The 56446-nt window shown below is 74.9% G+C and carries 52 protein-coding genes and 1 pseudogene (1 of these 53 cut by a window edge); 30 read left to right on the top strand and 23 right to left on the bottom strand.

Annotated features, from left to right (window positions below):
- Both IG64_RS22830 and IG64_RS22825 read left to right on the top strand, forming a co-directional pair.
- Positions 1-357 carry the end of a bifunctional class I SAM-dependent methyltransferase/NUDIX hydrolase gene (locus IG64_RS22830; protein ID WP_037859204.1) on the top strand. Its footprint begins 834 nt before the window's first position, so only the last 357 of its 1191 coding nucleotides appear in the window; the start codon falls outside the window, past its left edge; it ends in the stop codon at positions 355-357.
- 403 nt (positions 358-760) lie between these two features.
- The gene (locus tag IG64_RS22825; protein ID WP_051813245.1) at positions 761-1141 is read left to right on the top strand and encodes a tetratricopeptide repeat protein; all 381 of its coding nucleotides are present in this window, start codon (positions 761-763) and stop codon (positions 1139-1141) included.
- A 121-nt stretch (positions 1142-1262) separates the two neighbouring features.
- Here IG64_RS22825 and IG64_RS22820 read toward each other — a convergent pair whose 3' ends face one another.
- Both IG64_RS22820 and IG64_RS22815 read right to left on the bottom strand, forming a co-directional pair.
- Positions 1263-2192: a M56 family metallopeptidase gene (locus tag IG64_RS22820; protein ID WP_037859201.1), complete on the bottom strand. Its 930-nt coding sequence runs from the start codon at positions 2190-2192 to the stop codon at positions 1263-1265.
- A 6-nt stretch (positions 2193-2198) separates the two neighbouring features.
- Positions 2199-2693 (bottom strand): BlaI/MecI/CopY family transcriptional regulator, encoded by a 495-nt coding sequence (locus IG64_RS22815; RefSeq protein ID WP_051813243.1) that lies wholly within the window; start codon positions 2691-2693, stop codon positions 2199-2201.
- A 64-nt stretch (positions 2694-2757) separates the two neighbouring features.
- Here IG64_RS22815 and IG64_RS22810 point away from each other — a divergent pair, with 64 nt between their 5' ends.
- Positions 2758-3402, top strand: coding sequence for a peptide deformylase (locus IG64_RS22810; RefSeq protein WP_037859198.1), 645 nt, complete (start codon positions 2758-2760; stop codon positions 3400-3402).
- 28 nt (positions 3403-3430) lie between these two features.
- On the opposite strand, the gene IG64_RS22805 is transcribed toward IG64_RS22810, so the two are convergent.
- Positions 3431-4861: a dihydrolipoyl dehydrogenase family protein gene (locus IG64_RS22805; RefSeq protein ID WP_037859196.1), complete on the bottom strand. Its 1431-nt coding sequence runs from the start codon at positions 4859-4861 to the stop codon at positions 3431-3433.
- A gap of 138 nt (positions 4862-4999) precedes the next feature.
- On the opposite strand from IG64_RS22805, the gene trxA reads away from it, so the two are divergent.
- On the top strand, positions 5000-5386 hold the full coding sequence (trxA, locus tag IG64_RS22800; protein WP_037859194.1) for a thioredoxin: 387 nt from the start codon (positions 5000-5002) through the stop codon (positions 5384-5386).
- Between the two features lie 107 nt (positions 5387-5493).
- Here trxA and IG64_RS22795 read toward each other — a convergent pair whose 3' ends face one another.
- Entirely contained in the window at positions 5494-6534 is a 1041-nt protein-coding gene (locus tag IG64_RS22795; protein ID WP_078884159.1) for a LacI family DNA-binding transcriptional regulator, read from the bottom strand.
- 273 nt (positions 6535-6807) lie between these two features.
- Here IG64_RS22795 and IG64_RS22790 point away from each other — a divergent pair, with 273 nt between their 5' ends.
- Both IG64_RS22790 and IG64_RS22785 read left to right on the top strand, forming a co-directional pair.
- Positions 6808-7497 carry a TetR/AcrR family transcriptional regulator gene (locus IG64_RS22790; protein ID WP_037859275.1) on the top strand — a complete coding sequence of 230 codons (690 nt, stop codon included), beginning with the start codon at positions 6808-6810 and terminating at the stop codon, positions 7495-7497.
- 76 nt (positions 7498-7573) lie between these two features.
- On the top strand, positions 7574-8716 hold the full coding sequence (locus tag IG64_RS22785) for an FAD-dependent oxidoreductase (protein ID WP_037859191.1): 1143 nt from the start codon (positions 7574-7576) through the stop codon (positions 8714-8716).
- Positions 8717-9060: 344 nt separating this feature from the next.
- Here IG64_RS22785 and IG64_RS22780 read toward each other — a convergent pair whose 3' ends face one another.
- On the bottom strand, positions 9061-9741 hold the full coding sequence (locus IG64_RS22780) for a TetR/AcrR family transcriptional regulator (RefSeq protein ID WP_037859273.1): 681 nt from the start codon (positions 9739-9741) through the stop codon (positions 9061-9063).
- A 99-nt stretch (positions 9742-9840) separates the two neighbouring features.
- On the opposite strand from IG64_RS22780, the gene IG64_RS22775 reads away from it, so the two are divergent.
- The 6 genes from IG64_RS22775 (at position 9841) to fxsT (ending at position 19728) form a co-directional block, all read left to right on the top strand.
- Positions 9841-10404, top strand: coding sequence for an NAD(P)H-dependent oxidoreductase (locus tag IG64_RS22775; protein WP_037859189.1), 564 nt, complete (start codon positions 9841-9843; stop codon positions 10402-10404).
- 145 nt (positions 10405-10549) lie between these two features.
- Positions 10550-11533, top strand: coding sequence for an alpha/beta hydrolase (locus tag IG64_RS22770; protein WP_037859187.1), 984 nt, complete (start codon positions 10550-10552; stop codon positions 11531-11533).
- Positions 11534-11658: 125 nt separating this feature from the next.
- Positions 11659-12618: an effector-associated domain 2-containing protein gene (locus IG64_RS37680; protein WP_158771623.1), complete on the top strand. Its 960-nt coding sequence runs from the start codon at positions 11659-11661 to the stop codon at positions 12616-12618.
- Positions 12615-14120, top strand: a complete 1506-nt coding sequence (locus IG64_RS22760) for a hypothetical protein (RefSeq protein ID WP_037859185.1) — start codon at positions 12615-12617, stop codon at positions 14118-14120. Before IG64_RS37680 ends, IG64_RS22760 begins: the two co-directional genes overlap by 4 nt.
- Complete coding sequence (locus IG64_RS22755; protein ID WP_051813239.1) at positions 14117-15193, top strand: AAA family ATPase; 1077 nt, start codon at positions 14117-14119, stop codon at positions 15191-15193. The genes IG64_RS22760 and IG64_RS22755 overlap by 4 nt, the downstream gene beginning before the upstream one ends.
- Positions 15190-19728 (top strand): FxSxx-COOH system tetratricopeptide repeat protein, encoded by a 4539-nt coding sequence (gene fxsT / locus IG64_RS22750; protein WP_037859179.1) that lies wholly within the window; start codon positions 15190-15192, stop codon positions 19726-19728. Before IG64_RS22755 ends, fxsT begins: the two co-directional genes overlap by 4 nt.
- A 78-nt stretch (positions 19729-19806) precedes the next feature.
- Here the strand turns inward: fxsT and IG64_RS22745 are convergent, their stop codons facing one another.
- Genes IG64_RS22745 through fxsA form a run of 3 tightly spaced genes read right to left on the bottom strand, consistent with a single transcriptional unit; the run spans position 19807 to position 22429 of the window.
- Positions 19807-21027, bottom strand: a complete 1221-nt coding sequence (locus IG64_RS22745; RefSeq protein WP_037859176.1) for an HEXXH motif domain-containing protein — start codon at positions 21025-21027, stop codon at positions 19807-19809.
- A complete protein-coding gene (locus IG64_RS22740; RefSeq protein WP_037859172.1) occupies positions 21024-22253 on the bottom strand; it encodes an FxsB family cyclophane-forming radical SAM/SPASM peptide maturase in 1230 nt (409 codons plus the stop codon). The genes IG64_RS22745 and IG64_RS22740 overlap by 4 nt, the downstream gene beginning before the upstream one ends.
- Entirely contained in the window at positions 22250-22429 is a 180-nt protein-coding gene (fxsA, locus tag IG64_RS41235) for an FxSxx-COOH cyclophane-containing RiPP peptide (protein WP_158771621.1), read from the bottom strand. Before fxsA ends, IG64_RS22740 begins: the two co-directional genes overlap by 4 nt.
- Before the next feature lie 371 nt (positions 22430-22800).
- Between fxsA and IG64_RS22730 the strand changes: the two genes are divergently transcribed.
- Entirely contained in the window at positions 22801-24261 is a 1461-nt protein-coding gene (locus IG64_RS22730) for a chloride channel protein (protein ID WP_158771619.1), read from the top strand.
- On the opposite strand, the gene IG64_RS41660 is transcribed toward IG64_RS22730, so the two are convergent.
- The 3 genes from IG64_RS41660 to IG64_RS22715 form a co-directional block, all read right to left on the bottom strand.
- Positions 24233-24745: a CU044_2847 family protein gene (locus IG64_RS41660; RefSeq protein ID WP_063758830.1), complete on the bottom strand. Its 513-nt coding sequence runs from the start codon at positions 24743-24745 to the stop codon at positions 24233-24235. The genes IG64_RS22730 and IG64_RS41660 overlap by 29 nt on opposite strands.
- A gap of 167 nt (positions 24746-24912) precedes the next feature.
- Positions 24913-25350 (bottom strand): hypothetical protein, encoded by a 438-nt coding sequence (locus IG64_RS22720; RefSeq protein ID WP_037859167.1) that lies wholly within the window; start codon positions 25348-25350, stop codon positions 24913-24915.
- A 79-nt stretch (positions 25351-25429) separates the two neighbouring features.
- Positions 25430-26251, bottom strand: coding sequence for a helix-turn-helix domain-containing protein (locus IG64_RS22715; protein WP_037859164.1), 822 nt, complete (start codon positions 26249-26251; stop codon positions 25430-25432).
- Positions 26252-26347: 96 nt separating this feature from the next.
- On the opposite strand from IG64_RS22715, the gene IG64_RS22710 reads away from it, so the two are divergent.
- On the top strand, positions 26348-26764 hold the full coding sequence (locus IG64_RS22710; RefSeq protein WP_037859162.1) for a cupin domain-containing protein: 417 nt from the start codon (positions 26348-26350) through the stop codon (positions 26762-26764).
- A 26-nt stretch (positions 26765-26790) separates the two neighbouring features.
- Here the strand turns inward: IG64_RS22710 and IG64_RS22705 are convergent, their stop codons facing one another.
- On the bottom strand, positions 26791-27606 hold the full coding sequence (locus IG64_RS22705) for a TIGR02452 family protein (RefSeq protein WP_037859160.1): 816 nt from the start codon (positions 27604-27606) through the stop codon (positions 26791-26793).
- 317 nt (positions 27607-27923) lie between these two features.
- On the opposite strand from IG64_RS22705, the gene egtA reads away from it, so the two are divergent.
- The 4 genes from egtA to egtD are packed head-to-tail and all read left to right on the top strand — an operon-like array spanning position 27924 to position 32363.
- The gene (egtA, locus tag IG64_RS22700; protein WP_037859159.1) at positions 27924-29225 is read left to right on the top strand and encodes an ergothioneine biosynthesis glutamate--cysteine ligase EgtA; all 1302 of its coding nucleotides are present in this window, start codon (positions 27924-27926) and stop codon (positions 29223-29225) included.
- Positions 29222-30595, top strand: a complete 1374-nt coding sequence (egtB, locus tag IG64_RS22695) for an ergothioneine biosynthesis protein EgtB (protein WP_037859156.1) — start codon at positions 29222-29224, stop codon at positions 30593-30595. Before egtA ends, egtB begins: the two co-directional genes overlap by 4 nt.
- A complete protein-coding gene (egtC, locus tag IG64_RS22690) occupies positions 30595-31404 on the top strand; it encodes an ergothioneine biosynthesis protein EgtC (RefSeq protein WP_037859155.1) in 810 nt (269 codons plus the stop codon). Before egtB ends, egtC begins: the two co-directional genes overlap by 1 nt.
- Positions 31401-32363, top strand: coding sequence for an L-histidine N(alpha)-methyltransferase (gene egtD, locus IG64_RS22685; protein WP_037859153.1), 963 nt, complete (start codon positions 31401-31403; stop codon positions 32361-32363). The genes egtC and egtD overlap by 4 nt, the downstream gene beginning before the upstream one ends.
- A 197-nt stretch (positions 32364-32560) precedes the next feature.
- Here egtD and IG64_RS22680 read toward each other — a convergent pair whose 3' ends face one another.
- Positions 32561-33820: an extracellular solute-binding protein gene (locus tag IG64_RS22680; RefSeq protein ID WP_037859151.1), complete on the bottom strand. Its 1260-nt coding sequence runs from the start codon at positions 33818-33820 to the stop codon at positions 32561-32563.
- Between the two features lie 265 nt (positions 33821-34085).
- Here IG64_RS22680 and IG64_RS22675 point away from each other — a divergent pair, with 265 nt between their 5' ends.
- Positions 34086-34301: a dodecin gene (locus tag IG64_RS22675; RefSeq protein WP_037859267.1), complete on the top strand. Its 216-nt coding sequence runs from the start codon at positions 34086-34088 to the stop codon at positions 34299-34301.
- A 51-nt stretch (positions 34302-34352) separates the two neighbouring features.
- Here IG64_RS22675 and IG64_RS22670 read toward each other — a convergent pair whose 3' ends face one another.
- Positions 34353-34844: a nucleotidase gene (locus IG64_RS22670; protein WP_037859266.1), complete on the bottom strand. Its 492-nt coding sequence runs from the start codon at positions 34842-34844 to the stop codon at positions 34353-34355.
- Between the two features lie 156 nt (positions 34845-35000).
- Here IG64_RS22670 and IG64_RS22665 point away from each other — a divergent pair, with 156 nt between their 5' ends.
- Positions 35001-35234, top strand: a complete 234-nt coding sequence (locus IG64_RS22665) for a hypothetical protein (RefSeq protein WP_199811641.1) — start codon at positions 35001-35003, stop codon at positions 35232-35234.
- A gap of 94 nt (positions 35235-35328) precedes the next feature.
- Positions 35329-36327, top strand: a complete 999-nt coding sequence (locus IG64_RS22660; RefSeq protein WP_037859149.1) for an LLM class flavin-dependent oxidoreductase — start codon at positions 35329-35331, stop codon at positions 36325-36327.
- 70 nt (positions 36328-36397) lie between these two features.
- Here the strand turns inward: IG64_RS22660 and IG64_RS22655 are convergent, their stop codons facing one another.
- Positions 36398-36775, bottom strand: a complete 378-nt coding sequence (locus IG64_RS22655) for a winged helix-turn-helix transcriptional regulator (RefSeq protein WP_037859147.1) — start codon at positions 36773-36775, stop codon at positions 36398-36400.
- 140 nt (positions 36776-36915) lie between these two features.
- Between IG64_RS22655 and IG64_RS22650 the strand changes: the two genes are divergently transcribed.
- The 6 genes from IG64_RS22650 (at position 36916) to IG64_RS22635 (ending at position 43177) form a co-directional block, all read left to right on the top strand.
- On the top strand, positions 36916-37884 hold the full coding sequence (locus tag IG64_RS22650) for an NADP-dependent oxidoreductase (RefSeq protein WP_037859145.1): 969 nt from the start codon (positions 36916-36918) through the stop codon (positions 37882-37884).
- A 30-nt stretch (positions 37885-37914) separates the two neighbouring features.
- Positions 37915-38235, top strand: a complete 321-nt coding sequence (locus IG64_RS22645; protein ID WP_037859143.1) for an NIPSNAP family protein — start codon at positions 37915-37917, stop codon at positions 38233-38235.
- 108 nt (positions 38236-38343) lie between these two features.
- On the top strand, positions 38344-38514 hold the full coding sequence (locus IG64_RS42885) for a heme-binding protein (RefSeq protein WP_267883414.1): 171 nt from the start codon (positions 38344-38346) through the stop codon (positions 38512-38514).
- A 32-nt stretch (positions 38515-38546) separates the two neighbouring features.
- A complete protein-coding gene (locus tag IG64_RS42880) occupies positions 38547-38732 on the top strand; it encodes a heme-binding protein (protein ID WP_267883413.1) in 186 nt (61 codons plus the stop codon).
- Positions 38733-38949: 217 nt separating this feature from the next.
- Complete coding sequence (locus tag IG64_RS22640; RefSeq protein ID WP_037859140.1) at positions 38950-41313, top strand: ATP-binding cassette domain-containing protein; 2364 nt, start codon at positions 38950-38952, stop codon at positions 41311-41313.
- Between the two features lie 91 nt (positions 41314-41404).
- Entirely contained in the window at positions 41405-43177 is a 1773-nt protein-coding gene (locus IG64_RS22635) for an NlpC/P60 family protein (RefSeq protein ID WP_037859137.1), read from the top strand.
- A 100-nt stretch (positions 43178-43277) separates the two neighbouring features.
- Here IG64_RS22635 and IG64_RS22630 read toward each other — a convergent pair whose 3' ends face one another.
- The 5 genes from IG64_RS22630 to IG64_RS22610 all read right to left on the bottom strand — a co-directional run bounded on the left by IG64_RS22630 (position 43278) and on the right by IG64_RS22610 (position 48458).
- Complete coding sequence (locus IG64_RS22630) at positions 43278-44087, bottom strand: lysophospholipid acyltransferase family protein (RefSeq protein WP_037859134.1); 810 nt, start codon at positions 44085-44087, stop codon at positions 43278-43280.
- Complete coding sequence (locus IG64_RS22625) at positions 44087-44860, bottom strand: GNAT family N-acetyltransferase (RefSeq protein WP_037859131.1); 774 nt, start codon at positions 44858-44860, stop codon at positions 44087-44089. The genes IG64_RS22630 and IG64_RS22625 overlap by 1 nt, the downstream gene beginning before the upstream one ends.
- A gap of 229 nt (positions 44861-45089) precedes the next feature.
- Complete coding sequence (locus IG64_RS22620) at positions 45090-45839, bottom strand: succinate dehydrogenase/fumarate reductase iron-sulfur subunit (RefSeq protein ID WP_037859128.1); 750 nt, start codon at positions 45837-45839, stop codon at positions 45090-45092.
- Complete coding sequence (locus IG64_RS22615; protein WP_037859125.1) at positions 45836-47785, bottom strand: fumarate reductase/succinate dehydrogenase flavoprotein subunit; 1950 nt, start codon at positions 47783-47785, stop codon at positions 45836-45838. The genes IG64_RS22620 and IG64_RS22615 overlap by 4 nt, the downstream gene beginning before the upstream one ends.
- Before the next feature lies 1 nt (position 47786).
- Positions 47787-48458: a succinate dehydrogenase gene (locus IG64_RS22610; protein ID WP_037859122.1), complete on the bottom strand. Its 672-nt coding sequence runs from the start codon at positions 48456-48458 to the stop codon at positions 47787-47789.
- 119 nt (positions 48459-48577) lie between these two features.
- Here IG64_RS22610 and IG64_RS22605 point away from each other — a divergent pair, with 119 nt between their 5' ends.
- The gene (locus IG64_RS22605; protein ID WP_037859119.1) at positions 48578-49465 is read left to right on the top strand and encodes a LysR family transcriptional regulator; all 888 of its coding nucleotides are present in this window, start codon (positions 48578-48580) and stop codon (positions 49463-49465) included.
- A gap of 336 nt (positions 49466-49801) precedes the next feature.
- Here IG64_RS22605 and IG64_RS22600 read toward each other — a convergent pair whose 3' ends face one another.
- The gene (locus IG64_RS22600; RefSeq protein WP_037859117.1) at positions 49802-50689 is read right to left on the bottom strand and encodes an NAD(P)H-binding protein; all 888 of its coding nucleotides are present in this window, start codon (positions 50687-50689) and stop codon (positions 49802-49804) included.
- Between the two features lie 344 nt (positions 50690-51033).
- Here IG64_RS22600 and IG64_RS22595 point away from each other — a divergent pair, with 344 nt between their 5' ends.
- Positions 51034-51933: a LysR family transcriptional regulator gene (locus IG64_RS22595; protein ID WP_051813255.1), complete on the top strand. Its 900-nt coding sequence runs from the start codon at positions 51034-51036 to the stop codon at positions 51931-51933.
- A gap of 141 nt (positions 51934-52074) precedes the next feature.
- Here IG64_RS22595 and IG64_RS22590 read toward each other — a convergent pair whose 3' ends face one another.
- On the bottom strand, positions 52075-54216 hold the full coding sequence (locus IG64_RS22590) for a putative bifunctional diguanylate cyclase/phosphodiesterase (protein ID WP_037859113.1): 2142 nt from the start codon (positions 54214-54216) through the stop codon (positions 52075-52077).
- A complete protein-coding gene (locus IG64_RS22585; protein ID WP_037859111.1) occupies positions 54213-55025 on the bottom strand; it encodes an SAM-dependent methyltransferase in 813 nt (270 codons plus the stop codon). Before IG64_RS22585 ends, IG64_RS22590 begins: the two co-directional genes overlap by 4 nt.
- A gap of 1177 nt (positions 55026-56202) precedes the next feature.
- Between IG64_RS22585 and IG64_RS42340 the strand changes: the two are divergent.
- Positions 56203-56446: pseudogene (locus IG64_RS42340) on the top strand (hypothetical protein); the annotation flags it as partial.

Genomic DNA, 56446 nt, shown 5'->3' with positions numbered 1-56446 from the left:
ACCGTCGAACCCGGCGAATCCCTCGAACAGACCGTGGTCAGGGAACTCGCAGAGGAGACCGGGCTGCGCGCCCGGGCCGAGGACGTCACCCTCCTCGGCACGCTCGTCGACCACGTCGACGACGTCGTCCGCCTCACCGTCGGCGCCCTGGTCGACGCCTGGCAGGGCACGCCGTCCACCCGGCCCGACGAGAGCGTCGGCGACTGGGCCTGGTACCCGCTCGACCGCCTGCCCGACGGCCTGTTCGTGTGCAGCGCCCAGATCCTCACCGCCTGGCGCCCGGACCTGCCGATCGACCACACCCCGGCCCACTTCACCCCGTTCCGGCCGCCTCCCCGCACCGGCACCGCTCCTTGAACACCGGCCGCCTCCCACCGGGCCGCACGGCATTCCTGACGACGGCCGGGGCAGCGGGGCCGGCCGCAGGGCCGCCGGACCCGGCGCGGCCCAGCGCCCCGAAGTCCTGGCGGTCCGGTACGGCCCCGTGCCGTTCCCGCGTGCCCGGGGCGGGCGGTCCTCTCCTCTGCGCGCTGGTCCGTGCCGGGCAGGGACCGGAGCCGGCGGTGGCCGGCCGGGCGGGCAGCGGCTGTGGTGGCGTACGGACAGGTGCGGCGGCCCCGGAGTCCCACCGAACCGGTCCCGCCGGCGGGTGGTAGGAGCTGACCGGTCGTCGCCGGCCGCCGCCCCTGGGGCACCCCTGGCAGCGTTAGTGGAATTTTCAATCACCTGGTTCCGTTGTGGGCCTCGAAGGAGGTCACCAGTGGACACCAAGTACTACGACCACGGGGCCCCGGCGGAGCGCTGGGACCGGGCACGGATGTTCTTCGACGCCAGGGACTACGCCGGTGCCGCGCGCGTGCTGAACGGACTCGTCGAGGAGGTGCCGGAGCAGACCGGCCCGCGGCTGCTGCTGGCGCGCGCCTACTACCACTCCGCCCAACTGCGCCGCGCCGAAGCCGAGTTGCGCGTCATCGTGGAGCGCGACCCGGTGGAGCACTACGCCCGGCTGATGCTGGGACGCACCCTCCAGCGTCAGGGGCGGCACGAGGAGGCCGCCACCCACCTGCGGCTCGCCTCGGCCCTCGCCGGAGAGTTCGCCGGATCCGCCGACGAGGCCGACGGTGAGGTCTCCGGAGGGTGACGCAGCCCCCGGCGGGTGACGTGCCTGCCGTGACCCGGGCCGCGCCGGCGGGTGGGCCCGGTCTGCGGCCGTGGGCCGGGCCCACCGGTGGGCGGCCCACGGCCCTGATGTTCCCCTGGCCCTACAGCGGCGTCGCCGTCTGCAGGACCAGGAACAGGGTGACCGCCGAGTTCGCCGAGGACATCGCGGACACCACGGTGCCCGCCGCCGCTCCCCACGCCGCGGCGCCGGCCGCCGTGAACGCCGGCGGCCAGTCCCGGACGGCGGGCGCCGGTGCCAGCAGCGCCGCCACCCGGCGCGGGACCGGGCCGGTGGCGGCCAGCGCCGCGAGCGTGGGCGCCGGCGCGGTGGCCGACAGCAGCGCCGCCCTGCCGATGGCCCGGGCCACCGTCCGCCGGTCGCCGACCGCGCGGGCGGCCTCTTCGTCGGCCCACCGTTCGGCGGTGTAGGCGACGGCGGAACGCAGCGGGCGCAGGAACGGATTGGCGCGCGCCGCCAGGTGGACGGCGAGCAGATGGCGGTGGTGCCGGGCCGCCAGGTGGGCGCGCTCGTGCGCGAAGAGCGCGCGCCGCTCGGCCGGGGCGAGTCCGTCGAGCAGGGCCGTGGTGACGACGATCCGCCCGCGCGCGCCGGGCAGGGCGTACGCGTACGGGGTGCTGTCGGGGAGTACCGCGACCGTGGAGCCGCGCAGCCCGGTCAGGGCCCGGCGGGCGCGCCGGGTCACCCGGCGGTGGCGCCACAGCGTACGGGCGCAGGCCGCCGTGACCGCGGCCAGGGCCGGGATCGCCGCGCGGCCGGCGACGCCGTCGTACGGCACGGCGGCTCTGACCTCGGGGTCGGCCCAGCCGTCCGGCAGCGGGTTGCCGGGGAGTTGCGCGGTGCCGACCACCATGAGCAGGACGAGGCAGAGCGTGCTGCACGCCGCCATCACGACGGCGACGGCGGTCAGGAGCCGGGTGGCGGTGCGCGGGTGAAGGTGCAGTTCGGCCAGCCGGGCGACCGGCCAGGCGGTCAGCGGCAGCACCAGCGGCAGGAAGACGAAGACCCCCATCAGGTGTCAGTCCCTTCCGTCCTCTCCGTCCCCTTGTTCCGCTCCGCCCGGCCCGCCCCCTGCGTCCTGCCCGTCCTCGCGGTCCGGATCTTCCTCGCCGTCCCGCTCGCCCTCGTCGTGCCGCTCGTCCTCGTCCGCCGTCTCCAGCAGCGCGCGCAGAACCTGCTCGTCGCCGGGCGGCAGCGCGGTGACGAAGCTGGCGAGGACCGCCTCGCGGTCGCGTTCCCCGTCCAGCAGGCGGCGCATCCTGAGTGCCGCGAGCCGGGCCACGTCCGCCGTCGGCGTCCAGACGAAGGAGCGGCCCCGGCGCTCGCGGGAGACCACGTCCTTGGCGAGCAGCCGGGTCAGGATGGTGACGACGGTGGTGTAGGCCAGGTCTCCGCCGAGCCGCTCCTGCACCCAGGCCGCGGTCACGGGGCCGTCCGCCTCCCGGAGCGCGGCGAGCACCTGGCCCTCCAGTTCCCCCTGCCTTCGCCGGGTCCGCCGGTCCTGCGGCGCCATGTCCGTCTCCCTCCGGCGTCGACGTGCCGGACCACGCTACTTCACTCCGTGGCATGCTGGCGCGATGGCTTCTCCCAGTGCGCCCACCCCCCTCGCCGAGCGGGTCGAGGAACTCCTGTCGGCCGACGGTCCACTGCCCATCGTCGCGGCCGGTGATCCGGTGCTGCGACGCGCCGCCGAGCCGTTCGACGGCCAGTTGGAGCCCGCGCTGCTGGCCCGGTTCACGCAGGCGCTGCGCCTGACCATGCGCGCGGCGCCGGGTGTGGGCCTGGCCGCCCCGCAGGTCGGGGTGGGGCTGCGGATCGCGGTCGTCGAGGACCCGGCACCGGTGCCGGAGGAGGTACGGGTGGCCCGGGGCCGGGTGCCGCTGCCGTTCCGGGTGCTGGTCAACCCCTCGTACGAGCCGGTCGGCGCGGAGCGGGCCGCGTTCTTCGAGGGGTGCCTGAGCGTGCCGGGCTGGCAGGCGGTGGTGGCCCGGCACGCCGAGGTGCGTGTGCGGGCGCTCGACGAGCACGGGCACCCCGTGGACGAGGTGTTCACCGGCTGGCCCGCCCGCATCGTGCAGCACGAGACCGACCACCTCGACGGCACCCTGTACCTGGACCGCGCCGAGTTGCGCTCGCTGGCGTCGAACGAGGCGATGGCGGCGCGGTGGGCGCAGCCGACGCCCGAGGAGGCCGCGCGCGCCCTCGGCTTCCCCCTGCGCTGACCGGGCCCGAAGGCCTGCCGCGGCCCCTTCAGCCGCGGTAGGCCTCCAGCAGCCGCAGCCACACCTCGCTGATGGTCGGGTACGAGGGGACGGCGTGCCACAGGCGGTCGACGGGGATCCGCCCGGCGACGGCGACGGTCGCCGAGTGGAGCAGTTCGCCGACGCCGGGGCCGACGAAGGTGACGCCGCGCAGGATCCGTTCGTCGAGGTCGACCACCATGCGGGCGCGGCCCCGGTAGCCCTCGCCGTACAGCCCCGCACCGGCGACCGAGGTGAGGTCCACGTCGACGGCGCGGACCCGGTGGCCGGCCTGTTCGGCTTCCGCCAGCGACAGTCCGACGGCGGCGGCCTCGGGGTCGGTGAAGACGACCTGGGGGACGGCGTGGTGGTCGGCGGTGGCGGCGTGCGGGCCCCAGGGGGCCGGTTCGCCCGAGGCGGTGCCGGCGGCGCGGGCGCCGATGGTGTCGCCCGCGATCCGGGCCTGGTACTTGCCCTGGTGGGTGAGCAGCGCGCGGTGGTTGACGTCGCCGCAGGCGTAGAGCCAGTCGGTGCCCTCGACCCGCAGGGTGTCGTCGACCGTGAGCCAGGAGCCCGGTTCCAGGCCGACGGTGTCCAGGCCGATGTCGTCGGTGCGCGGGGCGCGTCCGGTGGCGAGGAGGATCTCCTCGCCCTCGATGCGCTCGCCGGTGCCGGTGACGGCCACGACGGTGCCGTTCTCGCGGGTCACGGATTCCACGGAGGTGCCGGTGCGCAGCTCGGCGCCCGCCTCGGTGAGCGCGTCGGCGACGAGTTCACCGGCGAAGGGTTCCATGCGGGGCAGCAGTCCCTTGCCGCGCACCAGCACGGTGACCTGGGAGCCGAGGGCCTGGAAGACGGTGGCCATCTCGGTGGCGACCACACCGCCGCCGACCACGATCAGCCGCCGCGGCACCTTCTCGGCACTGGTGGCCTCCCGGCTGGTCCACGGCCTGACCTCGTCGAGACCGGGCAGGTCGGGCAACTGGGCGCGGGTGCCGGTGCAGACGACGACGGCGTGCCGGGCGGTCAGGGTCTTGAGCGCGCCGTCCGGACCGGTGACCGTCACGGTGCGCGGGCCCGCGAGCCGGCCGTGGCCGCGGTGCAGGTCCGCTCCGATGCCGTCCAGCCATCCGACCTGCCCGTCGTCGTGCCAGTGCGAGGTGTACTCGTCGCGGCGGGCGAGGACCGCGGCCGTGTCCAGCGGTCCCTGCACGGCTCGGCTCAGTCCGGGCAGGCGGCGGGCGTCGGCGCGGGCGATGACCGGGCGCAGCAGTGCCTTGCTGGGCATGCAGGCCCAGTACGAGCATTCGCCGCCGACGAGTTCGCTCTCCACGATCGCGGTGGACAGGCCTGCGGCGCGGGTGCGGTCGGCCACGTTCTCGCCGACCGGGCCGGCGCCGAGCACGACGACGTCGTACGTGAGGGTTTCCGTTTCCGTCATGGGGTCAGTCTGGTGGGTGGTGTGCCCGCAGGCCACATGGGTACGCGCGCGGAGCACTGCGTTGCACGCACGGAATAGCCCGTAGGGTCGGCCGTGTTGTGCGGACGGCTCAACCCGACACCAGGAAGAGGACACGCCATGAGCAGCACCGTGGAGCTGACCAAGGAGAATTTCGACCGGACGGTCACGGAGAACGAGTTCGTTCTCATCGACTTCTGGGCGTCCTGGTGCGGGCCGTGCCGTTCGTTCGCCCCGGTCTACGAGAAGGCGGCCACGGACAACCCCGACCTGGTCTTCGGCAAGGTGGACACGGAGGCGCAGCCGGAGCTGGCGGCGGCCTTCGGGATCCAGTCGATCCCGACGCTGATGATCGTCCGTGACCAGGTGGCCGTGTTCGCGCAGCCGGGCGCGTTGCCCGAGGCCGCTCTGGCGGATGTGATCGGGCAGGCCCGTGAGCTGGACATGGACGAGGTCCGCAAGGCGGTGGCCGAGCAGCAGGCGCAGGCGGGACAGTCCGGCGAGTAGACGCCGGTGACCTGCTCCGGCGGCGGTCGTGGTGGCGGGGGGGGCCCTCCCGGGTGGGGGAGGGCCCCCGCCGCCGTTCCCGGACGTCGTCGTCCTGAGCCGCGCGGTCAGCTGGACTCGCGGTGGACCACCGCCGCCCCCAGGACGGCGTGCCGTTCGGGCTCGCCGCCCGGCTCGCGCACGGCGCGGTCGACGAGGGCGGCCAGGTCGCGGCCGGCGGGCAGGTCGATGTGCACGGTGCTCAGCCGGGGCCGCAGCAGCCTGCCGAGCATCAGGTCGTCGGCGCCGACGACGGCCGTGTCCTCGGGAATGCGCAGGCCCGCGTCCTGGAGGGCGCGCATCAGGAGCATGGCGTACTCGTCGTTGTAGGCGAAGACCCCGTCCAGGCCGAGCGCGCGCCAGCGGGCGGCTAGGCGGGCGGCCGACTCCTCGTCGTAGCCGAGGGGCAGTTCGGTGACGGTCGCGCCGGTGCCGCGCAGGGCGCGCCGTACGCCCTCCAGGCGGGGCCGGGAGAAGACGTCGAGGCCGGGTTCCTCCGGCATGACGACACCGATGCGGCGCCGGCCGCGGCTGTGCAGGTGGGCGCCGGCGTGGTGGCCGACGCCGCGGTGGTCCATGAGGAGGGCGTGCGCGCCGTCGACGGGTTCGGGTCCCAGGGTGACGACGGCCCGTGCGCCCGAGCGGCGGAGCACCGCGACGCCTTCCGGGCCGATCATGGAGCCGGGCACCAGGACGGCGACCGGCCGTAACTCGGCCCAGGCGCGGGCGGTCTCCTCGCCGCGCGGTCCCCTGCCGGCGTGCTGCACGACGGTGTAGTCGAGGCGGCCGAGCGCCCACTGGAGTTCGTTGACGAACCCGTTGTACAGCGGCCCCATGGGGATGGCCGGCGTGGGCATCAGGACGACACGGCTGTGTCCGGCGCGCAGGCTGCGCGCGGCGGCGTGGGGTACGTATCCGAGTTCCTCGGCGGCGGCGCGGACCCGGCGGCGGGTGGCTTCGCTGATGCGGACGGCGCCGGTGTCGTTCAGGACGTAGGACACGGTCGCGCGCGAGACGCCCGCCAGGCGGGCCACATCGGCACTCGTGGGGACGGAGTGCCGCGGTGCCGGCGTCGATGCGGGCGCGGCGGGTTGCGGAATCTGCACCATGACGTACGGCATCTTGGCAGAAGCGGGACGGGGCCCGATGTGCGGGGGAGGCTTCCCGGACTTCCCGGCCGGGGCGGACGGGGGTGGCCGGGAACGAGGGGGAAGCGGGTCGGCGGCCGGGAACTCGGGGAAGCCGTTCGCCCGGGAGCGGACGGGAACGAGGGGAAGCCGCCCGTCGGTTGGTGGCGGATGCCGAGCGTGCGGTCGCCATCCTGGCCCGAACATGTTCGTGACGAACTTGTTCGTAACGAACATGTTCGGTACCGTGTGAGCGTGACAGCACATCCCAGCGCTTCGCGCAGCCGCCGCGACCGTCCCGCCAAGCCCGCCCTGAGCAAGGAGGGCATCGTGGCCGCCGCCGTCGCCGTCCTGCGCGCCGAGGGACTGGAGAAGGTGACCATGCGGCGCCTTGCCCAGGAGCTCGACACCGGTCCCGCCTCCCTCTACGTGTACGTGCGCAACACCGCCGATCTGCACGCGGCCGTCCTCGACGAGCTGCTGGGAACGGTCGAAGCGGCCCCCGCGCCGGAGGAGGGCGACTGGCGCGAGCGGCTGGAGCGGGTGCTCACGGCGTACACCGCGATGCTCCACGAGCACCCGGGCCTCGCCCGCTCCGCGCTCACCGCCCGGCCGAGCGGACCGCACTACCTGAACCTGATCGAGACCCTGCTCGCCCTGCTCGGGCAGGGGGGTGTGCCGCCCGCCCGCGCGGCGTGGGGCGTGGACCTGCTGCTCCAGCACGCGACGGCGACGGCCGCCGAGCACTCCGCGTACGAAGGACGGACCGGCGGACAGGAGGAGTGGGACGCGCTCACCGACGCCGTGCACGGCGCCTCGGCCGCCACCCACCCGCACATCGCCGCCCTCGCCGCCCCCCTGCTGGCCGGGACGCCCGAGGAGCGCCTGTCCTGGGGCATCCGGGCGGTGATCAGCGGCATCGAGCACACGCCGGTGCCCGACTGACCGCGACGAAACCGCGAAACGCGCCCCGGTCCCCCGCAGCCCCGCCCCTCCCCCCGCCGACCCGAGGAGAACCCACGTGCCCACCACACCTGCCCACCATCCCATCGCCGTGATCGGCGCCGGCCTCGGCGGGCTCACGCTCGCCCGGGTGCTGGCCGTGCACGGCATCGAGGCGGCGGTCTTCGACCTCGACGCCTCCCCCGCCGCGCGCACCCAGGGCGGCATGCTCGACATCCACGAGGACTCCGGCCAGGCGGCGCTGCGGGCCGCCGGTCTGCACGAGCGGTTCCGGGAACTCGTCCTGCCCGGCGGCCAGGCCACACGCGTGCTGGACCGGCACGCCGTCGTCCTGCTGGACGAGCCCGACGACGGCACCGGCGGCCGGCCGGAGATCGACCGGGGCGACCTGCGGGACCTGCTCCTCGGCTCCCTGCCCGGGAACACCGTCCGCTGGGGCGCCAAGGTCACCGGGGCACGCCCGCTGGGCGGTGGCCGGCACGAGGTGGCGCTCGCCGACGGCACGGTGTTCACCACGGACCTGCTGGTCGGCGCCGACGGCGCGTGGTCGCGGATCCGTCCGCTGGTCTCCGCGGCGCGGCCCGCCTACAGCGGCGTGTCCTTCGTCGAGGCGGACCTTCTGGAGGCCGATCTGCGTCATCCGGTCGCCGCCGGAGTGGTGGGCGACGGGTTCTTCTTCGCACTGGGTGCGGGCCGCGGCTTCCTCGCGCACCGCGAGACGGACGGCAGCGTGCACGTGTACGTGGCCGTCGAGGCGCCGGAGGACTGGCTCGACGGCATCGACTTCCACGACACCGAGGCGGCCAAGGAGCGGGTCCTCGCCCACTTCGACGGCTGGGACAAGAGCCTGCGGTCCCTGGTCGCCGACGCCGACGGCCCGCTGGTGCCCCGGCGGATCCACGCGCTCGCGGTCGGTCACCGGTGGGACCGGGTCCCCGGGGTCACGCTGCTGGGCGACGCGGCGCACCTGATGTCGCCGTTCGCCGGCGAGGGCGCCAACCTCGCCATGCTCGACGGCGCCGAACTGGCCGGTTTCCTCGCCGCCCGGCCCGATGACACCGAGGCCGCCCTGAGCGCGTACGAGGAGCGGATGTTCCCGCGCAGCGAGGCGTCGGCGGCACAGTCGGCGCACAGCGCGGCCCTGCTGTTCCGCGAGGACGCGCCCCAGGGCCTGCTGGACATGTTCGCCGCCCACGGCTGAGAGCTGCGGACAAAAGCGGGTTCCGGCCAGCGGGCGGTGTCCGGTGCGTGCGATCGCAAGGCGCCGGAAGGTCCTTGGAGCGCAGCTGCCAGGGCCTTCCGGCAGCGCGGCGGGGGCGCGTGCCGGACATCGCCCGCCGGGGCCCACTCTTGTCCGCAGCTCTGAGCGCGGCCGGCCACCGGCGGACCTGGAGCGGGCACACCGGACGCCGGGCGCAGGACCCGCCCCTGTTTCAGGGGCCGGGGACCGCCCACGGGAAGCCCGGAAACGCGATCAGCGGGGCTCCCGGGCCGGGGCGGGCGTCCGGCGCGGCCCGGGAGACCCGGGAGACGGGGCCAAGGGGCTCAGCCGGGCTGCCCGGCACCCGTCAGGCGGTCGACCAGGTCGTACCAGCCGGCCTGGAGCCGCTCCATCGGCATCTGGCACTGCCGGGTCAGGTGGTGGAGCAGCGCGGCCTCCAGGTAGCCCATCAGCGCCTGGGCGAGGAGTTCGGCGTCCGCACCGGGGACCGCCTGGCGCAGCAGCATGACGACATGGGCGTGGCGCACCCGGCGGGCCGGTACGAGGAAGCGGCGGTCCGGACAGGGTTCCGCGGCGAGCTGCAGTTCCAGGTCGTCGGCGGCGCGGCGCAGCGCGGCACAGCCGAAGGCCCGCAGCCGCTCCACGGGCGGCGCACCGGGGCCCAGGGGAGGCGGGCCGCTGAGGAAGGAGGCCTGGAACTTGCTCTCGGAGTGGTCCAGCAGGGCGGTGAGCAGTCCGGTGCGGTCGCCGAAGCGGCGGAAGACCGTGCCCTTGCCCACCCGGGCGGCCGCCGCCACCGCCTCCATCGTGACGCCCGCCGCGCCGTGCTCCGCGACCAGGCGGGCCGCGGCGTCCAGCAGCCGGGCGCGGTTGCGTGCCGCGTCGGCACGCAGGCAGGGCTCGTCCGAACCGGCGCCGAGTTCGAGCAACACCGGTTGTTCTGAGGGCTCTTGAGGCGTGGGAAAGGGCGGCAGAGCGCTGGACATGAAGACAGCGTAAAGCATGGGGAACACAACTGGACCGCGGTCCGTTTAATCTGGTAGAAAATTAAACGGACCTCGGTCCGGTTGGTTACGGCAGTGTTTCACCCCTTGGAGTCCCCCATGTCTGTTCGCATTCTCGCGCTCGTCGGCAGCCTGCGCGCCGGCTCGCACAACCGCCAGCTCGCCGAGGCTGCCGCGAAGCTCGCGCCCGAGGGCGCCGAGGTCCAGGTCTTCGAGGGCCTGGCCGACGTCCCGTTCTACAACGAGGACCTCGACGTCGAGGGCAGCGTGCCGGCCGCCGCCGTCAAGCTGCGCGAGGCCGCCCTGGCCGCCGACGCCTTCCTGCTCTTCTCCCCCGAGTACAACGGCACCATCCCCGCCGTCCTGAAGAACGCCATCGACTGGCTGTCCCGTCCGTACGGCGCCGGCGCCTTCGGCGGCAAGCCGGTCGCCGTCATCGGCACCGCGCTCGGCCAGTACGGCGGCGTGTGGGCGCACGACGACACCCGCAAGGCCGTGGGCATCGCCGGCGGCAAGGTGATCGAGGACATCAAGCTCTCCATCCCGGGCTCCGTGACGCGCTTCACCGAGACGCACCCGGCGGACGACGCCGAGGTCGCCGGCCAGCTGACCGAGGTCGTCGCCCGCCTGCGCGGCCACGCCGACGAGGTCATCGCCGCCTGAGCGAGCCTTACCACCGGGAGGGCCGGAGCCGTGCGCGGCTCCGGCCCTCCTTGCCGGGGGCACCCGCCCGGGCGGGTACACGGGGGGCGGCGCGTCCGCGAGCGGGCGTGCCGCCGTACACGTCGTACCCCGGCAAGGAGACGCCATGGAACCGGTCCCGCCCCCGTTCGACCCGGAGCTGGCCGCCGCACTGCAGGAGGCCGGCGACCTGGCCCGGCCCGGGCTCACCCCCGAGGACATCGCCGCCGCCCGGCGGGACGGGGACGCGGCCTCGGAACTGTCGGCCGCGCTGGACCTGACACTGGGCGGCGCCTTCGAGGCGGCGGACCGGACGGTCCCCGGCCCCCCGGGCGCCCCGGCCGTCTCCCTGCTCGTCTGCCGCCCCACGGCGGCGGCGCCCGGCACCGCGCGGCCCGTGCTGTACCACGTGCACGGCGGGGGCATGGTCCTCGGGAACAACCGGCTCGGCGTGAACACGGCCCTCGACTGGGCTCAGGAACTGGACGCGGTCGTGGTGTCGGTGGAGTACCGGCTGGCACCGGAGCACCCGCACCCCGCGCCCGTGGAGGACGTGTACGCGGGACTGGTGTGGACGGCCGGACACGCCGCGCGCCTGGGCGGCGACCGGGAGCGGATCGTGCTCGTGGGCGCGAGCGCGGGCGGGGGTCTCGCCGCCGCCCTGGCCCTGCTGCTGCGCGACCGCGGGGGCCCGCGTCCGCTCGCGCAGATGCTGCTGTCCCCGATGCTCGACGACCGCAACGACACGCCGTCCGCCCACCAGATGGCGGGCGTCGGCCCCTGGGACCGCACGGCCAACGAGACGGGGTGGTCGGCCCTGCTGGGCGAGCGGCGCGGTGGCCCGCACGTGTCGCCGTACGCCGCGCCGGCCCGCGCCCGGGACCTCGCCGGCCTGCCGCCGGCCTTCCTCGACGTCGGCTCCGCGGAGACCTTCCGTGACGAGGTCGTCGCCTACGCCTCCCGCCTCTGGCAGGCCGGGGGCGCCGCGGAACTCCACGTCTGGCCGGGCGGCTTCCACGGCTTCGACGGCCTCGCCCCCGGGGCGGCCCTGTCCCGCTCGGCGCGGACCGCCCGGCTGGACTGGCTGCGCAGGGTGCTCGCGAGGGGGTGAGACCGCGCGCGCCGGGCGTCCACGACGGCCGGTGAGGAGCCCTGCCCGCCCCGGATTCGGGCACACAACTGTCACCGGCCGCGGTTGTCTGCCAACATCGTGCAAAGGCGGAGCGAACGGGGCGCGTGGTGTCGCAGTCGATCGAGGACTCATGGCGGGTGCGGATTCTCGGCTCGGACAACACACCGGTGGGATCGGGTGTTCTGGTGGACGGGGGGCGGGTGCTGACGTGTGCTCACGTGGTGCAGGGCGCGCTGGAGCTGGCGGAGGACGAGTCCCCCGAGGGGCTGAGCGTCACGGTCGACCACCCGGGTTCCCTCAGCCGTGAGGTGTCGTACGCCTCCGTCCTGCCGCAGGGCTGGGCCCCGGCCGACCGGGAACGCGCGGACGTCGCGGTCCTGGAACTGACCGGCGCTGCGCCCTCCGGCTGCGTCCCGGCCCGGCTGCGTGCGTGCGGTCCCGTGCGGGAGCGGGCCGTGCGGGTCTTCGGCCAGTCCTCGGCCGCCGCACCCGGCGTCTGGGTGACGGCGCGGCTGCTCGGCGCGGGCGGTCTGAGCCCGGACTGGGTGCAGCTGGAGAGCCCGGAGGGGTCCGAGGAGCGGGTGCGGGGCGGATACAGCGGGGCGGGCGTCGTCGACGCGGACGGGTACGTCATCGGCGTCGTCGTCGCCGTGCGCCGCCCGGCCGGGTCCCGCACCGCGTGGATGATCCCCGTCGAGGCCGCCGTGCGCTACTGCCCGCTGCTGGCCGACGCCGTGCACGGCGGCCCCGCGCCGGCGCCCGCCTGGCCGCGCGGCGCGGACCGGGAGCTGACCACCGCGCTGGTGAAGCTGCCGAGCATGCGCGACCCCCAGCGCCGCGAGAGCGTGCTGCGCGACGCCGGGGACGAGATCTTCGACCTGGCCGAGCGGTCACCGGTCCTGGTCGAGGACGTACGCGGGGTCGTGGCGCTGTGCCTGCAGTACGCGGACGGCATCGACCGGCTCGCCGCCGCGCTGCGCTGGTACGAGCGGGGGTCGCTGCCGATGCGCGAGTTCGAGCGCGTGGTCCTGCGGCTGCGCGGCGACGCGGGGACCACACCGTGACCGGCACCGCCGGCACACCGCGCACGGACCTGTTCTGGGAACTGGCCGGCCTCATCGCCCACATCCCCGGACTCGGCCACCCGCTGCCGCTGCGGCGCGCCGCGGAGGCGTTCGCCGAACGGTTCGGACCGGTGGACACCGAACGTTCCGGCATGCTCAGGGAGGACCTCTACGCGACGCTGCGGGCGTGCGACACCTACCCCGATGGGCTGCGGTTCTACCTCGACCGGCTGGGCAGCGGGCGTACCGGGACGCTGGCGTGGGCGGCCGTCGAGCAGATGTACCTGCGGCTGTACCCGGAGCGGCTGCTCACGGCCGCCGAGCGCGACGAGCTGTGCGCGCTGCTCGCCCAGTGCCCCGCCGCCACGCCGCTGGAGCCGCTCGCGCGGCGCTTCCTGCCCTTCCTTCCGCGGCCCGCGGGCGGGGAGACCGGCGGCCCCGGAGCGGTCGCGGAACTGCTCGACGCCCTGGAGGACGCCCTGGTCCTGGCGGACGAGGCGCATCCGCTGCTCTCGTTCGTCGAAGCCGTGGCGGCCTGCCAGCAGCGGCCGCTGGAGGCCGGGCTGCAGGCCTGGAACGACAAGGTGGCGCACCGCATCGGCTGCCCGCCCGAGCTGCTGCGCAGGGTCCGCTTCCGGGAGCGGGCCCGGCTCGGGCGGCCGGCCGAGCCGTACCGGCTGCTCGTGGAGATCGTGGCGCACCCGGCCGCCCCCGACGAGTACCACGTACGGGGCTGGCTGCTGTCCCCCGCCCAGGGACCGCACTCCCTGCTCGCCGACTGCAGGGTGGCCTCCCGGGCCGCGCTGGAGGAGACGGTCGCCGCTGTGCACCAGAGCGCGCTGGAGCGCCTCGGGGAGCTGAGCGCCGGGCTCAAGGTGGAGTTCCTGCTGCCCCGGCCGCTGCTGTGGCTGGACGTCGACCAGTTCCTGGTCCGGCCGGCCGGTTCGGTGGCCCGCCCCATCGGCGCCGACCACACGGTCCTGGTGCGCAGCCGCGACCGGTTCCACAAGCGGTACTGGTGGCCCGCGCTGCACCGCCGCCTGGCCTGGCTCGAGACCCATCCGGACGGCGTTTTCGAGGCCCCGGCCGTACGGTACGTCGCGCACGGCCGTGCCCCGGCCCCCTACGACCTGCTGAGCGAACTGCGCGACGGGGAGACGCCGTTCTGCTTCGTCCTGCTCGACCCGCCTGCCTACGACGGCGATCTGGCGGCCGATCCGGTCTACGTCCTCCTGGAGGTGGGTATTCCGGCCATCGTCGCGCTGCGCCGCCAGGGCCACCACGCCGAGGCGCGGCCCCAGTTGTGGAATCTGCTGGCCGGAAGGTTGGATGCGCTGCCCGACCGGGTACGACATCTGCGGGGCGTCGGTCCGGGCGGCGGTGGGTCAGCGGTGACGCTGGACCTGCATCGCCACGTCACCCTAGTGTGGGACAGCCAAGACGGACTGGAGGGGGCGGAGGCCGCGCTCGGGCATCCGCGGACCGGGGGTGGCAGGCCATGACCGGGGAGACGACCGATCAGCGTGAGGCACGGCAGCCCCGTCCTCCCGCCTGGTGGGTGTTCCGGGACAACGGCGCGCAGCACGCGCCGTCCGAACCGCTGCCCCCGCTGCCCGCCCCGCCGCCCTGGCGGCGCTTCCGGCCGGACACCGACAGCCCGCCGCTGGACATCCCCGACCCGGGCGACCACTGGGACGTGGAACGGAAGCTGGGCTCGCGCCGGGCGGGCACCCTGGACCACGCCGTCGTCGACGTCATCAACGCCGCGATCCAGCTGCGCCGCCCGCTGCTGGTCACCGGGCAGCCGGGCACCGGCAAGTCCAGTCTGGCCCACCAGATCGCCGCCGAGCTGGGCCTGGGCCGGGTGCTGTGGTGGCCGGTGGTCAGCCGTACGACTCTGCGCGACGGCCTGTACGACTACGACGCGATCGGCAGGGTGCAGGACGCGCCCGTCGGGACGGGCCCCGGCCTCAAGCGCGAGCCGCTGCCCGACGTGGGCCGCTATCTGACGCTCGGTCCGCTCGGCACGGCGCTGCTGCCCTGGAAGCGGCCCCGGGTGCTGCTCATCGACGAGCTGGACAAGAGCGACATCGACCTGCCCAACGACCTGCTGCACATCTTCGAGGAGGGCGAGTTCCGCATCCGCGAGCTGGAGCGGCTGGGCCAGTCCCGGCGCGAGGCGAGCGTCGGCACGGCCGACCACGGCTCACCGGTCGTGGTGCGCGACGGGCGGGTGCGCTGCTCGGAGTTCCCGGTCGTGGTGATCACCAGCAACGGCGAACGCGCGTTCTCGCCCGCCTTCCGCCGCCGCTGCCTGGAGGTGGAACTCGCCGCTCCGGACGAGGCACGGCTGGCCGCGATGGTCGAGGCCCACTTCGGTGCCGGACGCGACCCGCGGGCGGCGGAGCTGGTCCGCGCGTTCCTCCAGGAGCGCGGGGACGGCTCACTCGCCGCCGACCAGCTCCTGAACACCGTGCACATGCTCACGAACGGCGCCGCCGACGCCGACGAGGCGTCCTGGACGCAGTTGCGGGCGGCGCTGTGGCGCAGCCTTGCGACGGACGCCTCGCCATGACCGGCGGGGCGGCCCGGTCGCCGTCGGCGCGGGAGTGGGCGGAGGCGATCTGGCTGGCGGAGCGCGTCGGGACGGCCGGGGGCGCCCTGCCGGACCGGGCCGTGCCGGGCCGTGTGCCGCCCCGGGCCGGCGGCCCCGGGGACTTACCGCCCGCGGACGCGTCCGGGGCCCGGGAGGCACCGCCCGCCGGCGCCGCGCCGGACGCCGCCGACGGCAGGCACGCGGGGCCCGGGAGCCGGGGCGCCGGGCCGCCCGCCGGCCGCTCCCCCGCCGAGAACGCTCCCTCCGCGGACTCCCCCGCCACCGGTCCCCCTTCCGGAGCCGACGCGGACGGCCCTCCGCCGCACGCCCCGGAGAAGTCCGCGACTCCAGCGGGTGACGGGCAGGACGAGGCGGCGTCCGGCGCACCGTCCGGGCGCCTGGTCCGGGGGCCGCTGACCGACATGGGGACCCCGGTGGGCGCGCCGCCGCTCTCCGTCCCGCTGTTCGACTCCGACACCCGCCCGGGAGTGCTGCGCGACCCGCTCCGGCTGGCCCGCGCCCTGCGCCCCCTCAACCGGCGGATCCGCTCGCGCCGCAGGTTCACCCTGGACGAGGAGCGGACCGCGGTCCGGTCGGCGGAGCTGGGCCGGTGGAGTCCCGTGCCGGTCGACGTGCCGGACCGGTGGTTCGAGGTCGCGCTCGTCGTCGAACAGAGCGTGTCGATGACCGTGTGGCGGGGCGTCGCCGACCGGTTCGCGGAACTGCTGCGCCGTCAGGGCGCGTTCGCCGACGTACGGGTGTGGTGGCTGGACACCCGCGGCGGGAAGGCGGCGCGGCTGCGCTCCCACCACGGCGGCCCGGCCCGCGCCCCGGACGAGCTGTTCCACCCGCAGGGACGCCGGCTGGTGCTGCTGATGAGCGACTGCGTGGGGGACGCCTGGGCGTCCGGCAGCGTGCCCCGGCTGCTGCACCGCTGGGCGCGGCACACCCCGGTGGCGGTGCTCCAGCCGCTGCCCAGCCGGCTGTGGGACCTGTGCGAGGCGGTGCCACGGGACGTACGGGTGCGCGCCCTGGCGCCCGGGCTGCCCAACGCGCTGCTGCTCCTGCGGCACGGCGCGCGCTGGGTGCGGCCCGGTGCGCTGCCCGTGCCGGTGCTGGAGATGGAGGCGTCCTGGTTCACGGGCTGGGCGCGCATGGTGGCCGGTGAGGCGCCCTCGCACAGTGACGTGGCGGCCCTGCTGGTGGACGAGCAGGGCCTGGCCCCGGAGTGTCTGCCGCCGCTCGCCCCCGAGCACCGGCCCCGCCCGGTCTCCCCGGAGCAGGCGGTAGGGCGTTTCCTGCGGCACGCCTCCCCGCAGGCGCGGCGGCTCGCCGCCCAGCTGGCGATGGTCCCGTTGCGGCCGGAGGTCGTGGGGGCGGTGCAGCGCCTGCTGGGGCGGGCGGGCGGCCCGCTGCCGTTCGCGGAGATCCTGCTCGGCGGTCTGCTCGCGGCGGACAGCGGCCCGCGGGCCGACCGGCCCGGGGGCGCGGGAGCGGGCGCCGGGGCGCGGGACGAGGGCCCGCGCTTCGAGTTTTTGGACGGCGTACGCGACCGGCTGCTGTTCGGCCTCGGACGCACCGAGACCCTGCGCACGCTGCAGGAGGTCTCGCAGATCGCCGGCCGGGTCATGGGCGCCCGCTCCGGGCTGCTGGGCACGCTGGTGGCCGCGCCCGCCGATCTGGACGGGACCGCGCTCGGACCGGCCGACCAGGAACTGCTGTCGGCGGCCGCACCCGCCCTGGCCGCGCTCGGACCGGCCTACGGAGGCGCACTGGCCCGCGCACGGGCGCATTCGTCTTTGGGCGGGCCCGCCGGCGGGGAGGACAGCGGGCGTCGGCCCGCCTCGTCCGGCGCGGCGGCACCGCCCACCACTCCACCTCCCAGGGAACCGGCTCAGCGCATGGAGGACGTGTCGATGGACCCCGCCCCTTCCCGTACGACGCCACAGGCCGCGGGCGTCGAGCGGCCCGGCCCGCCCGTGGGGAGCACCCACACGCCGGCGGCCGGGACCCCGCTGCCGGCCCGGCTGCCGCGGACCATGCCGCTGCCCCAGGCCTCCTACTTCACCGGCCGGGAGGAGGAGCTCGACAGGCTGCGGGCCATGCTGCACGGGGGCGACCAGGTGGCCGTCCTGCCGTACGCCCTGTACGGGATGGGCGGGGTCGGCAAGACGCGGCTGGCCGTGGAGTACGTGCACCGCCACCACACGGAGTACGAGCGGATCTGGTGGATCGACGCCGAGCAGCCCGCCGTGATCCGCCAGCAGCTCGCCTCACTGGTGCCGGACTTCGGCGCGGCGGCCGAGGGCCCCGGCGACCCGGTGGACCGGGTCCTGGCGGCGATGTCGACCGGGGAGCCGTTCCGCCGCTGGCTGCTGGTGATGGACAACGCCGGGGCGCCCGAGGACGTGGTCCCCTACATCCCCTCGCTGCTCGGGGTGGCGCAGGGCGCGGGGCACGTCCTGGTCACCTCCCGTCACTCCGGCTGGGCCGACCGGGTGCACGCGCTGCACGTGGACGTGTTCTCCCGGCAGGAGAGCATCGGCTTCCTGCGCCGGCGCACGCCCTGGGCCACCCCGGAGGAGGCCGAACGGCTCGCCGAGTCCCTGGGCGACCTGCCGCTGGCGCTGGAGCACTCGGTGGCGGCGCAGGCCCAGTCCGGCATCGGCACCGGCGCCTACCTGGACCTCCTCGAGAACCGCCGCCAGGAGCTGCTGGCGGAGCCCCCGTCCTCGGGCGTGCGGCCGGTCGCGGCGACCTGGCGGGCCTCGGTGGACCTGCTGCGCGCGCAGAACCCGCAGGCGCTCGGACTGCTGCGGCTGCTGGCCTTCTTCGGACCCGAGCCCGTCGCGCAGTCGTTCCTGCGCGACGCACGGCTGCTGAACCTTCCCGACGACCTCGCCCCGGTCGCCCGCGACGAGCTGGCCCGCGGCCGGGCGGTGCGGGCCATCAACCAGTTCTCGCTGCTGAGCGTCAACGCGGCCACCGGCACCCTCCAGGTGCACCGGCTGCTCAGCGGCGTCCTGCGGGACGAGCTGTCCGACGAGGAGGCCACCAGGCTGCGGCACCTGGTCCACGAGATCATCGCCGCGCACGACCCCGGTGACTCCCAGCGCCCGGAGAACTGGCGCAACTACGCCGACATCCTGCCCCACCTCGAACCGTCCGGCCTGCTGGACTGCGGGGACGCCAAGGCCCGTGACACGGCGCTGAGCATCCTGGGTTACGTCATCGCGCGCGGTGACTTCCGCGGTGCCGTCCAGCTGGCCGGGAAGGTCGCCGGCATCTGGCACACGGCGCTGGGCCCCGACCACGTCCAGACGCTGTGGGCGCGCCGGCAGCAGGCGAGCGCGCACTGGCAGCTGGCCGAGTTCGAGGACTCGCGGCGGATCAACGAGGACGTCCTGGCCAGACTGCGCGCCACGTTGGGCGACGACCACGAGTTCACCCTCACCGTGGCCGGGGCCACCGCCGCCGACCTGCGCGCGGCGGGCCGCTTCCCGCAGGCGCTGGCCCTGGACCGGGACGCCTACGACCGCAGCGTCCAGCTGCACGGCGAGCAGAACCCGCACGTGCTGACCGTGGGGCACAACTACAGCGTGAGCCTGCGCGTCAACGGCCTGTACGAGGAGGCGCTCGCCCTCGACCAGCGCATCCACGACGCCCGGCTGGAGATCCTCGGCCCCACCGCCCGCTCCACGCTCTTCTCCATCAACAACGTGGCGCGCGACATGCGCGAGTGCGGCCGGTACGCGGACGCGATGATCCTGCAGAGCAGTACGGTGGCCCGCTACCGCGAGCAGTACGGCGACCGGCACCCGCACACGGCACGCGCGATCAAGAACTTCTCGGTGACCTGCCGCAAGGCCGGCGACTTCGAGCAGGGACTCGCCCTGGCCCGGGAGGCGCTGGAGCTGTACCGGACGCTGTTCGGCCAGGACCACGTCGACACGCTGGCGGCGCTGACGAACATCTCCAACGACCTCAGACTGACCGGGGATCCGGCGGCGGCGCGCGAGCACAGCGCCGAGGCGCTGCGCCGCTACCGGTCCGTGCTGGGTCCGGTGCATCCGCTGACGGGCGTGGCCGGTGTCGACCACGGGGCGGCGCTGCGCGCCTCGCACCAGCACGCGGAGGCCAGACGGGTCGACGAGGAGACGGTGGCGGCGCTGGCGGCGGCGCTCCCGGACGACCATCCGTGGCTGTTGCTGGCCCGCGTCAACCTCGCCACCGACCTGGCGCACGGGGGCGAGCCGGAGGCGGCGCGGACGCTGGGCGAGCAGTGCGCCCGCGCGCTGGAGGCCCGTTACGGCGACCGCCACCCGGCGACGCTGGCGGCGCTGACCAACGTGGCCCTGGACACGGCGGCCACCGGCGACGAGGAGGCCGCCGAGGAACTGCTGACGTCGGTGCGGCGCCGTTATCTGGCGACCCTCGGCCCCGACCACCCGGAGAGCCGCGGCGCCGCCGCCGGGATCCGCGCGGAGTGCGACATCGAGCCCCCGCCGATCTGACCCGCGCCTGTCCGCCGGCCCGGGGCGCCGGGCGGCCCCCCGGCGGGCGCCGTCCGCCGCGCGCGGGCGCGGCCCAGGTCACGGCGGTGCGTCGTCCCACTCGGCGAGGACGTCGCGCAGGGCGCGCAGGAGCAGGTGCCCGTTCTCGGTGAGCCAGCCGCCGCGTTCCAGCTCGTCGGCGGCCCGGCGGACGGTACGCCGCCACCGCTCGTAGGGCGCGTGGGCGGCCCGGTCGCCCAGGGCCGCCTCGGTGCGCCAGAACGCGGCGGTCACGAGGAACGCCGAGGCGCCCTGGAGCAGGGCAGAGGGCGGCCGGGGACGCTCGCTCCAGGGGGCGTGGCCGCGGGCGCCGGGCGGCGCGTCGAGCAGCCGGGTGAGGTCCTGCAGGGCGTACAGGAGCGAGTGCTGCGTCTCGTGGACGAGCGCGGCGGCGAGTTCGGCGGGGTCGTCGAGCGGTGCGAGGGCGACGAGACCGTAGGCGTCGCTGAAGGAGGCGCTCAGCCAGCGGCCGGAGGTGCCGGCGGGAGCCCGCGGGGGCAGGGGGACGACGGCGCGGACGGTGCCGCGCACCGCGTCGGCCCGGTCGGGGTGGCGGGCGGCGAGGTGCCGCCAGGCCGCGCCGAGCCGCTCCCGCCAGCGGGCGAGTTCGCCCGCTGGCGGCGGCCCGGGGTCGTCGAGGGAGGGGTGGGAGTCGAGGCGTAGGCGCAGTCGCGGGCCGGGGCCCGCGAGGGTGAGGTGCGGCAGGGGCGCCCAGCCGGGCGCGGTCCGCCCTGGGGCGTCCGGCACGGTGACGGTGACGGTGGTCCCGGGGCCGTGGGCGGTCACGGTGGTGCCCTGGGGGCCGCCCGCGACGTGCGCGGCGCGCGCGTGGGGGGCCAGGGCGGCGCGGCCGAGTCCGGGCAGGCGGAGAGTGCCGTCGTGGACCGGGACGTCGAGGCGGAAGGTGAGGCCGGCGCGGTGCCCGGCGGCCACGGCGAGGGCGCCTACCGGGCCGGGCCGGCCGGCGCGCACGGCCTCGGCGAGCGCGGTTCCGGCGGCCGGGTCCGTGATCAGGTCGTCGAAGACTGCGGGTGCGCGGTGGCGTACGGCGGCCAGGAGGGCGACGGCCCGGGCGCGGCCGGGTCCGCCGCGCGGATCCTCGTGCAGGGCGCGCAGCAGCAGGAGGTTGCGGCTCGCGCGGGCGGTGCGCAGCAGGCGCACGGTGGCACCGTCCGGCGTGCCGCGGGCGAGTTGGTGCCACAGGCCGCCGGGCAGGGGCAGCGGGGGCGCGGGCGCGTCGGCCCGGTGGTCGTGCGTCAACGGCGGGTCCCGGCGGCTCGGTCGAGGTCGGCGCGCAGGACGTGGGCCACGTGCCGGATCAGGGCCATCAGGTCGGGGCAGTAGACGGAGGGGTTGAGGTAGCCGTTGTCGGCGCGGTAGCGGTGCGGGTAGTGGCCGCCGCCGCAGACGGTGCCGACCGGGCAGGCGCGGCAGGGCGCGGCCAGCGCCCGGGCACCGAGCTGGCGGGCCACGGCGCCGGGGTGGTCCAGGAGGACGTCGAAGGAGTGGCGGTGGACGTCCAGGCCGCTGCGGTCGGCTCCCTCGTAGGCGGACTTGAGCTGGTCGGAGAGGGTGAGGGCGCCGTCCGTGTCGACGACCGCGAGCTGGCAGGGGGCGCCGCCGATGGTCTCGGTGCGGGTGACGCCGCCGAGGAGGAGGTCGAGGACCGACTCGAAGAACGCGATGCGCACCGGTGGTCCGGGCGTGCCGTACCAGCGGTCGAAGACGGTGGCGAGCCACTGGCCGTAGGGGGTGTGGCCGGGGTCGGCGGTGCGACCCGGGGGGCGGTTCGTCCAGTTGCCCAGCGGCAGCAGGAGGCGGAGGGCGGGCGGGTCGTAGGACAGCAGGTGCTCGTAGGTGGCGAGCGGGTCGGCGGTGACGTCGACGGTGCACAGGATGCCGGCCCACACCTCGCGGTGGCCGGGGTCGGCGAGGCGGCGCAGGGCGGCGGCGACCCGGGCGTGGCTGCCGCGTCCGGCGTGGTCGCGGCGGGCGCGGTCGTGGGTGCGCGCGGTGCCGTCGAGGCTGACGGCGATCTTGATGTCCTCCTCGTGGCACATCCGCAGGACGTCGTCGTCGACGAGGGTGCCGTTGGTCTGGACGACGACCTCGGCCGTGGTGCCGGCCGGGAGGCGCGCGCGCAGGGTCCGGGTGAGGGTGCGCAGCAGGGGGGTTCCGGCGAGCAGCGGTTCCCCGCCGTGGAGGATGACACGCACGGAGCCGGGGCGGTGGTGTGCCGCGTGTTCGGCGATCCGGTGGCACACCTGTGCCGCCGTGTCCGGGGACATGGTGCGCGGCTGGGTCCGCCAGTGCCGGTCGGCGGCCTCGTACACGTAGCAGTAGGTGCAGGCGAGGTTGCAGCGGCTGTGCACCTTGACGACGAACTCCCTGAAGGGAAGCGGGCGTTCCCCGGCGGCGCGCAGGGCGGCGACGTCGAGGAGGTCGTCGGGCCACCGGCCGTGCGGGGCGCTGCCTGCGGGGGTCACGGGGCGGGGTCGGTGAGCCGGCGCGGTCCCTCGGAGGTGTCGCCTCCGGAGTCGTAGGCGGCCACCGGCGCTTCCTCGCCCGCCAGGTGGCGCAGGACGCGGCTCAGGGCCGCGGACAGCGCCGAGTCGGTGCCCTCCAGAATCTCCTCCAGGGGCAGCCCTGTCAGATCCGGCATGTCCGCCGTGCGCTCACCGGCCCCGCTCGGCATCGGCCTCAGCCCCCTGTCGCCACCGCCCGCTGACTGTCTGTTGATCCGACTTTGAGGATAACCAGAGGGACGTGGGCAGGTCAGCCCGTGATTCGGGCGCTGCCGACCGGTTCCGCTGGGGTGTATTGGACGGTTGTGCGATGGGGTGTCAGTATGCTGATGCTCCGTCATCCCCCGTTCGGAGCTGCGCGGTTGACCTTGCGCCGGGTCGGCCGTCACCCTGGCCGAGGGGGACGGTGTCGGGTGGCGGGAGTATGCGGGTGACAGCGGGGGCGCGTGGCACGGAAGAGCGTTCGAGGCGCTGGTCCTTACGGTCTTCGACCGTACGGTTGCTGCCGGTGGACGGCGCGGACGACTCACAGGCACGCTGGGTGCTGCCCGCCGTCCTCATCGGCGCCGTGGCGGGTCTGGGCGCCGCGGCACTGTTCGGGCTGCTCCACCTGTGCACCGGCTGGCTGCTGGAGTCGGTGGCCGGTTACCGGCCCTACCGGACGACGGCGGAGGGCGGATTCCTGGAGCTGGAGGGCTCCGGCCGGCCGTGGCTGGTGCCGCTGGTGGCCGGCGGCGGCGCCCTGGTCGCCACCGCGTTCGCGCTGTGGCTGGCCCCCGAGGCGCGCGGGCACGGCACGGACGCGGCCATCGCGGCGGCCCACCACGACCCGACGGGTATGCGCGGCCGGGTGACGGTGGTGAAGCTCGTGGCGTCGGCGCTGACGCTGGGCTCGGGCGGCTCGGGCGGCACGGAGGGGCCCGCGGCACAGATCTCGGCGGCCTTCGGTTCCGTCATCGCCAGGCGGACCGGCATGTCGCGCGAGCAGGCCCGGACCGCCCTGGTGATCGGGCTGGCCTCGGGGGTGGGCGCGATCTTCCGGGCGCCGTTCGGCGGGGCGCTGCTCGGGGCGGAGATGCTGCACCGGCGGGGCATGGACGCGCGGGTCCTGCCGAAGGCGCTGATCGCCTCCGTGTCGGGCTGGCTGACGTTCGGCGCCTGCTTCGGGTTCACGCCCGTACTGGGCCACCACGCGGGCGCGGCGGTGAGCGGTGCCGGGGAGTTCGCGCTGGTCGCCGTGGTGGGCATCGTGGCGGGCGGCGCCGGACGGCTGTACACGGCGTGCTTCTACGCGGTGCACCTGCGGGTGGAGGCACGCGCGCGCGGGCTGCTGTCCCGGCTCGCGGCGCCGACGGTCGGGGCGCTGCTGGTGGGCGGGCTCGGGCTGCTGGTCCCAGGGGTGCTGGGGACCGGGTACGGCCTCATGGAGGCGGTGACGCAGCGGCAGTTGCTGCTGGACCTCCCGCTGGCCGTGGTCCTCGCGCTGCCCCTGGCGAAGATCGTCGGAACGGCGCTGACGGTGGGGTCGGGCGGCTCTGGCGGGATCTTCGGGCCCGGCATGGTGGTGGGCGCGGGGGTGGGCGCCGCGCTGTGGCGGCTGGCCGAGCCGCTGGGCATCGCGCCGCACAGCCCGCTGGTCCCGGTGGCGGTCGGCATGGCGGCCTGTCTGGGCTCGGTGGCCCACGCTCCGCTCGGCGTGCTGGTGATGGTGGCGGAGATGCTCGGGGACGCCGCGCTGCTCGGGCCCGGCATCCTGGCCGTGCTGTGCGCGCAGGCCGTCACCGGCGGCACGACCCTGTACCGCAGCCAGCTGGAGCGGGTCGGTGACGTGCCGGACCTGGTGAAGGATCCGGTGCCCCCGGTGGACGTGGCGGCTCCGGCGCAGCGCACGGTGGTGGCTCCCGTGCGCCGGGAGCCACCGGACGCGGATCCCGTGGCGGTCAGGTCGACGGACCCGATGTCCCACTGAGGCCCGGCGCCGGGCTGTCACCGGCGCCCCTGCCGGGTCCGGTGTCCGGTCCGCCGACCGCCCCCGTGCCCTCTCCTCCGCCCCCGCCCCGGTCGCCGCCGTCGCCCCCGCCCTCGTCCTCGTCCTCGTCCTCGTCCTGCGGCAGCCGGTGTCCGGGGGTGGTCCGCTCCCAGACCACCTTGACCTTCACGTGCCCCTCGACGCCCGTCCGCGCGATGACCGCGCCCGCCTCCACGCTGAACTTCACCCCGAACTCCAGCTCGACGGTGGACGGCGGGGACGGCATCGCGGTGATCCGTCGCAGGGTGCGGCCGGCCACGTCCCGGATCTGGTCGAGGCCGGCCTCGAACCCGTCCACCGCCTCCTGCCGGGTGCCGCCGACGCGCCGCCGGGCACGCTCGACACCGGGGTCGTCGTCCGGCATCTCGACGTAGACCCCGGCGGATCCCCCGCCCAGATCGAAGCGCACCAGTTCCCCGCTCATGAACTCCCCCTCGCCGCCGCGTCCGGCACCGGCACCGCACGGGCGCCAGGGCGAGCACCTACCCCTTCGGTGCCCGTCCGAAGCATGCGCGAGCCACGGCCTGTCAGGCCGTCAAGCCGTCAAGCCGTCAAGCCGTCAAGCCGTCAAGCCGTCAGGCCGTCAGGCCGTCAGGCCGTCAGCAGGGCGATCCCCAGGGCGATCAGGACGGCGGCCTTGACGATCTCCAGGGCCACGTAGACCAGGTGGTCGTGCGACCGGGGGCCGTCCACCGCCTCCGCGCCGGACAGGACCCGGTCGGACCTGCGGTTCAGCCGGGGGCGGACGAGGACCAGCTGCACCAGCAGGAGGACGGCGACGGCCGCGGTCAGGGCGGTGACCGGAGCCGGGGCGCCGCCCAGGGCCACCGCGACGATCACCACGACGGCCAGCAAGGCCTCCACCAGGTTCAGTGCCCGGAAGACCATGCGGCCGATGCCCAGGCCGATGGGAATGGTCACGCCCGGGGCGCGGAACTTCAGCGGAGCCTCCAGGAAGGAGATGCCCAGCACCATGCCGAGCCAGACGAAGGTGACCGCGCTCGCCGTCGCGGCCGACGTGGTGTTCATCGATGTGCTGCCTCTCTGTCCGGGCGGACGGGCCCGGGCCGTTCTCCGCCGGGGCCGCGCGGGCCCGGGCCTGTTCACGTCATCCGGCGTGCGCCCCGGCGGCCGCGGGGGCGGCCAGGTGCGCCAGACAGGAGTCGGGGGTGGCGAACGGCTCCAGGCCGCTCGCGGTCAGCGGTGCGTCCAGCTCGGCCGACGCGCCCTGCATCAGCCCCAGATGGAGCGGGCACACCAGGTGGCCGTACTCCTCGGCCAGTTCCAGGAAGGGGCAGTGGCGCAGTCTGATCCGTTCCGGCATGCCGTCCTGGCCGCCCCCCTCGGGGGCCGGGTCGAAACCGAGGTCGTCGAGCAGGCCGACCAGCCGGTCCAACGGTTCCGCGGCCGCCGACCCCACCGCCGCCGGCCGCGCGGCCACAGCCCCCGTGCCCACCGGGTCCGTGCCCACCGGGTCCGCGGCCGTCGGCCGCGTCGCAGACGGAAGGGGTGGGGTGTCCGGCCGCGAGAGGGGCGGCGGAGGCAGCGGGGGCTTCGCGAGGCGGCGGCCCCATGCCCGGCCCGTCTCGACGGCGGCGGTCCGCGCCTCGGGCCCGCGCGAGGCCAGTTCGCCCAGCAGCATCCGCGCCAGCAGACCGTAGCCGCGGGCGCCGCCGCGGTCCATGCCCGGCCGGGCGGCGTACACCGTGCGGGGACGCCCGGGGCCGGGGCGGCGGCGTCCTGAACCGTCCGTGTCCTCGGTCCGCCGTTCGGCCAGCCCCTCGGCCACCAGGGCGTCCAGGTGGAAACGCACCGTGTTGGGGTGGACCCCGATCCGCTCGGCGGCCTCCGCGGCGCCCAGCGGCCCGGGAGCCGAGCGCAGCACCTCCAGCACCTCGCGCCGGCGAGGGTTGCGCCGCCTCTCGGACACTCGGCTCACCCCTTCCCACCTGCGGTGATTTTTCACGAGTCGACCATGGAAAAATCGTAGGCGATGCATCGGAGCCACAGGGAAGAGGGGTGCACCATGGCGTCGTCCGCAGCGCACGACACCGGTCCGGACGGGGCCGGGCCGCCCGAGCCGCGCCTGCTGTGCGACGCCCGCGCGCTGGCCGGGGATCCTCCGGCAGCGGCGGGCGTGCTGTGGAAGCTGGCGGAGAGCGGGCGTCAGCTCGACGCCAATCTGGTCCGCCTCGCACCGGGGGCGCAGGTCGCGCCGCACGCCGAACCGGACCTGGACGTGCTGGTGTACGTCGTCTCCGGCGGCGGGACGCTCGGCGCGGGCCCGCGGGACGAACCCCGGGAACTGACCGAGGGCGCCACCGTCTGGCTGCCGCACGGTTCGACGCGCAGCCTCGGCGCCGGCCCGGACGGGCTCGTCTACCTGACGGTGCACCGGCGGCGCCCCGGCATGCGGATCCGGTCGCGGAAAGAGGGCCCCTGACGGGAGGTCAGGATGCTGGGGAGAGGTCAGGAGCCCTGAACGAACGCGCGCGCGAAGGCCGCCCGGACGACGTTCCCCCGCGTCCGGTCCAGCACCCCGAACACCACGTGCTCGAACGCGTGCGAGAACCGCCCGCCCGGCCCCAGGAGCGCCCGGAAGGCGCCCGCCACCTGCGCGGGGTCGTTGCGGAACACCCCGCATCCCCACGCGCCGAGCACCAGGTGCCGGTAGCCGTGGGCGGCGGCCGTCTCCAGCACCCGCTCGGCGCGGACGGCCAGGGCGCCCGGCAGCCGGGCGGCCCGCTCGGGCGTGTCCCGCAGCACCACCCCTGCGTTCGGGGCGGCGGCGGTCAGGAAACCGGCGGTGTACGGCTCGTCGAGGAGCCGGCCGCGGTCGTCACGGAAGACGGGGACGGCCGGTGAGTGGATCACCCGGTCGGAGTAGAACGGGTCGCGGTGGGTGCGGTGGTGCTCGTAGAACTCCCTGGCCCCGAGCAGACAGGTGTACAGCGCCGAGGCACGGCACAGGGCCTCTTCCTGGGCCTGTGCGCCGTTGAGGTAGCCGCCGCCGGGATTGCGCGCCGAGGCGAAATTGAGGACGGCAACCGGGCCGCCGAGCCGCCGGGCGGCCTCCAGGCTGCTCTCCCCCGTGACCTCGAAGCAGGTCTCGGCCGGCGCCCACGGCGGTACGGGCACCGGGCCCGGCCCGCTCGTGCGCGTCCCTTCACGGGCGGCCTCGACGGCCGCCGCCAGGCGCACCTCGCGCCCGTCCTCCCGGCGATAGACCCCGGCCATCACGATCTGTTCGGTCTGCTGTGCGATGCCGCGCAGGCGCGCGCTCATGGCGCCACCCCCGTGGGCGCCATGACCGCGCACCGCGCGGCGTCCCCCGTGTTCATGCACGCATCGTGTGCGATCCGCGAGCCCGGGTGCAACGGAGTTTCCGCTTCCGGGAGCCGCCGAAGCCGCCCTCGCGATCCGCGGTCGGGCGCCGTGAAGCAGCGGGAAACATCGCGGAAACGGAGATTTCGGGGCACGATTGTCCCGTTCTGCACCCTTGTGCGAATCGGCCAGAGGGTTTTGGGTGGGGACGGTGCGACCCCGTCCCGGACCACGGAACCCGGGCCGGTGGCATGGTGGAATCTCAGGAGGATCCCGACATGTCCGATTCGGCAAGTGGCTGTACGGAGCCCCGTACCGCCGTCACCGAAGCCGAGGTCGAGGCTCTGGTCAGCGGCATCTGCTTCAAGACCGGACCGCCCCGTACCGTCGGCGTCGAAGTGGAATGGCTGGTCCACGAGCTGCGCGCGCCGCGGCTCCCCGTGACCCCCGAACGTCTCAAAGCGGCCTACGCCGCCCTGCGGACCGTGCCCCTGGGATCGGCGCTCACCGTCGAACCCGGCGGCCAGCTGGAGCTCAGCTCGCCGCCCGCGGCCTCCCTGATGGAGTGCATCGGCACCGTCTGCGCCGACCTCGACCGCGTCCGTGCCGTACTCGCCGGGGACGGACTGTGCCTGGTCGGTCTCGGTCACGACCCCTGGCACACGCCCCGCAGGTTCCTGCGGGAACGGCGTTACGACGCCCTGGAGGCCTGCCTGGACCGCGGCGGCCCGGCCGGCCGGCACATGATGTGCACCTCCGCCTCCGTGCAGGTGTGCCTGGACGCCGGCCACGAGGAGCCGGGGCCGCTCGGCCACGTGCGGCGCTGGCGGCTCGCGCACCAGCTCGGCGCGGTCCTGGTGGCCGCGTTCGCGAACTCCCCGCTGCTCGGGGACCGGCCCACCGGATGGCGCTCCACCCGGCAGCTGCTGTGGACGGAGATCGGCCCGGGCCGGGCGGGCGCACCGCCGCTGGACGGCTCGCCCCGCGCCGCCTGGGCCCGGCACGTCCTGGACGCGCCGGTGATGTGCGTACGGCGTGACGACGGGCCGTGGCACGTGCCCGAGGCGCTGAGCTTCCGGGAGTGGATACGCTCCGGCCGGCCGAGACGGCCGTCCCGGGAGGACCTCGACTACCACCTCACCACCCTGTTCCCGCCCGTCAGGCCGCGCGGCCACCTGGAACTGCGCATGATCGACGCGCAGCCCGGGGACGACGGATGGATCGTCCCGCTCGCGGTGGCGGCGGCGCTCTTCGACGACCCGGAGGCCGCCGAGAGCGCGTACCGGGCCGTGAAACCGCTCGCCGAGCGGACCATGGGCCGGCCCGCGCCGCACAATCCGCTCTGGATCGAGGCGGCCCGCTCCGGCCTCGCCGACCCGGAGCTGCGCGACGTGGCGGTCACCTGCTTCGAGGCCGCCCTGGCGGCCCTGCCCCGGCTCGGTGCCACCGCCGCGGTCCAGGACGCCGTCGGCGCGCACCTGGACCACTACGTCCGCAAAGGCCGCTGCCCCGCCGACGACCTGCTCGACCGGCTGGACGGCCGGGACCGCCGCACCCACGGGAAGGACCTCCGCTCATGACCGACCCCGCGCTCGACCCCGCGCTCGATGCGGCGCCCGGTCCGACGCCCGGCGCCGGAACCGACCCCGAGGCGCTGCGCGCCCGCGCGCTGACCTCGCTCACCACCGCCCGGGAGCGCACCACGCTGCTGACCAGCTGCGTGGAGGAGCCCGACCTGACCGCTCAGCACTCCCCGCTGATGTCCCCGCTGGTGTGGGACCTCGCGCACATCGGCAACCAGGAGGAGCTGTGGCTGCTGCGCACGGTCGCCGGGCGGGAAGCGATGCGCCCGGAGATCGACAGCCTCTACGACGCCTTCGAGCACCCGCGCTCCGAACGCCCCTCGCTGCCGCTGCTGGCGCCCGCCGAGGCCCGCGCGTACGCGTCCGAGGTGCGCGGCAGGGTGCTGGACGTGCTGGAGTCCGCCGCGTTCCACGGGACCCGGCTGACCGAGGCGGGCTTCGCCTTCGGCATGATCGCCCAGCACGAACAGCAGCACGACGAGACCATGCTGATCACCCATCAGCTGCGCCGGGGCCCGCGCGCCCTGACCGCGCCCGACCCCGAACCGGCACCCCCGTTCACCGGTCCGCCCGAAGTCCTCGTCCCCGGCGGCCCGTTCACCATGGGCACCTCCACCGAGCCGTGGGCGCTGGACAACGAACGGCCCGCGCACGTGCGCGAGGTGGCGCCGTTCTGGATCGACACCGCCCCGGTGACCAACGGCGCGTACCAGGCATTCATGGAGGACGGCGGGTACGACGACGCGCGCTGGTGGGCGCCCGAGGGCTGGGACCACATCCGGCGCCAGGGCATCACCGCGCCGCTGTTCTGGCGGCGCGAGGGCGGACAGTGGCTGCGGCGGCACTTCGGTGTCACCGAGGCCGTACCGCCCGGCGAGCCGGTGCTGCACGTGAGCTGGTACGAGGCCGACGCCTACGCCCGCTGGGCCGGACGGCGGCTGCCCACCGAGACCGAGTGGGAGAAGGCCGCGCGGCACGACCCGGCCACCGGCCGCTCGTCCCGCTACCCGTGGGGGGACGCGGACCCGTCGCCCGCACACGCCAACCTGGGCCAGCGGCACCTTCGCCCGGCCCCGGCGGGCAGCTACCCCGCCGCTGAATCCGCCCTCGGCGTACGGCAGTTGATCGGCGACGTGTGGGAGTGGACGGCGAGCGACTTCCTCCCCTACCCGGGGTTCGCGGCGTTCCCGTACAAGGAGTACTCCGAGGTGTTCTTCGGGCCGGAGTACAAGGTGCTGCGCGGCGGCTCGTTCGCCGTGGACCCGGTGGCCTGCCGGGGCACCTTCCGCAACTGGGACTACCCGGTCAGGCGGCAGATCTTCTCCGGCTTCCGCACCGCCCGCTCGGCTCGCCCGGGAGAGTCCTGATGTGCCGTCACCTCGCCCGGCTGGGCCCCCAGGAGCCGATCGGCCGCGTCCTGGTGGAGCCGCCGCACAGCCTGTACCGCCAGTCCTGGGCGCCCCGGCAGCAGCGCTACGGCACGGTCAACGCCGACGGTTTCGGCGTCGGCTGGTACGCCGCCGGCGACCCCGTGCCCGCCCGCTACCGCCGGGCCGGGCCCGTCTGGGCGGACCTGTCCTTCGCCGACCTCGCCCGGGTCGTGCGCACCGGTGCTCTGCTCGCCGCGGTGCGCGACGCGACCCTTTCGGGCGCGGACGCGGAGGCCGCGGCGGCCCCCTTCGCCGCGGGCCGGTGGCTGTTCAGCCACAACGGCGCCGTGACCGGCTGGCCCGGCTCGCTCGCCGGGCCGGCCCGGACGCTGCCGCCCGAGGACCTGCTCGCGCTGGAGGCCCGCAACGACTCCGCCCTCGTGTGGGCGCTGGTGCTGGCCAGGCTGCGCGCCGGCGACACCCCCGCGCAGGCGCTCGCCGACACGGTGCTGGAGGTGGCCGCGGCGGCCCCCGGCTCCCGGCTCAACCTGCTGCTCACCGACGGCGACACGATCACCGCGACCGCCTGGGGCGACACCCTGTGGTACCTCGCCGCACCCGGGCCCGGGACGGTGGTGGTGGCCTCCGAGCCCTACGACGACGATCCGCGCTGGCGCCGCGTGCCCGACCGCACGCTGCTGGCGGCGCACCGCACGGACGTCCTGCTGACCCCGCTCAAGGACCTCGCCCTCAAGAACCCCGCCGAGGACCTGGCATCCGCACCCCCCGAGGAGCCCCGCACGTGAGCCCGTTCCACGTCACCCGCATCCTGCCCGAGGACGCCATGGCGGCCGCGCTGCGCGCCGACGTCCGGCACGGGCTGACCAGCGACCCGAAGGCCCTGCCGCCGAAGTGGTTCTACGACGCGCACGGCAGTGATCTGTTCGAGCGGATCACCGAACTCGCCGAGTACTACCCGACCCGCGCCGAACGCGAGATCCTCGCCGGCCGGGCCGCCGAGATCGCCGCCGCCCTGCCCGCCCGCACCCTGGTCGAACTGGGCTCCGGCTCCTCGGAGAAGACCCGCTACCTCATCGACGCCCTCACCGGCCTGCAGACCTACGTCCCCGTCGACGTGAGCGAGAGCGCGCTGCGCCAGGCCGGACGGGCGCTGACCGCCGAACGCCCCGGCCTCGCCGTGCACGCGCTGATCGCCGACTTCACCGCCGGGCTCACCCTGCCCGAGACCCCCGGCCCGAGGCTGCTGGCGTTCCTCGGCGGCACCATCGGCAACCTGCTGCCCGCCGAACGCGCGCGGTTCCTGGCCGGGGTGCGCGCGCTGCTCTCCCCCGGCGACGCGCTGCTCCTGGGCACGGACCTGGTCAAGGACGAGGAGGTGCTGGTGCGGGCGTACGACGACGCCGCCGGGGTGACCGCCGCGTTCAACAAGAACGTCCTCGCCGTCGTCGACCGTGAACTGGGCGCCGACTTCGACCCGGACGCCTTCGACCACGTCGCGCTGTGGAACCCGGAGGACGAGTGGATCGAGATGCGGCTGCGCTCGCGCACCGCGCAGACCGTGAAGGTGCCCGCCCTCGATCTCGCCGTCGACTTCGCCGCGGGCGAGGACCTGCGCACCGAGGTCTCGGCGAAGTTCCGCCGGGAGGGGGTGAGCGCGGAACTGGCCGCTGCCGGGCTGGAGCTGACGCAGTGGTGGACGGACGCCGGGCGGCGCTTCGCGCTGTCGCTCAGCGTGGTGCGGTGAACATGCCGCGCTGAGCCCCGTCCGCCGGGCCGGACCCCGTGCTCCCGGCCGAGCCCCGTCCGCCGGGCCGGACCCCGCGCTCCCGGCCGAGCCCCGTGTTCCGGGCCGAGCCCCTCGTTCCCGGTTTCGTGCCGTCGCGGCGGGTGGGCCCGGGCCGGACGGGCGGTCCGGGCCGGCAGTCGATCCAGGACGGGCGGTCAGCCCAGGCCGGGTGCCAGTTGCTCGGTGATCCGCCGGGAGGCGCGGCGGGCCTCGGTGCGCGGGTCGCCGCCGCCGAGCACCTTCGTCATGTACCGCTTGATCGGGTTGTCGGCCTCCACGGCGGCCCACTGCGGGGTGCTGGGGGTCGCCCGGCCGTGCGCGGCGCCCGCCGCCATGGCCGCGACCCCCTCCTCCCCGGCGACCGCCGAGGCGAGCGTCGTCTTGTTGGGGACGTAGTTCATGGTGCGGGCCAGCTCGGTGTCCCACTTGGCGCCGGTGAGGGCGGCTACGACCGCGACCGCCGCGTCCCGGTCGCCGGTGTTGCGCGGGACGATGAGGTCGGAGCCGCCGGTGAAGACCGCGCCGGGACGTGCGGCGGTCTTCCCCGGCACCGGGAAGAACCCCAGCTTGCCCCGCAGGCCTGGATTCTTCTGCACGACGGCCTGCGCGACGCCGGGCACGGCCACGATCTGCGCGACCTTGCCCGCGGCGAACACCCCGGCCTGCGGCGGATGTTCCTCGTCGGAGCCCGCGGGACCGCCGCCGAGCGCCTGCAGCCGCTGGTAGAAGTCCATCCCGCGCAGGGCGGCCGGCGTGTCCAGGGTGCCCTTCCAGACGTTGGCGCTCTCCTTGGCGAGGTCGCCGCCCTCGTCCCAGATGAACCCGGAGAGCGTGTACCAGTCCTGACCGGCCAGGTAGATGCCCTGGTCGCCGCCCTTGTCGAGCTTCTCGGTGGCGGCGAGCCACTCGGCGCGGGTGCGCGGCGGGGCCTTGACGCCGGCCTGCTCGAAGAGGTCCTTGCGGTAGACGACGACACGGTTGGCCGCGTACCAGGGAATGCCGTACTGGGCGGAGTTGTCCTGGCCCGGTTCGGCCAGGCCCGGCACCCAGTCCCGCATGCCCCAGTCCCGCATCGACTCCAGGGTCAGGTTGGTGAGCCGGCCGCCCTCGACGTACTGGGCGACCTGGGTGTTGCCGACCTCGATGACGTCCGGTCCGCCCTCGCCGTCACCCGAGAGGGCGGCCTGCACCTTCGGGCCGATGCCGGTCCATTCCTGGATGCGGATGTCGAGGCGCAGATCCTTGTGGCCGCGCTCGAAGTCCTCCGTGAAGCGGTGCAGGAAGTCCTGCGAGGCGCTGTCCTTCATCAGCCAGACGGTGACGGTGTGCCGCCCGCCGGTGCTGCCGGGCAGCGCTCCGCAGGCGCTGACCAGCGCGGCGGACACACAGACGAGGGCGAGGAGGCGACGTCTCACGAGGGGTCCAGTTCTGTCAGGTGCACAGGAAAGATCCCGACGTGGGGGGCCGAGCCGCGGGCTCGTACGGGCGTGCTGGGATTTTGGTATGGACCAATACGGAGGTCAAGTGTCCGCCCGGTCACGATCCGCACATCTCGCGCGCGGGCCCCGGATGCGGCACCGTGGAGTGACGTGTGACACCCACCTCACGGAGTGTCACCGTCCGATGTGGCATCCCGTCGTCCGGCGCCCCGGCGCCGCCCGCGAGAGGAGCACCCGCACCATGACCGACCACGTTTACCGGGTCACCGAGATCGTCGGCAGTTCGCACCAGGGGGTCGACGACGCCATCCGCAACGCCATCACCCGCGCCTCGCAGACCGTGCGCAACCTGGACTGGTTCGAGGTCACCCAGGTCCGGGGCCAGATCGAGAACGGCCAGATCGAGCACTACCAGGTGGGCCTGAAGGTCGGCTTCCGGATCGAGGAAGCGGGCTGAGGCCGGTACCTCTGGACCGAGGACGCGGGCTGAGACCGGTACCGCTCCCTCTCAGGTCCGTCCCTCCCGCTCCTGCGCCTGCGCCAGCTCGGCCGAGGGAGCCGTCCAGCGGGCGCGCAGGACAGCGAACCCCGCCCGTTCGGCGTCCTCGCACACCAGCTCGTCGTCGTCCACGAGCACCCGGATCTCGCGGTCCCCGGCGAGCCGCCGCAGGATCTCCAGCTTGGTGATCCGGGCGGGCCTGCGGTCGCCGTCGGGCCGCATGTGCACGCGGCCCTCGGGCAGCCCGTGGGCGGCGAGCCAGTCGAGCGTGTCCTGACGGCACCGCTCGGGCCGCCCCGTGAGGTAGACGACCTCGCACTCCACCGCGCTGTCCCGGGCCAGCCGTACGCCCTCGGTGATCGGCGGGTCCTGGGGCGCGGCGGCGAAGAAGGCGTCCCAGTCGCGGGGCCGCCGCTGCAGGAAACGCTGGCGGTGCGCCGTGTCGGCGAGGGTGTTGTCCAGGTCGAACACGGCGAGGGGCCGCTTGCTGGTGTCCGTCACGCGGACCACCCTAGGGCCTGTCCTTCGGATCGGGCCCGGCCCGGTGTGAAGGGGAGGCACTGGCCCCCTCCCGGCACGAGCCCGCCGCGGGGGCCCGGAGCGGCCGGGCGGAGCGGTCCGGATGCGGGGCGGGGCCCCGCACCCGATGCTGGGTACATGTCCGGAGCACTGCCCGTGACCGTGCACCCGCCCTCCCCCACGGGCGGCCGGCGCGTCCGCGTCAACGGCGAGATCCTGGGGCTGGCGTACAGCGTCGCGGACGTGGCCGAGTTCCTGCGCCGCGCCGGCCTCGACGTCGACCCCGTGGAGGTCTCGGTCTCCCCGCTCATCGACTGGCGCGGGGTCGGCCCGGAGTACTGGGGCCCGGAGCCCTCGTCCCCGCCTGTCTGAGCGCGCCCGTCCGGGCGGGCCGCCCGCGCGGGGCGGCCCGGCCCGGGTTCCGTCCCCACGGGAATCATGGGCGCTGTGCCGCGTTGAACCGGGTGTGAGTGCCTTGATCGAGTCCACCCGTTTCTCCGTCCTGGACCGCTCCCGCACCCGGGAGGGCCGCCCGGCCGCCGAGGCCCTGCGGGACACCGTGCGCCTGGCGCAGGAGGCGGAGCGGCTCGGTTACCACCGGTTCTGGGTCTCGGAGCACCACGGCGTGCCCGGGGTCGCCGGATCCGCGCCGACCGTGCTGGCCGCCGCCGTGGCGGCCGCCACCCGCACGATCCGGGTCGGCACGGGCGGCGTCATGCTCCCCAACCACCGTCCGCTGGTCGTGGCCGAACAGTTCGGGGTGCTGGAGTCGCTGTTCCCCGGCCGCGTCGACATGGGCCTCGGCCGCTCCGTCGGCTTCACCGACGGCGTACGCCGGGCACTGGGCCGCGACAAGGGCGACGCGGAGGACTTCGCGGCCCAGTTGGCCGAACTGCTCGGCTGGTTCGAGGGCACGTCCCCGACGGGGGCGCACGCCCGTCCCGCCGAGGGGCTGCGTGTGCCGCCGTTCGTCCTGGCCATGGGCGAGGGGGCGGTGATCGCCGCGCGGGCGGGCCTGCCCATGGTCATCGGCGACCTGCGCGACCGCGAGAAGATGCTGCGGGGCGTCGACCGCTACCGGTCGGCCTTCCGCCCCTCCCCCTGGGCACCGGAGCCCTATGTCGTCGTCTCCGGCACGATCGCGGTGGCCGCCACCGAGGAGGAGGCCCGCCGGCTGCTGGTCCCGGAGGCCTGGTCCATGGCCCACGCCCGCACCCACGGCACCTTCCCGCCGCTGCCGCCGGCCGAGCGCGTCGCCTCCCTGGCGATGACCGCCAAGGAGCGCGGCTTGTACGAGACCGGCCTGCGCGGCCACCTCGCCGGCACGGCTGAGCAGGTCGCGCGGGAGCTGGAGACGGTGCTGGAGGAGACGGGCGCCCAGGAGGTCCTGGTCACCACGAGCACGTACGACCGTGCGGCGCTCGTGGACTCCTACCGGCGGCTGGCGGGGCTCTTCACGGCGTAGGCCGGAGCGCCCGGGTCCGGTGTCCGGTGGCGCCTGCGGCGGCAGGGCCCCGCGGGGCCCGTCCGTCCCGTCACGGTGTGGCGGGCTCGGGGCGGAGGGCCTGGTCGACGTTGTCCTCGACCCAGGCGCGGAGCGCGTTGAGGGGGACCGCCGCGCTGTGGCCGAGGGGCGTGAGGGAGTACTCGACGTGCAGGGGCACGGCCGGGAAGACGGTGCGGTCGAGGATGCCGGAGTCCTCCAGGCGGCGGAGGGTCTGGGTCAGCACCTTGGGGCTGACGCCCTGGAGTTTGCGCTGCAGTTCCCCGAAGCGCTGAGGCCCCTCCTCCAGGGCGCCGATGGCCAGGGCGGACCACTTGTTGGCGAGCAGGTCGAGCAGGGCGCGGCACGGGCACTGAGCGGCGTACACGTCATGGTGCGCGTGCTGGCCGCTGGGGCAGCTGGTCGTCATCCTCACTCTCCTCACCAGGAAACTTCCCGATGGGAAGTAGTAGACCTTGAAGGTAAGTATATCTCTGGGGATAGCGTCATCGACGTCGACGGGAGGGCCACGAAGGGCCCCTCCCCAGGATGCTTCACAGGAGATGACACATGTCCGCGGAGACGATGCGTGCGGTGGTCCAGGACGGTTTCGGCGGTCCGGAGGTGCTGCGCGTCCAGCGGGTGCCGCGTCCGGTGCCGCTGCCCACCGAGGTGCTGGTCCGGGTGCACGCGGCCGGGATCAACCCGGTGGACTGGAAGAGCCGGGCCGGCGGGGGTATGGCCGGGGTGCTCGGTGAGCCTCCGTTCACCCTGGGCTGGGACGTGTCGGGCGTCGTGGAGGAGGCCGGCTTCGGTGTCACCACGCTGAAGCCCGGCGACGAGGTGTACGGCATGCCGTGGTTCCCGCGCGCCGCGAACGCCTACGCCGAGTACGTGACCGCCCCGGCCCGGCAGTTCGCCCGCAAGCCCGCCGCCCTCGACCACGTCCACGCCGCCGCGGTGCCCCTGGCCGCGCTCACCGCCTGGCAGGCCGTCGTCGACACCGCCCACGTCCAGGCCGGCCAGCGGGTCCTGGTCACCGCCGCCGCGGGCGGGGTCGGCCACTTCGCGGTCCAGTTCGCACGGCACCGGGGTGCCCACGTGATCGCGACCGCCAGCGCGGCCCGGCACGCCTGGCTGAAGGAACTCGGGGCCGACGAGACCATCGACTACACCACCACCCGCTTCGAGGACGCCACCGCCGGCGTCGACGTCGTCATCGACCTGGTAGGTGACGGCCACGACCGCACCAGCACCCGTTCCCTGAAGGTCCTGCGCCCCGGCGGCCTGCTGGTCGCGGTCCCGGCCGGGGTCTCCCCGGAACTGGCCGGGGCCGCCGAAGCGGCCGGCGTCCGGGCCACCCCCTTCCTGGTCGAGCCGGACGGTGCCGCCCTCACGACGATCGCCGGCCTGATCGACGCCGGCCGTGTCGCCGTCGAGGTGGAGGAGACCTTCCCCCTCGAAGAGGTCGCCGAGGCCCACACCCGCGGCGAGGCCGGCCGCACCCGCGGCAAGCTCGTCCTCACCCTCACCGACTGACCGCGTCCGCAAGCAGCTTCGAGGAGCACCGTGCACTACGAGATCCGCCGCTACCAGGCGCGGCCCGGACGCCGCGGCGAATGGGTGCGCTACATGGAGGACGTCGTCATTCCCTTCCAGGCCTCGCTGGGCATGGACGTGACCGCCTCGTTCGTCGACGACCAGGACCAGGACGGCTACGTGTGGATCCGCCGGTTCGAGGACGAGGCCCAGAGCGAGGCCCTGTACGCGGCCGTCTACCAGCACGAGCGGTGGACGAACGAGATCGGCCCGGTCGTCCGAGGTCTCCTGGACCCCGGGAAGACCGTCGTGACCCGCGTGGTCCCCACCCCCGCCTCACCCCTGCGCTGACCCGGCCCCGCCGCCGTCACCTCGCCACCCGCACACCACAGCCACAAGGCGCCGAGGAAAACCGTTCATGAGCACCGACGCCGTGGAGAAGTCGTCCCCCGCACCTCGATCACCCAGGCCGCCGCCGGCGCACTCGTCGCGGCGGCGCACGCGGCCGCCGCCCGGACCGGCTTCAGGGCGGCCGTCGCCGTCACCGACCCCGGAGGGCACCTGAAGGCGTCCGACCGCGCCGGCGGCGCGCCCTTCGTCGCCGCCGAGATCGCCGTCGGCCAGGCCTGAACCTCGGCCTCCTTCCCCACTCCCACCCACGAGTGGAACGACCGCCTCGCCGGTCCGCGGATCGCTCCGCCGGCCGGCCGCGTCCGACGGCGGTCGCCGGCGGCTGCCCGATCACCGACGGCGGCCGGTGCGTGGGAGGCCTCGGAATCTCCGGGGGCAGCTGCGAGCAGGACCGGAGGGCCGCCGAAGAAGTCCTGACCGCCCTCCGGTTCGAGTAGTCCGCGCCGGGCGCGGGTGTCCCAGCGGGATCGCGCCGGGCGGCTCTCGGGGCCGCGTAGGACGCCCGGCCCGCGGGTCACAGGGCGGCCGGACCGCCTGCCGGGGTCAGGCCGCCCGTTCGCGGGCGGGCGGGCGGCCGACCGGCACGTTCCGGAGCGGCCGCGTAGGATCGCGTGGTTCCCCCCTGCCGTCGCCCCTGTCCGCCGGAGCTCCGTCATGCACACCCCCCACGACCCGTACGTCCGCGTCCGCGGCGCCCGTGAGCACAACCTCCAAGGCGTGGACGTCGATGTGCCGCGGGACGCGCTCGTGGTGTTCACCGGGGTGTCGGGGTCGGGGAAGTCCTCGCTGGCGTTCGGGACGATCTACGCGGAGGCGCAGCGGCGCTACTTCGAGTCGGTGGCGCCGTACGCGCGCCGGCTGATCCACCAGGTCGGGGCGCCGAAGGTCGGGGAGATCAGCGGGCTGCCGCCCGCCGTGTCGCTGCAGCAGCGGCGGGCGACGCCGACCTCGCGGTCGTCGGTGGGCACGGTGACGAACCTGTCCAACTCGCTGCGGATGCTGTTCTCGCGGGCCGGTGACCATCCGCCGGGTGCCGAGCGGCTGGACTCGGACGCCTTCTCGCCGAACACGGCGGCCGGGGCCTGCCCGCAGTGCCACGGGCTGGGGCGGGTGCACCGCACGAGCGAGGAGCTGCTGGTCCCCGATCCGTCGCTGTCCGTCCGTGAGGGGGCGATCGCGGCGTGGCCGGGTGCCTGGCAGGGCAAGAACCTGCGGGACGTCCTGGACGCGCTCGGCCACGACGTGGACCGGCCCTGGCGCGAGCTGCCCGCCGAGGAGCGGGAGTGGATCCTGTTCACGGACGAGCAGCCGGTGGTGACCGTGCACCCGGTGCGGGACGCCGGCCGGATCCAGCGGCCCTACCAGGGCACCTACATGAGCGCCCGGCGGTACGTGATGAAGACGTTCGCCGAGTCGAAGAGTCCGGCGCTGCGGGCGAAGGCGGAGCGCTTCCTCACCTCCGCGCCCTGCCCGGCCTGCGGCGGCAGCAGGCTGCGGCCCGAGGCGCTGGCCGTCACCTTCGCCGGCCGCACGATCGCCGAGCTGGCCGCGCTGCCGCTGACCGAGCTGGCCGGGACGCTCGAAGGGTCCTCCGGGGCCGCCCGGCTGCTCACCGACGACCTGAAGTCCCGTATCGCGCCCGTCGTGGAGCTGGGCCTCGGCTACCTCTCCCTGGACCGGTCCACGCCCACCCTCTCCGCGGGTGAGCTGCAGCGGCTGCGGCTGGCGACACAGCTGCGGTCGGGGCTGTTCGGGGTGGTCTACGTGCTCGACGAGCCGTCTGCCGGCCTGCACCCGGCGGACACCGAGGCGCTGCTCACGGTGCTGCAGCGGCTCAAGGACGCGGGCAACTCGCTGTTCGTGGTGGAGCACCACCTGGACGTCGTGCGCGGCGCGGACTGGGTCGTGGACGTGGGTCCGCTGGCCGGGGAGCACGGCGGGCGGGTGCTGCACAGCGGTCCCGTGGCCGGGCTGGCGGAGGTGGCCGGCTCGGCCACGGCCCGGTTCCTGTTCGGCGGCCCCGCCGGACCCCGGCGCCGGGTGCGGCAGCCGCGCGGCCGGGTGACGGTCGGTCCGGTGACCCGGCACAACCTGCGCGCGGTGACGGCCGAGTTCCCGCTGGGTGTGTTCACCGCCGTGACGGGGGTCTCCGGGTCCGGCAAGTCGACGCTGATCGGCGAGATCACGGAGGAACTGCCGGGCGTGGGGCGTCTGGTCTCGGTGGACCAGCGGCCGATCGGGCGGACCCCGCGCTCCAACCTGGCGACCTACACGGGGCTGTTCGACGTCGTGCGGAAGGTGTTCGCGGGCACGGACACGGCCCGCGAACTCGGTTACGGCGTGGGGAGGTTCTCCTTCAACGTGGCCGGGGGGCGGTGCGAGACCTGCCAGGGCGAGGGGTTCGTGAGCGTGGAGCTGCTGTTCCTGCCGAGCACGTACACGCCCTGCCCGGACTGCGGCGGTGCCCGGTACAACCGGGAGACACTGCGCGTGACGTACCGGGGGCGCACGATCGCGCAGGTGCTGGACATGACGGTGGAGGGTGCGGCGGAGTTCTTCGCCGACACCCCGGCGGTCGCCCGCAGCCTGGAGACCCTGCTCGACGTGGGCCTCGGCTATCTGCGGCTGGGGCAGCCCGCCACCGAGCTGTCGGGCGGTGAGGCCCAGCGGATCAAGCTGGCGAGCGAGTTGCAGCGCGGCCGCCGCGGACACACCCTCTACCTCCTGGACGAACCGACGACGGGCCTGCACCCGGCCGATGTGCGGGTGCTGATGCGGCAGTTGCACGGGCTGGTGGACGCCGGGCACACGGTGATCGTCGTCGAGCACGACATGTCCGTCGTCGCGGACGCCGACTGGGTCCTCGACCTGGGTCCGGGCGGTGGTGACGCGGGCGGCCGGATCGTGGCGGCGGGGACACCCGCCGAGGTGGCCGGGGCAGCGGGCAGTGCCACGGCTGTCCACCTGGCCCGTGCCGTCGCGGGCGCGTCGCCCCCGGCGGCCGGGGAACGGGACTGATCTCCCGCTCAACGGGCTGTTCTCCCAGGGTGCTTGGGGTGAGTAGGCGGCTCGGCGGCCGGGCCGCCGGGCCGTACTCGATCATGGGGGCATGACACACACCTCTCGTCGCGGTCTGCTGACCGCACTCGCCGCCTCCGCCGCCGCCGTTCCGCTGGGTGTCCTGGCCGCGGCTCCCGCCCGGGCCGCCGCCCCCGCCGCCGCGGGCGCGGTCGTGGACCCGCTGCCCGCACCGGCCGGGCTGCCCGCGGCCCGTTCCTCGGTGACGCTGCCGCCGCTGGACGCCTCCTGGTTCACCCCGGTGACGCTCACCGCCCCGCTCACCACCGCCGTGCTGCCCGGGACACCGGCCCGTACGGAGGTCACCTCGGGCGGCAGACGGATCGCGCTGCTGACCCACGGCGCCCGGACCGTGCTGCTGCCGGGTCCGCGAAGAACGTTCGCGGAGAACAAGCGGCCCTTCACCGACGACTTCGGCCGCACGCTGCCCGACACATCGCTGCCGGTGGAGCAGCGCACGTACTGGGGGACGTCCCCGGGCGGCGGCAGCTGGTCCACGCTCGGTCCGGACGCGACGGACTACTCGGTCGTGCCCGGCAGCGGGGTGATCACGCTGACCACCGACTACGCCAGCCGCCACGCGACCCTGCGCGACGACGAGATCACCGACGTCGACGTGCGGTCGGTGGCCCGGTTCGACAAGGTGCCCACCGGCCAGGCCTGTTCGTACGCCCTGTCCTTCGGCTACCAGGACACGCACAACAGCTACCGGGCCCGGCTGTCCTTCCTGACCACCGGCGCGGTGGAACTGCGGGTGGAGAAGGAGGTCGCCGACACCGTCACCCAGCTGGTCGGGGCCGTGGTGCTGGCCACCACCAGCGCGGCGGGCACCGACTGGACGATCCGGGTGCGCCGCGAGGGATCCCGGATCCGGGCCAAGGCCTGGCGTGCGGACGCGGCGGAACCGTCCGGGTGGGCCGCGGACGTCACCGACAGCACCTTCGGCAAGGGCCGGGTGGGCCTGCGCGCGCTGGCGAACAGGGGCTGCGCGAACCTCCCGGTCAGGCTGACGGTGAGCCGTTTCCAGGTGGACGCCGCGAACTGGGCCGCCCCGCCCACCGTCACCCACGGCGACTGGGTGCGGGTGCTGCCGCGGCCCTTCGACGGCATCTGGACGGCGGAGCTGGAACAGACCGTGCGCGGCTGGGCCGGCTCCACCGCGCCGGACGTCCTCGCCCACGCCGCGATGTTCCTGGCCGGGGCGCCCGCGGTCACCGCCGGGGACGGTCCCGCGCGGGGCGCGCAGGTCCTGGGCGAGGCGGGTTACGGCTACCTGGACCCGCACGGCTACCGTTACGAGGGCGCCGACTTCCACGAGTACATGAACGTCGGCTGGACCTTCCCCGACGGCGCCTACACGGGCCCGTCGAGCAAGCAGGCCGGCAACCTCGACTGCTCGGGCTACACCCGCATGGTCTACGGCTACCACATGGGCGTGCCGATGGCGGCGGGCGCGGACACCTCCGGGGAGCGGATACCGCGCAAGTCCCGGGACATCGCCGAGCACGCGCCCGGTGTGCTGGTCGACCGCACCGACGGCACCGCACCGCCCGCCGCGGCCCAGCTCCAGCCCGGCGACCTCGTGCTGTTCAACGCCGACTCCGGCGACGACGACCCCGCCGGGCAGACCGTGACGGTGGACCACGTCGGGATCCACCTGGGCACGGACACGGCCGGCGGGCGCCGCTTCCTGTCCAGCCGCAAGACCGTCGACGGGCCCACCATGTCCGACCTCGGCGGCGCCTCGCTCCTGGACGGCACCGGCACCTACGCCCGGTCGCTGCACACGGTACGGCGCATCTGAACGGCGGTGCCGCACGGCGGGCGCCGGGCCGGCGGCGCGACGCGCTCGCGCGGCGCCCGGGCCCGGGGCGCCCAGGGTCCGCGCGCCCGCCGGTGCGGCGCTACGCCACCAGGGCGGCGTGCGTCCAGTACGGCTCCACCGTCCGGCCCGGTTCGGCGGCCCGCGCCAGCGCGCGCCGGTCGCGGTGGCTGCCGGGCGGGACGACGGGCCGCACGGCCACCTCGGCCACCAGCCCGCGGGCCCGCACCACCCGCCACAGGGAGGCGGCCAGCGTGTCCTCGCCGACGAAGGCGGGGGCGGTGCTGGTCGCTCCCCCGGCACGGCGGTAGCGGATGGTGACGGGCTGAACCGGTACCCCCGCGTCGAGGGCGGCCTGGAAGACGGCCCGGTGGAAGCGGCCCTGGCCGCGCCCGCACCAGGTGCTGCCCTCCGGGAAGGCCGCGACCGCGGCGCCCGCGCGCAGTGCCCCGGCGATGCGCGCGACGGTGCCGGGCAGGGCCCGCAGCCGGTCCCGTTCGATGAACAGGGCGCCGCCGCGGGCGGCGAGCGGGCCGGCCAGGGGCCAGCGGCGGACCTCCGCCTTGGCGAGCACCCGGGCCGGGCGCACCGCGGCCAGCAGCGGGACGTCCAGCCAGGAGACGTGGTTGGCCACCAGCAGGAGGCCGCCGGTGGGCGCGGCGGTGCCCGAGATCCGCAGCCGTACGCCCGCGGCCCGCACGATCGCGCGGCACCAGCGTGCGACCCAGTGGGCGGGGATCCGCCCGCGGAGCGGACAGAGCACGATCCCGGCGGACACGAGCGCGGCGAGAGCGGCGAGCCGCAGGACGGCCCGCGGCAGGGCCGCCGCCGGTTCCGTGGACGCCACGCACGCCGCGGGGGTGCAGGGCGCGCCGGGCAGCCAGCCGCTCATCAGGCCGGTACGAGCGAGAGGAAGTGCCGCAGGTAGCGCGGGTCGACCCGGCGCATCGGCAGCAGGACGTACAGGTCCGCGACGCCGAAGTCGGGGTCGTGGGCGGGCTCGCCGCACACCCAGGCGCCCAGCCGGAGGTAGCCGCGCAGCAGGGCGGGCAGCTCGCCGGGGGCGGCGGCGGGGGCTTCGCCGCCCGGCGTCCAGGGCAGCCGGGGGCGTACCCGGTACTCGGGCGGTGCCAGGTGCCGGGCGCGCACCCGCTGCCAGGTGGCGCCGGCCAGGGCGCCGCCGTCGGCGAGCGGCACGGAGCAGCAGCCCGCCAGCCACTGGTGGCCCCGGTCGGTCATGTAGCGGGCTATGCCGGCCCAGATGAGGCCGATGACGGCGCCGTCGCGGTGGTCGGGGTGCACGCAGGAGCGGCCGACCTCGACCAGGCCGGGCCGGATCGGGGTGAGCGGGCTGAGATCGAACTCGCCCTCGGCGTACAGCCGTCCGGCGGCCTCGGCACGCTCCGGGGGCAGCAGCCGGTAGGTGCCGACGATCTGGCCGCTCACGGTGTCGTGCACGAGCAGGTGGTCGCAGTACGCGTCGAACGCGTCGATGTCGTGACCCGGTTCGGGCGTGCTGAGCAGGGCGCCCAGCTCGGCGGCGAACACGTCGTGGCGCAGGCGCTGGGCCGCGCGGACGCCGGCCTCGTCGCGGGCGAGGGTGACGGTGTAGCGGGCGGGGGCCGTGGGCTGCGGCGGGCGGTCGAGTGCGGTGACACCGGTCATGGCTCTCTCCATGGTCGCGGGCCGGGATCGGCGGTGCGGGCAGCGGGGGCGGTCCCGGGCTGCCGGTCCTGTTCTTCCGATGCCGGTTGGCGGGCGCGTGTCCGGTGCCAGGAGAGGGGATGTGGGCTTGCTGAACGGCGTGGGTGCGCGGCAAGCAGACGGGGCCGGGGATGAGCACCGCTCCCGGCCCCGCCCGTCCGCCCCCTCGGCGAACGTCTGCTGCCGCCGGCTACCGCCCGGCCGCCTTGCGGGTGGCGCGCAGCCACTCCTTGTTCATGCCGGTGATCGACACGAGCGGGATGCCCTTGGGGCAGGCGGTGGCGCACTCCCCGGTCAGGGTGCAGCCGCCGAAGCCCTCCTCGTCCATCTGGGCGACCATGTCGAGGACGCGGGTCTCGCGCTCGGGCGCGCCCTGCGGGAGGACGTTGAGGTGGTTGATCTTGGCAGAGGTGAAGAGCATCGCCGCGCCGTTGGGGCAGGCGGCGACGCAGGCGCCGCAGCCGATGCACTCGGCGTGCTCGAAGGCGAAGTCGGCGTCGGGCTTGGGCACGGGGGTGGCGTGTGCCTCGGGCGCGGCGCCGGTGGGCGCGGTGATGTAGCCGCCGGCCTGGATGATCCGGTCGAAGGCCGAGCGGTCCACGACCAGGTCCTTGACCACCGGGAAGGCGGCGGCGCGCCACGGTTCGACGTCGATGGTGTCGCCGTCGCGGAAGGACCGCATGTGCAGCTGGCAGGTGGTGGTGCGCTCGGGGCCGTGCGCGTCGCCGTTGATGACCAGGCTGCAGGCGCCGCAGATGCCCTCGCGGCAGTCGTGGTCGAAGGCGACGGGTTCCTCGCCGGAGAGGATGAGCTGTTCGTTGAGGACGTCCAGCATCTCCAGGAAGGACATGTCGGGCGAGATGCCGTCCACCTGGTAGGTGGACATGGCGCCGTCGGCGTCGGCGTTCTTCTGCCGCCAGACGCGCAGGGTGAGCTTCATGCGTAGCTCCGCTGGGTGGGGTGGACGTACTCGAAGACCAGGTCTTCCTTGTGCAGGGTGGGGGCCTGGCCCGTGCCGGTGAACTCCCAGGCGGCGGCGTAGCCGAACTCGTCGTCCTTGCGGGCGGCCTCGCCGTCGGGTGTCTGGGACTCCTCGCGGAAGTGGCCGCCGCAGGACTCGGCGCGGTGCAGGGCGTCCAGGCACATCAGCTCGGCCAGTTCCAGGTAGTCGACGATGCGGTTGGCCTTCTCCAGGGACTGGTTGAACTCCGCGCCGGTACCGGGGACCTTGATGCGCCGCCAGAACTCCTCCCGGATCTGCGGGATGCGCTCCAGTGCCTTGCGCAGTCCGGGCTCGGTGCGGGCCATGCCGCACAGCTCCCACAGGAGTTCGCCCAGTTCGCGGTGGAAGGAGTCGGGGGTGCGGTCGCCGTCCACGGCGAGGAGCAGGTTGAGCCGGTCCTCGGTTTCGGCGAGCACCTCCTGGACGACGGGGTGGTCGGCGGTGACCGGGTCCTGGCGGGGGTGGCGGGCCAGGTAGTCGTTGATGGTGGCGGGCAGGACGAAGTAGCCGTCGGCCAGGCCCTGCATGAGCGCGGAGGCGCCGAGCCGGTTGGCGCCGTGGTCGGAGAAGTTGGCCTCGCCGATCGCGAACAGGCCGGGGATCGTGGTCTGCAGGTCGTAGTCGACCCACAGGCCGCCCATCGTGTAGTGCACGGCGGGGTAGATCCGCATGGGAACCTCGTACGGGTTCTCCGCGGTGATCCGCTCGTACATCTCGAAGAGGTTGCCGTACTTCTCCTCGACCTTCTCGCGGCCCATGCGCCCGATGGCGTCCGCGAAGTCCAGGTAGACGCCCTGGCCGCCGGGGCCGACGCCCCGGCCCTCGTCGCAGACGTTCTTGGCGGCACGGGAGGCGATGTCACGGGGCACGAGGTTGCCGAAGGAGGGGTAGATGCGCTCCAGGTAGTAGTCGCGCTCGTCCTCGGGGATCTCGTTCGGCGGGCGGGTGTCACCCTTGGCCTTCGGCACCCAGATGCGGCCGTCGTTGCGCAGCGACTCGCTCATCAGCGTCAGCTTGGACTGGTGGTCGCCGGTGCGCGGGATGCAGGTGGGGTGGATCTGGGTGAAGCAGGGGTTGGCGAAGTACGCGCCGCGCCGGTGCGCCCGCCAGATGGCGGTCGCGTTGGAGTTCATCGCGTTGGTCGAGAGGTAGAAGACGTTGCCGTATCCGCCGGAGGCGAGGACGACGGCGTCCGCGAAGTACGTGTCGGTCTTCCCGGTGATCAGGTCGCGGGCCACGATGCCGCGGGCCCGTCCGTCGACGACGATCAGGTCGAGCATCTCGGTGCGCGGGTGCATCTCGATGTTCCCGGCCGCGATCTGCCGCGACAGCGCCTGGTAGGCGCCGAGGAGGAGCTGCTGGCCGGTCTGGCCGCGGGCGTAGAAGGTGCGGGAGACCTGGACGCCGCCGAAGGAGCGGGTGTCGAGCAGGCCGCCGTACTCGCGGGCGAAGGGGACGCCCTGGGCCACGCACTGGTCGATGATCTCCACCGAGATCTGGGCGAGCCGGTGCACGTTGGACTCGCGGGAGCGGAAGTCGCCGCCCTTGACCGTGTCGTAGAACAGGCGGTGGACCGAGTCGCCGTCGTTGCGGTAGTTCTTGGCGGCGTTGATGCCGCCCTGCGCGGCGATGGAGTGGGCGCGGCGCGGGGAGTCCTGGTAGCAGAACTGGACGACGTGGTAGCCCTGTTCGGCGAGGGTGGCGCCGGCGGAGCCGCCCGCGAGGCCGGTGCCCACGACGATGACCGTCTGCTTGCGCCGGTTGGCGGGGTTGACCAGCCTGGCCTCGAAGCGGCGCTTGTCCCAGCGCTCGTTGATCGGGCCGGCGGGGGCCTTGGTGTCGGCGATCGGCTCGCCGGTGGTGTAGTCGGCGTAAGCGGTCATGTCAGCTCACCACTCCGGTCATCACGCCCACGGGTACGGCGATGAAGCCGGCCGTGAGCAGCACTGCGAGGACGTTGGCGACGGTCTTCAGGGCGCGGTCGCGCCTGCGGCTGCCGACGCCGAGGGTCTGGGCGGCGCTCCAGAAGCCGTGCCGGATGTGCAGGCCGAGCGCCAGCATGGCGACGATGTAGATGACGTTTCCGTACCAGGTCGAGAAGGTGTCCACGACGTTCTGGTACGGGTGGCCCTCCTGGAAGCCGCCGGAGTGCACGGTGCCGGTGGTCAGGTCCAGGATGTGCCAGACGATGAACAGGCCGAGGATGATCCCGCCCCAGCGCATGGTGCGGGTGGCGTAGCTCGCGCGGGGCCTTGTGTGCACGTACTTGGCCGGGCGTGCCTTGATGTCGCGGCGGCTGAGCTGGTAAGCGGAGACGGCGTGGGCGACCACCGCGACCACGAGGACGACCCGGATGAGCCAGAGCGTCCACTCGTAGTGCATGAACGGTTCGCCCACCGTGCGCAGCCAGTGCGCGTAGTGGTTGAACTCGCCCGCGCCGAAGTAGATCTTCAGGTTCCCGATCATGTGGGCGACCAGGTACAGCAGCATGATCAGGCCGCTGACCGCCATCACGGTCTTCTTGCCGACGGTCGAGTGCCACACGGTGCGTGCCATGGACGGCCGTCGGTCCGTCCGCGTTGCCAGAGCCATGCCCATGACGCTAGAGCCGGTCAGCCCCATCGGTCCAAGACATGGTCCGGCTCGTTTCGATAGGGCGTGGCTATCATGGCTGGGTGCAGTTCCAGCAGCTCCAGTACTTCGTGGCGGTGGCCGAGACCCGGCACTTCACCCGCGCCGCCGATCTGGTCCACGTCGCCCAGCCGTCGCTCTCGCAGCAGATCAAGGCGCTGGAGCGGGAGCTGGGCGCGGACCTGTTCCTGCGGGCGCGGGGCAACATCACGCTCACCGACGCGGGCGAGGCGCTGCTGCCGCTGGCGCGGCGCATCCTCGCCGACGCGGACACCGCCCGGCACGAGGTGCAGGAGCTGGTGCAGCTGCGCAGCGGCCGGGTGCGGCTGGGGGCGACGCCCAGTCTGTGCACGGGCCTGCTGCCGGACGTGCTGCGCGCCTTCCACGACCGCTACCCCGGCATCCGGCTGCTGATCGAGGAGAGCGGCTCGCACGACCTCGTACGGGAGCTGGCGCGCGGGGCCCTGGACCTCGCGCTGGTCGTGCTGCCGCTGCCCACCCCCTCCCCCGCGCTGACCACGGTGGAGCTGCTGCGCGAGGACCTGGTCGTGGTGTCGTCGCCGGAGTCCGCCCCGCCCGGCGCCCCGGGGCGGCGCACGGTCCGCATCGCGGACCTGGAGGGCGCGCGGCTGGTGATGTTCCGGCACGGCTACGACCTGCGGGAGCTGACGGTCGCCGCGTGCCGCGCCGAGGGGTTCGAGCCGGACTTCGCCGTCGAGGGCGGCGAGATGGACGCCGTGCTGGGCTTCGTACGGGCCGGGCTGGGAGTCGCGGTCGTGCCGCGCATGGTCGCCACCCGCTCCGGGCGCGGCCTGCGCGTCACCCCGCTGGCCCGCCCCGGCCTGCACCGCACGATCGCCCTCGCCCACCGCAGCGACGTGGCCCCGCCCAGGGCGGCCAGGGAACTGCAGCGGATGCTGCTGGAACGGTGAGGTGAGGGGCGCGAGGGCGGGACGGCCGGACACTCCCGCGGCCGGACGGGGGGCCGCTCCCGGGGCGGGGTGGCGGGCTACTCCCGGGCTGGGCGGTGGGCTGCTCCGAGACTGGATGGCAGGCCGCTCCCGGGCTCGGGGTGGCGGCCGCTCCCGGGCGGGGTGGCGGGTTGCTCCGGGCGCGGGGGCCTGGGACTGTGCGGCGGGCCGCCCCGGCGCCGGGAGCGGGCGGCCCGCGGCCGTGCGGCCCGTCACGCCAGGACCCGGGCAGGCGGGCAGGCGGGCAGGCGGGCAGGCGGGCAGGCGGCCCGGAACGACGTGCCGGGCCGCCCGGGTTCAGCCGCGGACCGCGGGCTTGAGCACCTCCTCGCACCACTGGCGGAAGGACGTGGGCGCCGTCTCGGGGGTGCTCGGGGCCGCGGCACCGTAGAAGCCCTGTTCGGTGATGGCGCGCGCCATGTCGGCCATGCCCTGCGCCACGGACTCGCTCGCTCCCCGGCTGAGCAGCGCCCTGCGGTAGTCCTCGACGCCGGTCGGCTCCATCCGGACGGACCGGCCCAGCACCTCGGAGATCACCTCGGTCATGCCCTCGGGCGTCAGGGCGTCGGGCCCGACCAGCGGGACGTCCTCCTGCCCGGTCCAGGAGCCGTCGAGCAGCAGCCGTGCCCCCGCGGCGGCGATGTCGCCGGTGGCGCAGGTGCGCAGGACCTGGGCGCTGTCGGCCGCCATGCGGAACACGCCGCCGTCCCGGATCGACGGCGCCTGGCCCAGCAGGTTCTCCATGAGGAACGGCGGACACAGCGCGCGGTAGTGCACGCCGGTGGCCATGATCTCGTCGTCCATGGCCAGGGACGCCGAGATCTGGCCGGCGTTCTCGGCGACCTTGCGGCCCAGCGTGGAGACGGCGACCACGCGCTGGACGTCCTGCGCCTCGATCACCTGGCACAACGGCTCGGTGAAGCTGCGGAAGTGACCGTCGACGCTGTCGGCGCCGAAGGTCGGGGGCACCAGCCAGAACACCCGGTCGGCGCCCGCACAGGCCGCCCCGAGCACGTCGGGGTCGCTGTGCGAGCCCTGGAACACCTCCACCCGCTCCCGCGCCTGCGGCGTGAGGCGCGCCGGGTCACGGACGATCACCCGTACCGGGCCGGCGTCCGGGGCGTCGAGGAGACGGTCGAGGAGCTGCCGGCCGATCTGGCCGGTCGGGGTGGTCACGACGATCACGGATACTCCAGAAAAAGGGGAGGGGAGGGAAGGGCACGGAGGGCGTCACCCGAAGGTGCGGACGGCGGGCGCCGGGCCGGACGGCCGGGTGCGCCGACGTGGTCGATCCTCCGCCCGCGGCCGCCCGGACTGAAGGACCGATCCGCTCCCGCTTGTTACCCTAGAGGTAATACCGACGGCAGGGGGAAGCCATGGGAGCAACGGGAGCCGCGCGAACGATCGGGCCGGGGGGAGCCGTACGGAGCGCGGGAGCGGCGGGAACCGTCCGGACGGCGGGGCCCGGGGCGGCCGTACGGACCCTGGGAGCGGGAGGACCCGAGGGGGCGGAGCGAGCCGCCGGGACCCTGGAGTCCCGTCCGCTGCGCTATTTCGTCGCGGTCGCCGAGGAACTCAACTTCGCCCGCGCCGCCGAGCGGCTGGGCATCTCACCGCCGCCCCTGTCGCGTGCCGTCCGCCGTCTGGAGTCGGACCTCGGCGCCACCCTGTTCGAACGCACCACGCACCGGGTCGCGCTGACCCCGGCCGGTGAAGTGCTGCTCAGGGAGGCCCGGATCGCGCTGGACGCGCTGGAGGCGGCCGGCCGCCGGGCGCGGCGTGCCGCGGCGCCGCAGACCGGGCTGGTCCTGGCGATGAAGGCGGACGGCGACGCGGGACTGCTGGAGCCGGTCCTCGAGCGCTTCGCCGCCGACCCCGCCGCCGTCCCGGTCACGGTGCGCCTGTGCGACCTGCGCGAGGCCCCCGCGCTGCTGCGGCGGGGCGAGGTCGACGTGGCCCTGACCCATGAGCCGTACGACCGGACCGGCCTGGACAGCGAGACGCTGGCCAGTGAGACGCGCGTGGCCGCCGTGGCCGCGGGGCACCCGCTCGCCGCCCGCACCCGTCTCGCCCTGGACGACCTGGGGCTGGGCCGGCGCGAGGGTGACCTCGAACAGTACATCGACGAGGTCAGGCGCGAGGGCCAGGATCTCGCCCAGTTGCTGACCCGGGTGGCCCTCGGCGAACTGATCGCCGTCCTGCCGGCCTCGGTGATCCGCAGCTATCCGCGCCCCGGCGTCGCCTACCGCCTCCTGGTGGACGCGTCCCCGGTCGTGCTGACGATCGCCTGGCCGCAGCAGTCGCGTTCGAGGGCCACGGCGGCACTCGTCCGCGCCGCCACCGACGTGGCCGCGGAGCGGGCGGCGGCCGCGGCCACCGCCCGGACCGGGCACGGGCCGGCCGCGGGGATGCAGCCCGTGGGGCGCTGACGGCGCGAGGCCGCCCGCCGCGCCCGGACCTGGCTGCCCGGATCCGCCTCTTGCGGCCGGGGCCCGCGGGCCGCCCCGCCCCCTTCCGTGCCTAGTGGTCCACCCCGCCCCTTCCCGGGCCGGCGGGCCGGACCCCGGCCCTCAGCCCGTGGCGTCCGCCAGGGCGAGTTCGTGCAGCCGGTCCGGCGGGCCCGGGCGGGCGTAGTACCAGCCCTGGGCCGTGTCGCAGCCCAGTATCCGCAGCTGTTCCGCCTGGGCGCCCGTCTCCACGCCCTCGACCGTGACGGCCAGGTCCAGGCTGTGGGCGAGGGCGACGATCCCCTCGACGATCTTGAGATCGACGGGGTCCGCCGGGAACTGCTGCATGCCCTGGGTGAAGGAGCGGTCCAGCTTGAGGACGCTCACCGGCAGCCGGCGCAGGTTGGCCAGGTTGGAGTAGCCGGTGCCGAAGTCGTCCAGGGCGATGTCCACGCCCATCTCGGCGAGCCTGCGCAGCGGTTTGAGCAGGTCGTCGTCCGCGCCGATCAGGGCGGACTCGGTCACCTCCAGGCACAGCGCGTCCGGGGTCACGCCCGCGCGCTCCAGGATGTCGACGGTGTCCTGGACGAGCCCGGGGTGGGTGAGCTGGCACGGTGAGAGGTTGACGTTGATGCGCAGCGGTCCGGCCGCGCCGTCACCGTGCAGTTCCCGCCACTCGCGGGCCTGGCGCACCGACTGCTCCATGACCCAGCGGCCCAGCGGGACGATCAGTCCGGTGTGTTCGGCGAGCGGGATGAACCGGTCGGGGCCGAGCACCCCGTGCTGCGGGTGCAGCCAGCGCACCAGCGCCTCCGCGCCGCGCACGCTGCCGTCGCCGAGGTGCACCAGCGGCTGGTACTCGATGAAGAACTCGCCCCGGTCGAGTGCGGTGGGCAGCGCCGTGGTGAGCCCGTGCCGGGTGATGGCGCGGGCGTCGGCCTCCGGGTCGGCCAGCTCGAAGCGGTTGCCGCCCGCCGACTTGGCCCGGTACATCGTGATGTCGGCGCTGCGCAGCACCTCCGCGGCGCTGCGGCCGGTCACCGGCCCCTCGACGACGCCGATGCTGCCGCGCACGGTCAGCTCCCGGCCGTCGATGCGGACGGGCGCCAGCAGCGCGTTCATGATGCGGGCGGCTAGGTCGTCGACCTCGCTGCGGCTGTCGGGTCCGGTGGTCAGCGCGACGAACTCGTCGCCGCCGAGCCGGGCGACCATCTCGCCGGGCGCCGTCGCACAGGCCTGGAGCCGGTCGGCGACCTCCACCAGCAGCCGGTCGCCGGCCGCGTGACCGAGGCTGTCGTTGATGGTCTTGAAACCGTCCAGGTCCAGGTAGCACAGGCCGAAGCGGCGGCCCTCCCCCGCGTTCAGCGCCTTCTCCAGGCGTTCGAAGAACAGGGTGCGGTTGGGCAGGCCGGTGAGCGCGTCGTGCGTGGCCTCGTAGCGCAACCGCAGGTTCAGCAGCCGCCGTTCGGTGGTGTCCTCCATGAGGGCCAGCTGGTACTGGGGGTTGCCGTCGGGGTCGCGGAGCAGGGAGACGGTCAGGTTGGTCCACAGGACCGTGCCGTCGGGGCGGTAGAAGGCCTTCTCGACGTGGTAGTGCTCGCGCTCGCCGCGCACCAGTTCCTGGTAGAGCCGCCAGATCTGCGGAGCGTCCTCGGCGTGCGTCCACTCGCGGACGTTGCGGACGCGCAGGTGCTGCTCGGAACCGCCGAACATGCGCAGCAGCGCACCGTTGACCTGCAGCACGTTGCCCTCCAGGTCGGCGATGCCGATGCCTATGGCCGCGCCTTCGAACACGGCCCGGAAACGGGCCTCACTGGCGTGCAGCGCCTGGGCGACCACGCCCTGGGCGCGCAGCGCGGCCTGGGCGATGGCCTCCTGCTCGGTGAGGGTGCGCTCGCGCAGCGCCCGCGCGAACCCGGCGGCCATGGCGTGCTGGAGGCGCGCGGAGCGGGCCCGCAGGTCCTCCGGATCACCGTCCTCGCCGCAGTAGAGAACGAGGTAGGCGTCCACGCAGTCCAGTGAGCGGCTCAGTGCCTCGGGCGCCGTGCAGTGCGCCCCGATCAGCGCGGCGCCGACCGCCTCGCCCTCGGCCGCGTCGAACGCCCTGGCGCGCAGCGCCCGGCTCAGCCTGCGGGCCAGCGGCAGGAGTTGCTCCTCGAACTCCGGCCGGGTCAGTGACGTGGAGGTCACCGGGAAGACGGCCCTGCTCCAGATCGTGGTCAGCCGGCGCAGTCTGTCCTCCGGGCCGTCCGGCTGCGTGCTCACGCCGTGCGTCCCACGCCGGCGAAACCGGAGAAGGCATAAGGATCCTCGTCCTCCGGCGCCGTCTGCGGCCGCCAGCGCGCCATCGGCACCAGTCCGGGTTCCACCATGTCGTACCCCTCGAAGAACCGCGCGATCTCCTCGCGCGAGCGCATGATCAGCGGATTGCGGATGCCCTTGTATACGTCGACCGCGCCCTCGCTCCGCTCCGGCGGCAGCGGGATTCCCTCGTACGAGGCATGCGTGAGGATCAGCAGGCTGCCGGGCGCGAGCGCGTCACGCAGTTCGGCCACCGCGGTGTACGGGTCGTCCGAGTCTTCCACGAAGTGAAGTATGGCAACGAGAAGCAGGGCCACCGGCCGATTCAGGTCGATCAACTGCTGCAACTGGGGGCTCGCGAGGATCTCGTGGGGCTTGCGCAGGTCGGCCGCGACCACGTCCGCGTCGTCGTTGTCCGCGAGGACGGCCTGGCTGTGGGTGACCGCCACCGGGTCGTGGTCGACGTAGACCACCCGCGCGCCGGGCCGGGCGGCCTGGGCGACCTCGTGGACGTTGCCGAAGGTCGGGATGCCGGAGCCGACGTCCAGGAACTGGGTGATGCCCTCGTCCACGGCGAAGCGCACGGCACGGCGCATGAACGCCCGGTTGGCCTGCATGACCTTGGGCAGCCCCGGCATGAACTCCATGGCCCGGCGGGCCGCTTCGCGGTCGGTCTCGAAGTTGTGCGAACCGCCCAGGTAGTAGTCGTAGATCCGGGCGACACTCGGCACCGAGATGTCGATGCTCCGTGGGGCCCAGGCGGGACGCTCCATCTTCTCTCCACAACGTAGGCGATCCGGTGTTCGAGCTGAGGCTACTGATCGCCCGCCAAAGGGGCGAGTGGAAACGGAAATTGACCGTCCGTTCCCGGTCACCACCTGCGGCGCACGCGCCCGCCGGACGTCCGCATCAAGGTGGATTGCGCCGATGTGCGGACATGGTGAGAGTCCCCCGGTGTGCGCACCGGCACACGGCCCCGCCCCCTCGGCGCGGTGGCGGCGCGAAGGGGGGTGGGGCCCGGAAGGCTCGCCGGGGTCGCTTTCAGGCCGTCGCGCGCCAGGGCGTGCCAGGTGCCGCCCACGCCCTGGCGGTTGGCCTGGCCGGCCTCGGTGTCCCTGGCGTGACGGCGGGCGGGCCGTCCCGCGATCGTCAGCGGGCCGGTGCCGTCGGTGCGCGGGACCTTGCCGAGGAGGGTCCGGCCGATGCCGGAACCGGCCGTGGCAGCGGCCGCCGGGACCGGGGGCCGGGCCGTGGCGCAGCCGCCGTCGCCGCGCGACGTGGGCGGCTGCGCGGTGTCCCGGTCGCGGCGGTGGAGGGTCGTCCCGGCACTGTCCCTCACACCTTGCCAGTCCGGGGTGGGTGGTGACGCCCGGCCGCCCGGCGGAGCCCGCCGGACCCGCGGGTCCGTCCCCGGCCGCCGGAGTCGGCGCCGGGAGTGTCCGACGGCGCCGGCCGACGCCGGTGGATCCAGCCCGGCCGCCGGCACCACAGCCGCCGGCTCCGGCGGCGGAGCCGCCGCTCCCACGTTCCGGCTGCCCGCCCGGGGCCCCCGTCCCGACCGGCCCGCCGTCGCCGTCGCCGGCACGGCCGCGGCCGTCGCCACCGGTGAGGCACTCCGCCAGGAGGTGTTCATCGCCGACTCCCCCGGTCTGCCGTGCGGTTCGGAGCCCCGCCGGGCCGCCGCACGGTACTGGGTACGCGCGGCGAAGACGCCCACGTTCGATCGCGGCCCGGATCGCTCCGGACGCGCACGACTGGGTACGGGGGCGGGTACGAGGGCGCGCCCGCGCCCACGAGGACGCACCCGTGCGTACCTGTGCGTACAGGCGTGCGCATCGGTGACGGCGGGGGCAATGCCCGGCCAAACTCACGCGCCCCCTCTTTCCCCCCTTCGGACCAATCCACCGGCGCGTCGGCGTGCGGGGGCCCGCGAAGGCCCATGATCTCGTCGTGCATCGACCGAAACCGACCCGATTCGCCCTGGTCCTGCGGGTGTTGGCCCCGGTGACCGTGGCGTGGACGTGCGTGGGCGCACCCGCCGTCCCGGCCGCCGCCGACGCCTGCGCGTACGCCTCCACGGGACCGGGCGGAACGGTGGCGGTGGCGGTGGCCGGAGGCGGCTCCTGGCCTCCCATCCCCCTCTGCCCGAAGCCCCCGCCCACACCCACGCCCACACCCACGCCGTCCCCCACCC

Origin of the sequence: Streptomyces sp. NRRL S-340 (assembly GCF_000720185.1) — a bacterium.
Lineage (GTDB): Bacteria > Actinomycetota > Actinomycetes > Streptomycetales > Streptomycetaceae > Streptomyces.
The sequence above is the reverse complement of the archived record's forward strand: the minus strand, read 5'-3'. Positions and strand labels throughout refer to the sequence as shown.

Coding starts and splice junctions, on each gene's coding strand:
- IG64_RS22820 (WP_037859201.1), bottom strand. CDS start 2,192: ATGGGGGTCTTCGTCTTCCTGCCGCTGGTGCTGCCGCTGACCGCCTGG.
- IG64_RS22815 (WP_051813243.1), bottom strand. CDS start 2,693: ATGGCGCCGCAGGACCGGCGGACCCGGCGAAGGCAGGGGGAACTGGAG.
- IG64_RS22810 (WP_037859198.1), top strand. CDS start 2,758: ATGGCTTCTCCCAGTGCGCCCACCCCCCTCGCCGAGCGGGTCGAGGAA.
- IG64_RS22805 (WP_037859196.1), bottom strand. CDS start 4,861: ATGACGGAAACGGAAACCCTCACGTACGACGTCGTCGTGCTCGGCGCC.
- trxA (WP_037859194.1), top strand. CDS start 5,000: ATGAGCAGCACCGTGGAGCTGACCAAGGAGAATTTCGACCGGACGGTC.
- IG64_RS22795 (WP_078884159.1), bottom strand. CDS start 6,534: ATGGTGCAGATTCCGCAACCCGCCGCGCCCGCATCGACGCCGGCACCG.
- IG64_RS22780 (WP_037859273.1), bottom strand. CDS start 9,741: ATGCTTTACGCTGTCTTCATGTCCAGCGCTCTGCCGCCCTTTCCCACG.
- IG64_RS22775 (WP_037859189.1), top strand. CDS start 9,841: ATGTCTGTTCGCATTCTCGCGCTCGTCGGCAGCCTGCGCGCCGGCTCG.
- IG64_RS22770 (WP_037859187.1), top strand. CDS start 10,550: ATGGAACCGGTCCCGCCCCCGTTCGACCCGGAGCTGGCCGCCGCACTG.
- IG64_RS22755 (WP_051813239.1), top strand. CDS start 14,117: ATGACCGGGGAGACGACCGATCAGCGTGAGGCACGGCAGCCCCGTCCT.
- fxsT (WP_037859179.1), top strand. CDS start 15,190: ATGACCGGCGGGGCGGCCCGGTCGCCGTCGGCGCGGGAGTGGGCGGAG.
- fxsA (WP_158771621.1), bottom strand. CDS start 22,429: ATGCCGGATCTGACAGGGCTGCCCCTGGAGGAGATTCTGGAGGGCACC.
- IG64_RS41660 (WP_063758830.1), bottom strand. CDS start 24,745: ATGAGCGGGGAACTGGTGCGCTTCGATCTGGGCGGGGGATCCGCCGGG.
- IG64_RS22720 (WP_037859167.1), bottom strand. CDS start 25,350: ATGAACACCACGTCGGCCGCGACGGCGAGCGCGGTCACCTTCGTCTGG.
- IG64_RS22710 (WP_037859162.1), top strand. CDS start 26,348: ATGGCGTCGTCCGCAGCGCACGACACCGGTCCGGACGGGGCCGGGCCG.
- IG64_RS22705 (WP_037859160.1), bottom strand. CDS start 27,606: ATGAGCGCGCGCCTGCGCGGCATCGCACAGCAGACCGAACAGATCGTG.
- egtA (WP_037859159.1), top strand. CDS start 27,924: ATGTCCGATTCGGCAAGTGGCTGTACGGAGCCCCGTACCGCCGTCACC.
- egtB (WP_037859156.1), top strand. CDS start 29,222: ATGACCGACCCCGCGCTCGACCCCGCGCTCGATGCGGCGCCCGGTCCG.
- egtC (WP_037859155.1), top strand. CDS start 30,595: ATGTGCCGTCACCTCGCCCGGCTGGGCCCCCAGGAGCCGATCGGCCGC.
- IG64_RS22675 (WP_037859267.1), top strand. CDS start 34,086: ATGACCGACCACGTTTACCGGGTCACCGAGATCGTCGGCAGTTCGCAC.
- IG64_RS22665 (WP_199811641.1), top strand. CDS start 35,001: ATGTCCGGAGCACTGCCCGTGACCGTGCACCCGCCCTCCCCCACGGGC.
- IG64_RS22655 (WP_037859147.1), bottom strand. CDS start 36,775: ATGACGACCAGCTGCCCCAGCGGCCAGCACGCGCACCATGACGTGTAC.
- IG64_RS22650 (WP_037859145.1), top strand. CDS start 36,916: ATGTCCGCGGAGACGATGCGTGCGGTGGTCCAGGACGGTTTCGGCGGT.
- IG64_RS22640 (WP_037859140.1), top strand. CDS start 38,950: ATGCACACCCCCCACGACCCGTACGTCCGCGTCCGCGGCGCCCGTGAG.
- IG64_RS22635 (WP_037859137.1), top strand. CDS start 41,405: ATGACACACACCTCTCGTCGCGGTCTGCTGACCGCACTCGCCGCCTCC.
- IG64_RS22630 (WP_037859134.1), bottom strand. CDS start 44,087: ATGAGCGGCTGGCTGCCCGGCGCGCCCTGCACCCCCGCGGCGTGCGTG.
- IG64_RS22625 (WP_037859131.1), bottom strand. CDS start 44,860: ATGACCGGTGTCACCGCACTCGACCGCCCGCCGCAGCCCACGGCCCCC.
- IG64_RS22620 (WP_037859128.1), bottom strand. CDS start 45,839: ATGAAGCTCACCCTGCGCGTCTGGCGGCAGAAGAACGCCGACGCCGAC.
- IG64_RS22615 (WP_037859125.1), bottom strand. CDS start 47,785: ATGACCGCTTACGCCGACTACACCACCGGCGAGCCGATCGCCGACACC.
- IG64_RS22610 (WP_037859122.1), bottom strand. CDS start 48,458: ATGGCACGCACCGTGTGGCACTCGACCGTCGGCAAGAAGACCGTGATG.
- IG64_RS22585 (WP_037859111.1), bottom strand. CDS start 55,025: ATGGAGCGTCCCGCCTGGGCCCCACGGAGCATCGACATCTCGGTGCCG.